The organism is Ignatzschineria sp. PL_is040 (genome assembly GCF_055813795.1).
This window is the reverse complement of sequence record NZ_JBVPGU010000003.1, coordinates 115,344-173,014: the sequence shown is the minus strand read 5'-3', so window position 1 is coordinate 173,014 and position 57,671 is coordinate 115,344. Positions and strand designations below refer to the sequence as shown.

Below are 57,671 nucleotides of genomic sequence, written 5' to 3'. Positions count from 1 at the left end.
TACAGAGAGCATTATTGATTATGATCTGATTGAGGCAAAAAATGCGGCAGAGGCAAAGGCGATTCTAGATGAGTTGACAGGATATGTCGATTATAGTGATGTTAAAGGGATTACCTATGAGATGATTTATGGGGAGAAGAGTGCTAATGAAAAGATCGCCGTTGATCTCAAAGTTGCGGATCTCGTAGAGTTAGCAAATTTGCCAGGTACTGCTTTTGAAGGTGATCCAACCATGGCGATCAGCTACTCCGCGACAGGCGATATGTTGGAAAGCTCTGGCTTTACTAAACAGCGTCAAATTGAGAATAAGAAAACAGAAGAAGAAAAGTCGAAATAGTGAAGCAATAGTATCAATCAAACAACCACAAAAAAAGCTGAAGATTAAAACTTCAGCTTTTTTACTATCGTCATCTCATTGAGTGTCCACTTACACATTATGGCTTCTCATTATGGCTTCTCTATAGAGGGAGTCGATGCATCCAATGCATCACCCTCTTCTCTCTTTTGCAATACTTCAGTCTGCGCCTCAACCAATAAGATTCGCTTCTGTAGACCTCGATAGTAACGAGTCATCATCCAGAGCGCCAAAAGACCGTAGACGCCTAACTGCACGACTAAAAGTATCAACTCAGGGATCATATTACTAAAACCGCCCCCCATCTGATTCATTGTGATCATGCTAGTAATTGCTGGAAAGATCGGCATTAGATAGGTGAAAATTCGTAAGGCCCAAGGAATCATCTCTGTGGGCCAACTCATTCCTGAAAGGAAGAAGATCAACATACTTGAGGGAAGAATAATTAAAAAGACTGAATCAAACTTTCTAAAGAAGAGACCAATAAAGGTACTCATAAAGATCGTTGCGGATAAAAAGAGTAACCCAAAGAGCATCAATCGCGGCAATGAACCATGAAATGGTAACTCATAAAAGATCGGTGTTATCCCCATATAACAGATGAAGATCACAATACTCACCATAAAATAAGCAAGCCATTTACCGGTTAATGTCATAAAAGCAACAACAAATGGGGATGCTTTAGGATCAGCGACTAACCCTTTATCAAAATCTGAGTTGCGCCCTAAAATAAGCGAAATCACCAATGCCAAGAAGAGACACTGGAAGACAATTAAGACATAAACCGGAGGAATGACATAGGTTGCATAGCCATTTTGTGGATTATAGAGCGGAATAACAACCGGAGTAATCGGGGTACTATTACCAAAGGCAACAGCGGGATCCACCCCCATCTGCACCTGCTTAGCCGCCCCGATGCTTCGGCTCATTGTCTTCACCACACTTTGGACCGCTGTCATCATACGACTATAGATAATTACATAGCTTGCATCGCCATAAAATGAGAACCCGCCACTTCGCCCACTTAAGATGTTTTGTTCAAACCCTGGGGCAATATAGAAGATCCCATAGACTTCACGATTACGCATCATATGTTCCGCCTCATCCATAGTATGGACGTGACTGACAATATCGATTCGATCTGTTGCATTCAATTTTCGTAAGATATCACGGCTCAATGTTGAGTTATCGAGATCAACCACCACCGCCGGAGCATTTCGCACCTCCTCATTATCGTAAGGAATAGGATAGTAGAAGAAGTAGAGAATCGATCCCGAAACAAGAATACTAATAATCGCCTCGACCGTGAAGATACGATTAAACTCCTTCAGAAAGATCTGCAAAATAGTCTTAAACACGTTTTGCCCCCTTTTTATAGAGATGGAGTCGAATAATCACAACGATATAGGTGATAAGTGCGATCAACAACAGCGAGAGAAGTGGTGAGAGATTATAGGGAAATTCATGCCCTCTAATCGTCTGATCTAGACGGATCTCCACATACCAAGTAATGGGTAAAACTGCGCCCCAAGCGATAGCATACCAACTCATAGCGATCCGGGGAAAGAAGAGCCCAATAAAACCAAAGGCTGGAGATGAGAAGCTACTTGCCGCTCCATAATTGATCACCTTTTCCGGTAACCAGAGGGCAAAAACAGCTGCCCAAAGTTGGGCCGCTACAATAAAGAGAGCCGTTCCTAAATAGAGTATAAAGAGAGATCCCCGTATCGGCATATCAAAAAAGAGGACTAAGACCGCATCTAAAACGATATGAACCGCTAAGAACCAGAGAAGATAGGGGATAATTTTATTAAAGAGATAACGGAAATAACTGCCATTAGCCATCGCTAAGGGAACAGCAATACCGCCTAACTTATACTTATCCCGAACAATGGTAAAGACCATCGTTACCATAATTAAGATCTGTAGCAATGTGGGGACGACACCATTGGTTAATGTATAGTTATAGTTGAGCGTTGGGTTAAAGACAGGATGAATCTCTAACTCAATAGGAGAGAGCTGTTCAGCCGCAATGGGGCGTGCAACGCCCTGATTCATCATTGTCTCTGCTTGATAGTCAGTAATAATCGATGTCAATGCAGAAGAGAAACCACTCTGCAACGCCGAGCCTATCGACATATATTGATTGTTGTAGAATGTTGTTACTTCAGGCGATTCATTCGCTAATAACAACTTCTCAAAATCAGTTGGAATAAAGACAATTCCATAAACCTCACGATTAAGAAGCTTCTGCTTCGCATCATGAAGAGAGCTATCCCTCGCTGCGACCAATACTTGTGGTGAGGCGGCGATATCCTGAATCAAGGAACGTGATGTCACAGTCCGATCCATATCGACCACCGATACCGGCATCTTCTGAATAACGCCTTCAGAGAGCAATCCCGTATAGAAGATCACCACTAATAATGGATAGATAAAGAGGGCAAAAAAGAGACTCTTCTCTCGAAAGATCAGACGCATCTCCCGATAGAGAATTGAGAAATAGTGCTCTTTAACAACCGCTTCAGTAACTCTCTTTTCCATCAAAGTCCTTTAAATACGTCTTTTAAATGCGCTGTAATGAATGGCGATTAATCTGCCGTATGGCGAGACTTCCAGTCGGCAATAACACTCATTCCGGGCAATAAACCCTCTTCAGCTTTTACCGGCTTTGCTTTTACTTCAAAGGTGCGAAGATCAAAATCACCCGTTGCTTTGGTCGCTTGCCAGTTGGCAAATTGTCCCAATGGATTGATCGCCTGGATATAGACATCAACATCTTTCTTAAGCGCAGGAACATAGACGGTAAAATGATCCCCCACAGCAGCATAGTTGAGGTAATCTTCACGGATATTAAATGTTAACCATAAATTATCCATATTAATTAAAGAGTAGAGCGGGGTTCCGGGGTTGTAGAGTTGCCCCACTTCTGCAACACGAACAGTTACCTGACCATCTGATGGGGCATAGACCGTCAATGCTTCATAATCTGATTGTACTTGAGAGAGCGCCGCTCTTGCCTGCTCGACCTGAGCATCTGCAAGCGCTTTCTGTTGCGGACTGCTACCACTCACCGCAAGCTCATAGTTTGCTTTTGCCGCAGCGGCTGCCTCCATCGCTGATGAGAAGGCATTTCGCGCTACATCAAGATTCTGTTGTGAGACGCCACCACGTGGTGCGGCACCCTCCATTCTATCGAGATTACTCTTTGCTAAGAGCAGATCAGCCTCTGCTTTCTCATATTGTGCTCGCATCGCTTCAATGGTCTCAGGACGAGTACTATAGACAACATCTCTATTCGCTTGAGCGACGCGATATTGTGCTTCTGATGTTGCTAACTGCGTCTCAAGCGCCGGGCTCTCAAGTCTTAATAGTAGATCTCCTTTTTTAACCTTATCGCCAATATCTGCTGTCAATTCAACAGCACGTCCTTGCACTCGAACCGAAATATCGACTCGATTTGCAGCGACTTCCCCTTGAATCACAAGCTCAGGTTTATGGTGAGAGATATAGAAAAGGGCTGCCACTAAGAGCAGGATTACAGCAATAATAATCGCGATAGTCGTTGTAATTTTTTGCATACGTTTTAATATCCGCGCTAAACCTAGTTTTAAATGAATGAATCAAATAAGAATCAAATAAGAATCAACAAAAAGGAAACATAATGGTGCATATCATAGCATGAATGCATCTTATGCACATCTTTGATATCACGATCTTTATCAGTTTTTTCTCCTGAAAAAGGGATAAAAAAAGCGAATATAAATGAATATAAACGAATATAAACGAATATAAAAAAAGACTGTCACCTTGCGGATCCAGTCTCTTCTTGTTCGATTAACAGCGCCAAACAGGCATCCATTGATCACCTTCTAGCTAGTTGAGATCCTCTTAAGATCACGATAACTATAACTGTTAATCATGGGGAATAATTCCCCATCTATCAGCTCGAGATAACGCTCCTACCTCTTTTTAGAGCCCCGATATCTTAGTTTGCCACAATTAGGAGATTCAATCTCTCTAACTCTTATCATCAGCATTATGAGCGTGAAGTAGATACCGTTTATCTTAACGATTTATCTTCCCTTCTGCTGTGATAGGCAGTTCCTCCTCCACCTACTAGTGATATATTTTGCCTTCTTTAATAATGAGCTATTTTTTATTTTTATAAATATTACTAAGATCGGTAAGGGCTATTTAATACCCTTTAGCAGAAAGTCTCAAATGACATTATCTCGGAAGATATAACTTTTGGTTATACTCTTTAAGTCTTCTATTGAGAAATTTTTGAATAAGCTTCTGATAATCTTGAGATATTTTTCGTAAAGGTCGATCCGATTGATAGAGCATACAGAGGTCTAACATCATCGGTTCTTTAAGAGGATAGATCATAGAGAAGGGCAAAACTTCTGCCGCAGAGAAGAGATCACTGATTGTACACCCGACTCTTCGCTTTACAAATTCAGCCGCCATATAGTAGGTATGTACATTAAGTTGCGTTGGTTTAAAGGTACGATATTGATGAATCATGGTTGATAATGAATCGGCACCAGGATTGATCCAACGATCATCATCGATCGCTTCAAGACTCATAACACCTTGCTCTAAAGGCTCTGCATCAAGATAGACAACCGGTATTTTCGCTAATGTAATAGAACTAATACCCTGCTCCTTAATCGGTCGAAAAGAGATTGCAAAATCGAGCTGATAACGATTAAGGAGATGGATTAACTCATCCGTATGATAAGTTGAGACCTCAACTCGCGACTGAGGATAACGCTCTAAAAAGAGCTTCGTCACCTCAGGAATAAGACTCAAACCTAAACTAGGTAGGCAACCGATAGAGATATTCCCTCGAGGTTTTTCCGCTAAATTTTCCGCCATTAATTGAAAGTCACTCAACTCTTGATAGATCATCTGTGCTTTATCGTAGAGAATGCGAGCCTCTTTTGTCGGAATTAACTTCCCTCGCGTGCGCTCAAAAAGGAGATAACCTAAACGCATCTCCGCATGCTTTAACGTTTTACTCACTGCAGGTTGTGAGATATGCAACATATCTGCTGCTCGTGAAATCGAGCCGCATACCATAATGGCATAGAAGACCTCTAGATGCCGCGTATTCATTCTATTTCCCCCTAACTAATAATTATTTATCACCTTCGATTAATCTTAAATAGTCGATCTGCCTCTAATAGATCAGTCTCTAGTGGATCAATCTCTAATGGATCGACCGCTAATAGACCGACCTCTAGATTCCCCTCTACTTAAAATAGTGACCGATAACCGCCTCTTCTTAAGCGCACTTATCATGCGTTCAGGGCAAGCGCACAGATCAATCTCCACAAAACAATATACCTCTCTGTATATTGTTTTTTCTTGAATGATTCGCTACCCTACAGGTTATACTCAATCCTATACCAGGGTTGCCCACAGAGTTATCCACAAGATGATCTCTTTAGTGTATCAGATAAATGCAACAATCAATGGAAATGGATTGTTGAAAATAAGTTAGAAAGGAGTCTCATGAGCCAAAATAGATTTGACCGATATAAACTTCATCCAAGAATGATGCATATTCTTGTCCCCCTCTTCCTCTCATTTGGAATGTCCTGCATTGTCTCTCTGGTAAGTACCTTGATGAGTGTTGGTTTTTCCGGTTTTGTTGTAGGTGAATGGTTCGGCGCTTGGATGCTCTCCTGGCTCGTTGCCTTTCCCTCTGTTCTAATTCTGCTCCCTATTATGAGACGATTAGCGCTACTCTTTGTCCGTAAGCCAGAATAATAAAGAGCGTTAAGACAATTGATAGTTGTTGATAGTTGTTGATAATTATTAACACGATAAATACCGTTGAGTATTAAGAGAATAATAGATCAGAGAACAGTGATTGAAAAAGACAATAGAATACCGATCCCACTCTAAGTAAGCCCCAATAATAGAAAACCCCAACTCAAAATATGAGCTGGGGTTTTTAGATGTTAGAGAGATAATCTCTCTACTCAATATAGCTAATCGATGTGCTATTAATCGATATCACCGATTAGATCTAACTCATTACTCAACATCTTTCATCGTTAAACGGATACGTCCTTGACGGTCAATCTCAAGTACTTTCACCTTCACAACTTGACCAACATTGAGGTGATCCCCAACATTAGAGATACGCTCTTCAGAAGGGATTTGTGATACGTGAACCATACCATCTTGCCCTGGGCGAAGATTAACAAATGCACCAAAGTCCATAATACGTACCACAGGTGCATCATAGATAGCACCAATCTCAATATCAGAAGTGATCTCTTCGATACGTTTTTTCGCTGCTTCAGCTTGATCATTATTGACAGCAGAGATACGAACTTCACCTGTATCTTCGATCTCAATAATCGCACCTGTCTCTTCGGTAATAGCACGAATGGTAACACCACCTTTACCGATCACATCACGAATCTTATCAGGATTGATACGAATTGTCGTAATACGTGGTGCAAACTCAGAGATCGTTTCACGCGACTCACTGATAACACTATTCATCTCATCAAGAATATGGAGACGCGCTACTTTTGCTTGTGAAAGTGCCGTATCCATAATCTCTTGGGTAATGCCATCGATCTTAATATCCATCTGCAATGCCGTGATACCCTCTTTCGTACCGGCAACTTTAAAGTCCATATCACCAAGATGATCTTCATCACCTAAGATATCGGTTAAGACCGCATATTGATCCCCTTCCTTAATTAAGCCCATTGCAATTCCCGCAACAGGGGCTTTTAAAGGAACACCGGCATCCATCAATGCAAGCGAGCTACCACAGACAGAAGCCATTGAGCTAGAACCATTCGATTCGGTAATCTCAGAAACAACACGGATCGTATAAGGATACTCTTCCATATTAGGCAATACTGCAGCAACACCACGTTTTGCGAGATTTCCATGACCAATTTCACGACGTTTTGGTGAACCAACGCGACCAGTCTCTCCTACTGAGTAAGGAGGGAAGTTATAGTGAAGCATAAAATTCTCTTTATATTCACCAGAAATAGCATCGATAATCTGTGCATCACGCTCAGTACCTAATGTTGCCACAACTAACGCTTGTGTCTCACCACGAGTAAAGAGTGCTGAACCATGTGTACGTTTTAAAACGCCAACGCGCGAAACGATAGGACGTACAGTTTTAGTATCACGCCCATCAATACGAGGCTGCCCTGCAAGAATTTGACTACGAACAATATCCGCACTGATGCGACCGACTTCTGCTGCAACTTCAGCCTCTGTAAAGCTCTCTTCCGCATCTGTCACTAACTCAGCAATTGCACGCTCTTTAGCCGCACTGATTGCACTGCTACGCTCCTGCTTCACGGTAATTTTAAAAGCGGCCTCTAAATCAGCACGGACCAGGTCTGAAACTGCTTTTTTCAATGTTTCATTCACTTCAGGAACTTCAAACGGGAATGGCTCATTACCCACTTTATCCGCGAGCTCTGCAATATTGTCGATAACAACTTGCATCTCTTGATGACCATAGATCACCGCGCCTAGCATCACCTCTTCTGAAAGAAGATTTGCTTCGGATTCTACCATCAATACTGCACCCTTTGTGCCGGCAACAACAAGGTCGAGATCTGAAACTTTTAACTCTGAACGTGTTGGGTTTAAGATATACTCACCATTGATATATCCCACACGCGCCGCACCTAAAGGTCCATTAAAGGGCAATCTTGCAATTGAGAGCGCTGCGGAAGCACCAATCATCGCAACGATATCTGCACTGATCTCTGGATTGATAGAGACAACCGTTGCCACGATCTGAACTTCATTGGTGAATGCTTCATGGAATAGAGGACGCACAGGACGGTCAATAAGACGCGCAACTAAAATCTCCTGCTCTGAAGGGCGACCTTCACGACGGAAAAATCCACCTGGGATTTTTCCGGCCGCATAGGCTTTTTCCTGATAATCAACCGTTAATGGAAAGAAGTCACGCCCTGGATCTGCACTCTTTGCCGCAACGACTGAGACAAACAGTGTCGTTCCCTCAACATCTACCATCACAGCTGCTGTCGCTTGACGCGCAATTTCAGCTGTTTCAATTGTTACCTTACGACCACCGTAAGTAAATTCCTGCACAATCGGTTTTAATTCTAATGTCATATCTTCATTTTCCTTTATTTTGATCTCTCTTTTCTGACCTTTTTCATACTCTTTCTTTAAATAAAGGATCTTCAAATTAAAGAACGATAGAACTCTAAGGGAACTGCTTCATCTCTCACAATAAAGCGTAAACTTGATGCCGCCTCAAACAAAAGATGAAGCAGTGCCCCTACAGATAACTCTATTTAAAGAGATTACAAAAAAGGATAAAAAGCCAAACTACAAAAAGCCCCCACAAAAGATGCGGGGGCTCAATTTTACAGGTACATTACACCTAGCGCATTATCAGTCATGAGCTGGGGATAATCTACAAAAAAATACATCTTTATCAATACAATTAACGACGTAATGATAAACGATCGATAAGATTTTGATAACGATCTAAATCGATAGATCTTAGGTATGTAAGCAACTTACGACGCTTGTTTACCATCTGTAATAGACCACGACGTGAGTGATGATCTTTCTTATGCTCAGCAAAATGTGCTTGAAGCGCATTGATGTTGAACGTTAAGAGTGCTACTTGTACTTCTGGTGAACCTGTGTCGTTAGCGCCACGACCGAAATCTTTAACGATCTCTGCTTTTTTTTCTACTGTTAACATGTATAAAAACTCCAAAATTTTATAAATAGTGTCAATGGCGATGACAGCATTTAATCTCGGCATTATAGTATGTTTCTCTCAAAACACCAACTACTAAAATAGGGATTGATCTCTCAAGGTGAAAATTGCACAGCATGCTGACGAACCCTCATGCTCAATCAGCAACCTCAACACTCAATCTATCTACCCTTTATCTAACCTCTAGCGCCACTGCCAACTAATATTGTCCCCAACCTTGAGCCCTAACTTTTCTGCCATCCCTTTATTGAGCTCTAAAACATACTTTCCAGGCGCTTTAGCAGGATAGGAAGGGCATCGGCTCGTACGACAAGGCTCTGCTTGGACAATATCAACCACTTCACCATCTTCAGCAATATAGATAATGTCGAGGGGGATTAAGGTATTTTTCATCCAAAATGAGAGAAATTGCGTCTGAGGAAAGAGAAAGAGCATTCCCCGCGCCTCCGGCATCGACTCTCGATACATCAATCCTTCCGCCTGTGCTGGGGCATCAAGCGCAAGCTCAACAATAATGGGAGTTTCATGAATACGCATCTCCCCTTCTCGCAATCCCGATTGTGGTGAAAACCCCAAGCCAGGCTTCACAATGCCAGCACCCTGCTCTAAAAAATGGCGAAGATCCGGGTTATCTCCTCGAACCTCTGTCGCCATAGCACCAGGAAGAAGCTGGAAAAACAGCAGTAACAATATAAAATAGAGCGCAATATGAATATGCTCCCAGCGACTCACTCTCTTCTTTAGTGGATCCAATACTCTCTCCATTCACCTATCTCCCTTGACGTTATCACCCATCGATCTCATCACACAACTACCCAACCCTATCAAGCGGATGCCCTATCTGAAACTGATTACTTATCAAACTCATCTTCCGCCTCATCGAGAAGCAAAATTCCATCTTGAATCAATTGTAGAAGAAATTGTTGCGCTATAGGGGAGGAGAGCATCTCTACTAGCTCATCATAGCCCCACTCCGTCTCGACCGTTAGTTGCTCTACAAGCCCTCTTTCACTCAGAGGAAGAGAGTAACTTTTACCAGCAGCAAAGAGAAGAATCTCATCACCCGAGATATAGTGAAGGAGCGTTATGCCCGGATGAACTTCGAGATAACCACCATCATCGAGATACTCCATAAGCGCATCAAAAGTTAATGGTGCTTCGAGCGATTCAGGCACCTGAAACATCTTCGGCTCAGTGATAAAAGCACCGAACCACTTTGCAATCTCCGCACGATCTTGAGTCAATGCCGACTCTAAAATCGACACCACTCGATCCACTGCGGCATCACTTAGAGCGCCAGGTTGCGTTACAACTTCCAATTGCGGATCACAATAGCGGGCATCTTCTGCTACCTCATCAAACTTCATCTCCATATAATCGCGCAACATCTCACGATGTTTTGGCGCACGGAAACCGATCGACCAGGTGACACTACGACCAATATTCACCCCATAATGACCAATTCTTGGTGGAAGATAGAGAAGATCACCAGGTTCTACAATCCACTCTTCATCGGGGCGGAAGTTTTCAATCAAGCGAATATCAACGCCCTCAACAAAATCATCTTCCGAAACAGGAGCATAGCTGATCTGCCAACGCTTCTTCCCCATTCCTTGTAGAAGAAAGACATCATAATCATCCCAATGAGCACCGACATTGCCGGCATCTTCACCTAAACTGACTTGAAGATCATCTAAACGCCAGTGGGAGATAAAGCGAAAAGGATCGAGCATCGACTTTAGCTCTGGGAGATTCTTCTCCACATCATTGACCACAAGCATCCATGACTTTTCAGAGAGTGTGGCAAAATCCTCTTCCGTTGCCGGCCCCATCTTCAGCTGCCAAGGGCGCTCTCCCCCTTTTTCATAAATAAATCGAGAGGGAATGAAGGGCTCAAAAGCAAGTCCCGCAATCTCATCCGCTGTTAAAGGATCTTCAAAGTCAGGAAAAGCCCCCTTTACAAAGAGTGGCTTCTTTTGCCAATACTCTTGCAAAAATTGCTCAGCGGTTAGGCCCCCTAAAAACGGTAAAGGTTGATTCTTCATCGACAACTCTCTCTCTATCTTCATCTACTATCTCAATTTCCAACTTAAATTTAACACCTTGAATTTAAGGTCTTGAAATTAACGTCTTGAAACCCGCTCAACCATCGGCAACAATCGGAGTTCCCGCATAATATCGGCAAGATGTTTTCGATCTTGAACATCTACAACAAAGCGAATCTTCACGATCTCATCGCTCATCGGCTCTGAAGTAAATTCACCAAAATCGAGATTCATCTCCGTCACTTTTGCACTCACAGACGCGATCGCACCACGGCGATTTTTAGCTATAAGGGTTAATTGTACAGGGAAATCTCCGCGCGCTTTTTTACTCCACGCGAGAGGAATCCAGCGATCTTCATGCTTCTTATAATTCTCCACATTGGCACAATCGACCTGATGGATCACCATGCCGTGGCGCTGACTGAGATAGCCGATAATAGATTCCCCCGGCAATGGATAACAACAACGACCGAGCGTTGTCTTCATCTTCTCAGCACCGATAATAATGTCGCTTGAAACTTCTAGTCCATCCTCATCTTCATCCGGCGCCTCATGCATCTCTACCTCTAACCCCTGCTTCACTAAGAAGCGGTTAATAATGTAGTGCATTGGATATTTTCCACGACCGATCGAAATTAAGAGCTCCTCTTTCGAACCTAGCTCTAACTCCTCGAGGAGAACCTCTTGATCTTTTTCAGCAAAGTCATCGAGAATAATCCCCTTATTCTCCAATTCAAGAGAGAGGAGACGTTCACCAATATTGTAAGCCTCCTCACTCGATAATTTAGAGAGATACCCAAGAATACTCGTTCTTGCTCGCGCACTGACCACATAATCGAGCCACTTTGGTGATGGTCTTGTGCCCTCTTCGGTAATGATCTCCACCGTCTGTCCATTATGGAGAGATTGGGAGAATGGTACCTGTTGTCCATCGACGATAATCGCCTGACAATGGTTCCCCACTTCCGTATGCACAGCATAGGCAAAGTCGATTCCCGTGGAGCCTTTTGGTAGCTCAATAATGCGCCCTTTAGGGGTAAAGAGGTAGATCTCTTTCGGGAAAAGATTCGCCTTCATCGCCTCCATAAACTCAACAGAGGAGATCGCACTATCTTGTAATTCTGTTACAGAATCGAGCCACTTATTGGTCCGAATCTGATTCTGTTGCCCTTCATAAGCATCTTTATAACGCCAATGCGCTGCCGCGCCTGCCTCTGCAATCACATGCATATCGCGGGTTCTAATCTGCACCTCAACCGGTAAACCATTACGTCCAAAAACAATAGTGTGCAGGCTCTGATAGCCATTCCCTTTAGGAATCGCAATATAATCTTTAAAACCACCAATAATCGGTTTATAGAGTTGATGCACCATCCCCAAAACGCGATAACACTCATCAACGGTTGAAACAATCACGCGAATAGCGAAGATATCATAGACCAACTCGATCTTACCCTTCACTTTCAGCTTATTATAGATACTCCAGAGATGTTTCTTACGGGTCGAGATTCGAGAGAGGATATTGCCACGGACTAAACGATCGTAGATTGTATCTTTGATCCGCGTTAAATTTTCACTCTCACTCTCATACTTCTCTTCAATCGCTTTGGAGAGGACGGCATAACGCATCGGATAGATATTCTCAAAACAGAGATTCTCTAAATAGACCTGTAAGGCATACATTCCTAAACGGGCAGCGATCGGCGCATAGATCTCCAGGGTTTCATTTGCGATACGACGCTTCTTATAAGCCGCTAAAGCACCCAAAGTCCGCATATTGTGGAGTCTATCAGCAAGCTTTACCATAATGATACGCAGATCTTTTGTCATCGCGAGTATCATTTTGCGGAAGTTCTCTGCTTTTGCTTCCTCTTTAGAACGGAACTTAATCTGCGTTAATTTTGTAACGCCATCAACAATCTGCGCGACCTCTTCCCCAAACTCATGGGCAATCTCATCGTAGCCGATATCGGTATCTTCAATGACATCATGCAACACCGCCCCCACTAAAGAGGCTTTATCGATCTGGACTTCCGTTAAGATCAAGGCAACCGCTAACGGGTGAAAAATATAGGGCTCGCCAGAGGAGCGAAACTGTTCCTGATGCGCAAACGCACCATAAATACATGCTCGTTCAACCTCTTTTACTTCTTCTTCCGAAAGATAGCGACCTACGATTCGCAATAAGCGACCGACCTTAATCTCAAATTCTTTACGCCAGGGAAGAAGATTTGGAGGCAATTGATATTTCTCCATAATCTACTCCTAATTAACAACGATAATTATTGTCACTCAACTGCTACATCTCTCTACAGGGATTCTATAATCTATAAATTCTATAACGATAATAACTCGAAAGAGATTATCGATGATGGATCGTAACAATAGAGTAAACAACAACTCAAAATATTCGACTGATACTTGATACTCACTTGATCATGACTTGATAAACGCGCAACAAATATGCAACAGATACCCCATATCCCCCTCAATATTTAATAAGGGCTTATAAGGGGTCATACTAAAAATTTCTAAAGACTCAAGATATTTCAGGCATTTTAAGGAGGTAAATATCTCAAATAATCCTCTTAAAGCATCTTATCCTTTATATGAGCAATAATCTATCGAGAGATTCTATAGAAAGAGAAGAAAGAGAAAAAAAGATGAGAAGCAAGCTGCCTCCCATCTTCTTAAGATCTCAACCTTTTAAGCGATCCTTTTAAACTATTTCGTAATCGCTCTTTAAATTTGCTTCCAACTGAAAAGTTTAAGTGAAAACTTAAATATTAGAAGCCTGCGTTAAAATCAGCCTCTTTTGCATTGATCTCATCTGGTGAAATTTCACCTTTAGCAATCTCACGAAGCGCAACAACTGTCGGCTTTGATGCACGGCTACGGCTCACTGTCGGCTCTGCACCACGCTCTAACTGTCTTGCGCGCTTTGCTGCAACAGCTACTAATTGAAAACGGTTATCAACCTTCTCTAAACAATCTTGTACGGTTACTCGTGCCATAAATTTATCTCCTAACAAACACTAAACATTAAAATATATTGGGAATACTTCTAGGAATACTTCTGAAATACTCTGGGAATAGACTGAGAATATACTGAAAATAGTATTGATAACATATAAGGGAATAAAAACACCCTAAATCTATTTAAGAGTGAGTATTCGGGCTATCGCAATGATATTCAATAACCCATAGAAACCGATATCAATCCGCTTATTACCCTAAGGACGGCATCATACCACTCATTCTATCGATTTTAAAAGAGTCTCAGCTGAGACAGAAATTAGAGAGATTCACCTAACAAAGCCGTCAATAAATCTCTATTTTTAACCTGCTGATAGGCGGTACGCAGTCGATTAACATGAAAAATCTCCTGTAGATCGCTGAGAGCTCGATCGAAATCATCATTAATCACAACATAATCAAACTTCTCATAATGCTTTATCTGATTAACAGCATCGGCCATTCTTTGATCGATAACTGCTTGATCATCCTGATTCCGAGAAGAGAGTCGCTTCTCTAATGCATCTAATGAGGGAGGGAGAATAAAGATAAGTTCAGCTTCCGGCATAATTCTCTTCACAGAAGCCGCGCCTTGCCAATCGATCACTAACACCACATCTTTACCGCTCTCTGTATGTTTCTCAATCTCCCAGAGTGATGTCCCATAGAGATTACCGAATACTTCGGCATACTCTAAAAACTCACCACGATCCACCATCGCGATAAACTCTTCTTTCGAGGCGAAGTGGTAATGAACCCCATTCTCTTCCCCTTCTCTTGGCGCCCTTGTTGTATGTGTCACCGCTCGTGTCACATAAGGATCGCGTGCCATCAGCCCATCTACCAATGTTGTCTTTCCACCACCTGATGGCGCAGAAATTACATAAACCTTACCATTACCTAATGCGCATTTTTGCGATAATTGCATTTTACCCTTCCTGAACAGATATCTATCAATCTTAACAAGGCTTCCCTTGATCGATTATCGAACTAGTATATAATAAACCTCTTGTAATGTTATTCTATTTCCATCAAAAACAGTAGAATAGTAAATCATTTGTAGCGTTCCCAATTATATGGAGTAAAAGCCAATCATGTTGAAAAAATTACTACTTAGCGCCAGTGTTGCTCTCCTTTTAGGGGGCGTAGCTGCGGCACAAAACCAAACTGAAGTTGTCTATCTCAAGCAACACGGTGATTGGAAAGTTGAGTGCTTACAAGATACCGTTCCAGAAGGAACCTTTGAAAGTTGCTTAATGTCTACAACGGGCGACATTGAGTTAACCAATCCTGAAGATGAATCACAAAAGCAAAAAATTAAAGCATTAAGAGCATCTGTTATCTATATCGATGGCAACCCAACGCTAATCTTCAGTGCGCTTCCAGGAACACTCTTAATTCCCGGTCTTGAGTTTAAGATCGATGGCAAGCAACTTGAAATTGATGGTACAAAAGTAACTGGCTTAAGCTTTGAGCGTTGCTTACCAGATGGCTGTATCACGGGTCTTCCGATCAATGATCCTAAAGTTCTTAACAGCTTAAAAAATTCAGGCAAGCTTAATGTCAGCTATACCCATGACTTCTTAGGTCCTGAAACAAACAATGTTAAAATTGACCTCTCCATGAAAGGTTTTACTAACTCTTTAGAAGATTTAGCAAAACAATCTGAGAAGAAGTAATTCACCGATCAATTTAATGAGACCTTAAAGGTTAATGCTTGATTGATATTCAATTAATATCCAATTGATATCCAATTAATCCTCGATTAGCCCTTAAATACTTATTGAAGAGATCATGTGAAAAGAATCGATTTTTGAAGGGATCAACATTGGTTTGATCCCTTTTTTAGATTATAATTATCGCTAAAAGATCACCCTAAAAAGAGATCTCTCAGAGAGCATTAATAGTAGAGATGATCGAAAGAAGATATAGATTATTTCACTTCTACCACTTATCGAATTAGCGATAGAGTTGCATCTCCTTCTCACTACAGTAATTGATGATGAAACTCCCTATAAAATAGCGTCAAATCGTGGCGCAACCGATGAATGCAAAATCTTTCGTTCTCCGCTCTCCCTCACTTATCCATTCAAAGATTAAAACTAAAAATTTCATAAAATTATTCATAAAATTAATATAGAGATATCTATGAACTACCCACAACATTTTGGCGTCATTGTTATTGGCGGTGGCCATGCAGGAACAGAAGCAGCGCTTGCATCGGCTCGTCTTGGTGTTCCTACACTCCTTCTCACCCATAATATTGAGACTTTAGGTCAGCTTAGCTGTAATCCTGCTATTGGCGGTATTGGCAAGGGGCAGATTGTAAAAGAGATCGATGCCTTAGGTGGATCGATGGCACATGCAACGGATCTTGCCGGCATTCAATTTCGTATCTTAAATGCCTCTAAAGGTCCTGCCGTTCGCTCAACTCGCGCCCAAGCTGATAGAACTCTCTATAAAACAGCGATTCGTAAGATCTTAGAGAATCAACCCAATCTCTATCTCTTCCAGCAAGCCGCTGACGATCTCATTTTAGAGGGCGATAAAGTTGCCGGCGTCATTACTCAAACAGGAATTCGTTTCCGGGGTGAAACCGTTATTTTAACAGCCGGTACATTCCTCTCTGGTCTCATTCATATCGGGATGGAGAACTATAGCGGGGGAAGAATGGGAGATACTGCATCGATCTCTCTCTCCCATAAACTCGCTGAACTCAATCTTGGGAAAGGTCGTCTCAAAACAGGAACGCCACCTCGCATCGATGGTAAGAGTATCGATTTTACCAATATGACAGAGCAGCCGGGAGATGAGCCAACGCCCGTTTTCTCCTACTTAGGATCTCGCGCAGAACATCCTCGTCAAGTCTCCTGCTGGACAACCTTCACCAACGAACAGACCCATGAGATTATTCGAGGCGGACTCGACCGCTCCCCCATGTACGCTGACAATAAGACAATTGAAGGATTAGGTCCACGTTACTGCCCCTCTGTAGAAGATAAGATTATGAAGTTTGCCGATAAGGATCAACATCATGTCTTCTTAGAGCCGGAAGGTCTCGATACCCATGAATATTATCCTAATGGTATCTCAACAAGCCTCCCCTTTGATGTTCAGGTCAATCTTGTTCGCTCAATCCCTGGTCTTGAAAATGCACATATTACTCGCCCAGGTTACGCTATCGAATATGATTTCTACGATCCGCGCAATCTTAAGTTTACTCTTGAGACAAAAGCGATCAACAATCTCTATTTTGCGGGCCAAATTAATGGCACAACCGGCTATGAAGAGGCGGGCGCACAAGGTCTATTAGCAGGTCTTAATGCCGCTCGTCGCTATCTTGAGAAAGATCCATGGTATCCAAAACGTCATGAAGCTTATACCGGCGTCATGATCGATGATCTTATTAACCTCGGTGTTCGTGAACCCTATCGTATGTTCACCTCTCGTGCTGAGCATCGCCTAATCTTAAGGGAAGATAATGCCGATGAGCGCTTAACACCGATCGGCCGAGAACTCGGTTTAGTCGATGATTATCGCTGGGAAAAATTCTTAGAGAAGCAGGAAGCGATCGCGCAAGCAGAACAACAATTTAAAGATTGGATGATTCGAATAGATTCACCTGCTGGGAAGAAAATTGTTCAGGAGAATAAAGTTGCCCTCAAACAGAATATCCGGGCGATCAATCTTCTTAAACGCCCTGAGATCTCCCTAACAACTCTAGTTCAATTAGAGGATGAACAGGGTCCGGATCTCTCTCAATTTTCAGATGAAGTACTGCAAAAAATTGAAATTCATACTAAATATGAAGGTTATATCAATCGCAGTATTGAGGATATTAAGCGCAATCAAAAATTTGAAAATGCGCCACTTCCTAGTAATGTAGATTACAGTCAAGTGGAAGGGCTCTCTATTGAGATTCAAGAGCGCCTCAATCAAGCACAACCTGAGACATTAGGCCAAGCATCCCGAATTCAAGGGGTTACACCGGCTGCGATCTCATTGATACTCGTTCACTTAAGAAAAGGGAAACTCCCAGTCAAAAACCGAGAAAAGGATTAATAGCATTATGCGTAAAGCCATACTAAGAGTCGCGTTATCATCACTACTTGCACTATCGTTAGGCTCTGCAAATAATCTTGAGAGCATTCTACAGCAGACTCAAGATTCTAAAGTGACATCGCTCTTACAATATCAAAGTGATCCTCTACTTCACTTTCGAGATCATTATGGCTTTACGCTCTATGATTACGCCTTAACACAGAAAGAGCGAGATCTCCTCGCTTGGTTGGCAGCGGAGCAGATTCAAAGCGGGGTCGAATCTAATCTGGTGCAACAGACTCAAATTTGGCTCTACCTACTAAAATATCCTGTCGATAATTTAGAAGGAGAGATGACCTCTGCCTTCCAAAATAATATCGCCTACTATCAAGAGAAGCAGAATCTCCCCCTAATTAATGCGATTACACCCGAATGGTTTATTCCTTTAGAACGTAAAGCGCTACAACCGCTGATCGATTCACTCAAGAAAGAGAATCCTAATATTACAGAAGCGGAATTACTCACCTCACTCAATCAGAGAATAGAGGAGAGACTCCCTTCATCAGCAAAACTATTACAAACGCCCTTTGTCACAGCGACAATGCTCAAGAATATTGAGGCAGGAACCATCTCATTCCAATTACCAAAAGGTAAAGTGGCAGAAACAGGCGCAACAACAACACTTCCCCTCTCATTCCTCACAAAAGCTGAAAAGCTCAATAATACGCCTCCTTTCCCCGGTCGAAAATTGCAGCTCTTCTTCGATTTTAATAATAATGAAATCGAAGCGCTTCTCAAACAGAGAGGCAGTCGCAGCAAAATCTTCACTCTGCAGACATGGTTAAGAATGGCGGGTTACTTCCCATTACCATTAACAATTGATGGTCAACGGGGCGCTAATACGCGCACAGCTATTGAGCGCTATCAAGCATCTCTAGGACAGAAACAGGATGGAATCCCAAATCCCACCTGGGAGGCACCCCTTGAAAAAGAGGTTCGTAAAGATGTCCAGCGCCAACTCACTCTCTTAGGATTTTATGATGGTGAGATCGATGGTATCAATGGCATCGGCACAGAAAATGCTATTAAAGCATTTGAGAAGAGCATCAACCTTCCTGAAGTGGGAACCCTCTCTCCCAACATGCTCTTTCATCTCTTCAACGCTCACTTCTTGCCTGAATCGATCCTCAAAGCGGTAGAAGCAGAACAGAAACAGATAGTTCAAGAGCAAAAATCTTTAAAGCCTTTAGCAAAAGAGGTCGAGAATCATCACCAGGATGCGCCCATAACGACAATCAATCAGCAACCTGAAGAGAGTACCCCATCTAAAAGATCGAATGAGACAGATCTATCGACATCCTCTTTAGAATCTCCACTGCCCTCACTCATTCCTCCGCTACTCCAAATAGCACTTGAAAAGCTTACCGAATCTGATGCTGCAACAGAGAGTAAAGAGCAGGAAGAGATCACAACAGAGAGAAGCATAGAAGCTGAGGATCGCCCAACGATCACTCTTGATCATCAGAGTCAGAATAATAGCAATGAATCAAGCGATGCGAAGGATACCGACGAGCTTGATGAGGCAGAAGAACCCACCATCGATGAGGTACGTTCACTAATCACCCTTGATGAACCCCTGCGAAACTTCTCCCTCTCTCGTAGTGAGATCGATAACCTTGTGATCAAAGCACGTGTACCTAAGATCTTCTTTACCCAGACGGCCCTCTCCCTGCTCGACCTCTATGATGGTCCACTTGATGGCGCTAACGGTCCTGCAACAAGAGAAGCAATCCGTGCATTTGAGAAAGCATTAGGACAAAATGAGACAGGAGAGCTACTCCCTCGCTGGGAAAATCCTCTCCGTCAGATTGCTTATCGCTTTGTACAATATCGCCTTAAAGAGGAAGGTTTCTATAAAGGTGATATCGATGGATTACGTGGTCCCGGCACTCGAGAAGCGATTAAAGCCTATGAAAAATCAACCAATACTGAAGCTGTCGGCGCCCTCACGCCGGTACTACTCTTAACGCTCTTTAATGATGATCTCACTGATAAGCCCATCAGTGATGAAGAGGTTCCTAGCGACTCTGTAGAAGATGTCTCAGAAGATGGAACCGCCCCTATTACGGCTGAAGAAGACCAAGAGTTACAAGCAGATAGCAATAAGATGGAAGAGCAGTATAAGGCATCAATTAAAACTTTTGATCTCTCCCACCCCAAAAGTAGCGAAGAGACTGCTCTTGAACAACTTCAACTTGCTTACCTAGGTTTTTACACCGGCACGATAGATGGCCTAAAAGGACCGGGTACCAATCGTGCAGTTGAGGCATTTCAGAAATCCTTCTCTCTTCCTGTTACCGGCAAATTAGATCAGAAGAGCCGTGCACTTCTTGAAGAGGAGAATATCAATAAGTTCCAACGTTATCTTCAACGAACGGGCTATATGAAAGATCGTACAACTGGGACTTTAGGCCCTAAAACACGCCGTGCAATCGGGATTTTAAAAAATCGTTATGGTTACCAAGTTAATGACAAGCTCGATCTCCCCGCCTATCTGATTCTTATCGATGAAGAGCAAGAGACGCAATTTGCCAAAAACTACTATGAAAAGGTTGTTAAAGAGCGAGAAGCAGCTGAAAAGATAGTCGATACACAAGCCTATCTCATCGGTTTTGGTATCTTAAATGGTCGCGCTGATGGAAAGATGGGTCCGGCAACAGAGGGCGCTATTCAGACCTACCGTTCACAACAAGGGCTTAAAAAAGGAAAAGAGATCGATACTGCACTCTTAGAGTCCTTTAAAAAGAATGCACCCAAACAGGCTCAAACTTACCTTCAACAGTTAGGTTATCCAATAAAACCTGATGGTATTTTTGGTAAAAACTCTAAAAAGCAGTTGAATGCTTTCCTAACAAAAGCGAAAAAACCACAATCGGAAATTGTAACTGCCGAGATTCTTATGGAGTTACAGAGAGCTGTTGCCGCAAAAGTAGCAAGAGAACGTACAGCAAGTAGCAGTAGTAATACACGTAGTAGCGCACCTCGCCCTACCGCTGCCGTTCCACCCCTTAAGAAAGGACTCCAACAAGATGCAGCCTTTGCTAGAGCGCCGGGGGGGACGGTGAATGGTCGCCTACAGATTGTGAAGAATGGATCAGGCCAAGTTGTCGGCTGTAAAGTTAACAACATCACCATGGCTGCCGATTGGTGTACCGGAAAGCGTAATGGTGCTCAATGCCGCGTCCTCTACAAAAATCAACGCGTTCTCTCAATGAGTTGCAAATAAGTTTTTAGGGATAGAAATTTCTCGGAGCTTATAGAAGCCCACAGAAGCTTATGGAGACTTTAGAGTTACTTTAAAAATTCTAAGAATTCTAAAGACTCTAAAAAATCCTAAACATTCTAAAATATCTATTAGGCCCGTTAAATCTTTTGCCTATAGCGTCAAAACAGCACCAAAAAAGAGCTCAAAAGCGATTAAACTTTTGAGCTCTTCTATTTTTTAGATCTCCATTCTCATCTCCCGTCATTACAACTCTCGAAGGGATAGATCTCCGGAGATAATGGTGCGAATCTCTCCATCGGGCAACTCTACTAATAGCGCACCGCTCTCATCAATCCCTACTTCGCTACCGATCAATAGATCACGATCTGAGATCAGTTGCACACGACGTCCATAGAGAAGGCTAATCTTAGGCCAGATTAGAGTGAAATCAGGTAACTTCTCCCTAACAGGAATCCCCTGTTCAAGAGCATAAGACTGGGCCTCAACCGATTCACAAAGATGGTAGATCTTTTCACTTAAACGCGCAATCAGCCGATTTCGATCTAACGGCTCACCCAAAATCAATTCACAACAGGTAGGACGATTTCCCACTAATTCTAATTCTGAGTCATATTGATTATTAACCCCAATACCAATAATGACCTCAACATCATGACTATTGAAGATACTCTCTACCAATATCCCTGCTAATTTTGATTGTCCAACCCAGATATCATTTGGCCACTTTACCTTCGCACCACAAATTCCCAACTCCTCAAGCACTTCTAAAAGAAGCGCACCAATACGGAGACTTAAAGAGCTTAAATAGGGGATCGATCGATGAGAAAAATGGTATTTAAAAGAGAAATAGAGATTTTTAGCTAAAGGAGAGATCCACGCTTTCGCTCTTCTGCCCCGACCACCCGTCTGCATCTCGGCAACAGCAATCTTTGCGACTACTTTCTCAGAGAGATTATTCGGGAGAGATTGATAATATTGCTCACCCCAATAGGATAAGGGGCGCTGAAGATCACTATTTGTAGAATCTGTGATAAAACGACGAACAAAACATAATTCCCCTTGCAAAGCAGGCGGCAAAAGTTGTGATACTCGTTGAAGATCGAGGGGCTGATAACCGCTAGAGATAATGCTTCCAGCCTTAAGATCCACCTGAATGAGATCCGTCAAGGTTGATAGATATTGCAGCGCTTTTTGAAAAATCGCCTCACTCCCTTTTTGTCGTAACAGTAAAGGTGCGTCACCCTGTTGCAACATCTGCTGATAGAGCTGATGATCTTCATACACTCCTGCAGTTGCTAATTGTAAAAAGAGTTGATCGAGAAGTGTCTGCTCTGCCCGCCCTTCCCAACGATGACTCCCCCAATGATTATCCATCGATACCTGCCTATTCTCTATTAATATTAACGATTCTGTTAATGGCCCTGTTAATGGACCCTGTTAACGACCTGACCAATGATTCCCTTAGTTATCCCATTAATAATTACATTAACGAATCTAAGCCTAAGCGATCTAATGATCGTCAAATTATCAGCCACAAAGAAAAAGAGTGCTAAATAGCACTCTTTCTACAACCGCTCTATCTCTTCAATTAACTAAAAAAGATAACACTAAAGAGAAGCGCCCAACCGACAATACAGAGTAAGGCAATAATGTAGAGCGGAAGCTTATATATAAATACACTTTCTGACATATAAAACCCCCTACAAATAGATCAATCAAATATTGTTATAGTACATTAACTACCGCATTCGCCGCAAGCTCAATATTCTGGTCATTCAACGCAGCAATACAGATACGACCGGTATCAACAGTATAGATAGCATAATCCTTTTTCATTTTTGCCACTTGATCTGCGCTAAGTCCTGAGTAAGAAAACATTCCCGCTTGATCATTGATGAAGCTAAAGTCGATCTTATCTTGCTTACTATTGAGGAGCTCTACAAATTTTGAGCGCATTGTCTTAATTCTATCTCGCATCTCTGCAAGTTCTGCCTCCCACTCTGCTCGTAGTTGGTCATCCGCCAAGACATAGTGGACAATCTGAGCACCATAAGAAGGGGGTGAAGAGTAGATTGCACGCACCATAAGCTTCAATTGTGAGGTAACACGCTCTTGCTCCTCTTTATCGGAAGCAATGACTGTTAGTGCTCCAATTCGCTCACTATAGAGTGAGAAAGATTTAGAGAAGGAGGTGGCAATAAAGACTGGCATCTCTTTTTCTGCAAAGATATGGATCGCTTCTGCATCTTCACGAATACCTTTTGAGAATCCTTGATATGCCATATCTAAGAATGGAATTAAATTACGCGCTTTAAAGAGCTCTGCTAACTGCTGCCACTCTTCTGTAGAGAGATCTGCCCCGGTAGGGTTATGACAACAAGCATGAAGCACAACGATCGACTCTTCTGGAATCTCTTCCATCTTCTTGAAAAAGGCAGCAAAATCAACCCCTTTCGTTTTAGGATCAAAATAGGGATATTCCTCTACTTCAAACCCGGCGCCGGCAAAGATTGCAATATGGTTATTCCATGTCGGTTTTGAGACATAAACCTTACTATTAGGTTTAATACTATGTAAGAAATCAGCACCTACTTTTAATGCCCCCGTTCCACCTAAAGATTGTACCGTTGCTAAACGTCGTGTCTGATAGAGCTCATGATCCTCTGTAAAGAGAAGCTTCTGTACACAATCGATATAACTTCCTAAACCTTGCATTGGAAGATAGACGCGCGGTCCTGAGTGTTCAAAAAGATAAGCCTCTGCTGCTTTTACCGCTTTTAAGACGGGCACTTTTCCTTCAGCATCTGAATAGATACCGATACTTAAGTTTACCTTCTCTTCTCTAGGGTCATTTTTATATGACTCTACTACCCCTAAAATCGCGTCATCCGGCGCTAATGGAACATCGTTAAATAGTTTCATCCTAATTCCTTATTATCTTTACTTTTATAGTGGCCAAAAATAGATCACTGCCGGCACTGCTGTTAAAATCAGTAACAGATCGAGCAACAACCCCATTCGCCAATAATCCCCAAACTGATAGCCTCCTGGTCCCATCACCAATGTATTTGAATGGTGCCCTATCGGAGTATTAAAAGCACAAGAGCAAGCGATTGCAATGATCATTAAATAGGGATCGATATTGTGCCCCATCATATTTGCAACACCTACGGCAATAGGTGCCATTATGACCGCTGTTGCTGAGCTATTAATTACATCGGTAATCAGCATCGTTACGAGCATGATTATAGACAATACTAGCATAGCAGGAAGCCCTTCTAAAAGGGGAACAATCGATGAGACAATAATATTTGTTGCCCCACTCGAGTCGAGCGCAGCACCCACGGTGATAAAACATCCTAAAAGGACAATAAGAGGCCCATCAATACTCTGGTAGACCTCTCGAAGTGAGACTAGACGGAAAATGATGAGAAGAAAAATTGCCAGCGGGAAAGCGATATGGGGCGGTAAGATCTGAAATGCCACCAATAGAATAGAGACAATAAAGATTCCAACTGTTGGCAATAATTTTGAAGAGGGCTTTAAACGTATATTACGTTCAGCAAGTGGTAGGCACCCGAGATAATTCATTGTTTCGGGTAACTCCTTCTTATCTCCCTGAATAAGCAGAATATCCCCCGGTTTTAAGGTTAAACGGGAGAAGCGTTGCCGTATACTCTCGCTTTGACGCGATATCCCTAATATATTGATTTTATAGCGCTCTCGAAGATAGAGCTCTGAGATCATATGCCCTGCAATTCTAGCCCCGGGATTAACAACAACTTCTAACGTCTGTAGAGAATCGACGCCATCCCCCTCTTTTCCCTCTTTAGTAAAACGGATATTCACTCCCGAGAGAAGCTCTAGCTGCTTGAGATCTTCCGGCTGCCCTTCAATTAAGAGGACATCATTCTCTCGCAATATCTCCTCTTTACTCGGAGAGAGAAGTCGTCTTGCCCCACGAAGAAGCGTCACAACATTGACATGATCTTCTGTCACCTTCTCTAATTCTGCAATCGTCTTCCCAATAAACTTATTATTCGGCAAGATCTTTGCCTCTAAAAGATAATCATCGGTCTCAAAGAGACGACTATTATTCTCTGTATCCCGAATCGGAATAAGACGCCAACCAATAAATGAGATGTAGAGGAGACCAACAATAACCACCACGATTCCGACGGGCAAAAAGTCGAACATCGCAAAGGCTCCAGCCGCAGGATCCACTGTCTCTCGATATTGAGCAATAATCATATTAGGGGGCGTACCAATTAATGTCGCAGTTCCCCCTAAAAGAGAAGCGAAAGCCATCGGCATCAGTAACTTTGACGTTGGAATATGGTAGCGTTGAGAAACTTGTAACGCGACCGGCATAATGAGCGCTAACGCCCCCACATCATTCATAAATGCTGAGAAGAAAGCGACCAACCCCGTTAGCGTTAAAACCAATAATACGGGGCGATCAGAAAAACGGCTCAAATGTTGAGAGAGATGGTAAGTCACCCCTGTATTTCCCAACGCATTACTGAGGACCAAAACAGAGGCGACCGTAATAACAGCTCGATGGCTAAAGCCTGAGAAAGCATTATTGAGTGGTACAACGCCCACCAATACCATCGCTAATAGTGCCCCTAGAGCGACCACATCAAAGCGCCACTTTCCTAACATGAAAGCGATAAAACTACAGAATAGAATCAATAATGCATAGAGCTGCGTATTGGTTATTCCGCTGATAAGTGGATCAGAAAATATTGTCAGCATGTGACTCCATCTACTTCCGAATGTCTACTGTCGGGATATTAATAACTTTTCTTGTGCTGAAAGCATAGCGCCTCTCTCCTCCATTGTAAATGGTTCCTGAGAGTATTCACCACTCTTACCATCGAGAATCCATGCCGTATAATCAGCAAAGTAAGCGAGCAATCCTTCATTGATAAGATGGCGCTTAATAGAGGGATGCTCTATCGGAACTGCCACCTCAATACGACGAAAGAAATTACGATGCATCCAATCGGCGCTCGAGATATAGACCCGCTCCTCTCCTGCTCGATAGAAATAGAAGACGCGAGAGTGCTCTAAGAAACGCCCAACAACTGAATAGACCCGAATATTCTCCGAAAAGCCTTTTAAGCCAGGTCTCAAAGAGCAAGCGCCACGAACTAAAAGATTGATAATTACGCCGGCATTAGATGCTTCATAGAGCTTTTCAACAATGCCCTCCTCTAAGAGCGCATTCATACGTGCCATAATCGATGCTGGTCTTCCCGCTTTAGCTTCCTCAATTTCAAAATTGATATGGGCTATTAAATTATCATAGAGATTAAAAGGCGCTTGCCATAGCCTCTTTAATTGTGGAGGGCGCCCTAAGCTGCCCAAATTCACAAAGATATTGGTCACATCTTGTGCGATCTCGCGATTCCCCGTCATAATCGCAAAATCAGTATAGAGTCTTGCTGTTCCCGTATGATAATTGCCGGTACTCAGATGGGTATAATATTCAAGATGGTCGGGATTTTCTTCAGTTGGCTCATTGCGAACAATCAATAACATCTTCGCATGTGTTTTATAACCAAAGATTCCATAGACAACCTTAACACCCGCCTCTTCAAGAATCGCAGCCCAAGTAAGATTGGTCTCTTCATCAAAACGTGCCATCAACTCACAGACAACATTAACCTCTTTACCATTTTTTGCGGCAGTTATCAGATGCTTCATCAATTGTGAGTCGTTACCGGTACGATAGATCGTCATCCGGATCATCTGTACCTGAGGATCATTCGCGGCAACTTCGAGTAACCTTACCGTGGGGGCAAAGCTATCAAACGGATGGTGAAAAAGTTGATCTTTTCCCTTAATAATGGAAAAGATATCATCAGTATCGACCCACTTCTCCGCATATTTTGGATAGAACTCTGGATAGAAGAGCTCATCTTTATCTTTTACAAAGTGACTCAGCTCTCGAAAGCGACAAAGATCGATAAAGTTCGCGATCGGATAGATCTCTGTTGTCGGCAACTCAAACTCTTTTGCTAAAAACTCCACCAACTTTTTCGGCATCTGAGCACTAATTTCAAGGCGCACCGCATGCCCAAAATTTCGTTGGTGGAGCTCTCCTTTTAATGCCTGATGTAAATTTGTAAGTTCCTCTTTATCGATAAAAAGATGGCTATTGCGCGTCACTCTAAATTGATAAGCCGCTTTTACCACAAAGCCATCAAAAATCACTTTCAATTGATCACGAATAATTTCACTAACAGTGGTAAAACGGACATGTGATGGATCATTGCTCGGTAAGCGGATCAATGCCGGCAAATTCTTCGGGATCGAGAGCATCGCCGTATCAACCTCTCGCCCGTAGATATCTTTCCCCTTCAACTCAATAATATAGTTGAGCGACTTGTTGTAGATATGGGGAAACGGATGGGCAATATCGAGCGCTATCGGTGTTAAAAGCGGATTAATTGACTCATTAAAATAACTCAATAATTGCGCTTTATCAGCATCAGTCCAATCTCGTCGATGGATAAATTCTATATTCGCCTCAGATTTTAAGAGCGGCAAAATCTCCTGGTCGAGAAGTTTATATTGCGCTTTAACTAATGCTGTTACACGCTGATAGATCGCTTTCTGCCAAACATCAACAGGCTCCCCATCAATCAGAGTCTCTCCGGCAAAGATGCGCTCCTTAATATTTGCAAAACGCACCTCAAAAAATTCATCAAGGTTAGAGGAGACGATCGTCATAAAATTGAGTCGCTCCAATAGTGGAATGTGGGGATTTTCTGCCTGCTTTAAGACTCGCTCTTGGAAAGCGAGAATAGATTTTTCACGATTAATTAAAGGCAATTCAAATTCCATACTCTCATCCCATTATTAAAAAAGTCAAAATGACAACACCCAAACAGCTCAGCAGCTCAACAGTTAGCATCAATATCGCCTTTCTCTATCAAAGCGTTCTATTAAGCCTCTCTTCCACGTCATTATTATAACGTAATTTACCGCAACGTAATTAATGATCGCCAATAACCGACCCTCTACACAATAGTAACAATCACAAGATATAAGCGTAACGATAATATATAACAGGCATAATAAAAAAACATAATTTAAATACAATGATAAATATTGTGATAAATATAATAAAAAATACAAGAAGAGATATAGAGCGGAAGAAATAATAAGACAGCTCTCATGAGTTCATTGTTTGATTAGAGTTGGTACCACCCTATCAAGACCCTTTACGTCCAAAGTATCACAAGATATCGATACCGCTCTAATACCAACTCTAATACCACTCTAAATAAGGGCCAATAAAAAACCCACATCAGAATGTGGGTTTTACTTTAATATTTCTTAACTACTTAATATCATCGATATTATAGATCTCTAAAGACTTTTCAATCTATTTACTGCATCTAATTGAGATTTTGCTAATGTTAACTCAATTAACGCCTTCTCAATATCGAGCTCAGGCTTACCTGAGTCAAGTACAGCCTTAGCTTCAGCTCTCGCTTTTTCAACCGCGGCTTGATCAAGATCTGCAGCACGCTCAGCACTATCTGCTAAAACAATCACTTCTGTCGGTTGTACCTCAAGAATACCACCTGAAATCCAGAAGACCTCTTTTGTACCATTCTCGAGCTCTAAGCGAACTTGTCCTGGCTTGAGGTGTGCTAAAGTTGGAACATGACCAGGATAAACGCCTATCTCACCAGTAATTGCTGTAACTGCAAAGAATGTTGCAGTGCCAGAGTATAGCTCTTTTTCAGCACTTACAATAGTGACTTTGATAGTTTTCATATTATCCCCTTATTTACTTATTCTTCTCTTTCGCGTAACGATCAAGAACTTCGTTAAAGTTACCGGTCATGTAGAACATCTGCTCAGGAATATGGTCACCTTCACCTGCAAGAATCGCCTTGAAGCTTGCAATAGTGTCTTGAAGTGATACATATTTACCCGGTGCACCAGTAAATACTTCTGCTACATGGAATGGCTGTGATAAGAAACGTTGGATCTTACGAGCACGAGCAACAGTCAATTTATCTTCTTCTGAAAGCTCATCCATACCAAGAATTGCGATAATATCTTTAAGTTCTTGATAACGCTGAAGGATCATCTGTACGCCACGAGCAACATCATAATGCTCTTGACCAATGACTAATGGATCAAGCTGACGTGATGTTGAATCAAGTGGGTCAACAGCAGGATAGATACCTAATGAAGCGATATCACGTGAAAGAACAATTGTCGCATCTAAGTGAGCAAACGTTGTCGCTGGTGATGGGTCAGTTAAGTCATCCGCAGGAACATATACTGCTTGTACTGATGTGATCGAACCTTTTTTCGTAGAAGTGATACGCTCTTGGAGAACACCCATCTCTTCTGCAAGTGTCGGCTGATAACCTACTGCAGATGGCATACGACCTAAAAGTGCAGAAACCTCTGTACCCGCAAGTGTATAACGATAGATATTATCGATAAAGAGAAGAACATCACGACCTTCATCACGGAAGTACTCAGCCATTGTCAAGCCTGAGAGTGCAACACGCAGACGGTTTCCAGGTGGCTCATTCATCTGACCATAAACCATCGCAACTTTATCTAATACGTTAGAGTCTTTCATCTCGTAGTAGAAGTCGTTCCCTTCACGAGTACGCTCACCAACTCCCGCAAACACCGAAAGACCTTCGTGTGCTTTAGCGATGTTATTGATCAACTCCATCATGTTTACGGTTTTACCAACACCCGCACCACCGAAGAGACCAACTTTACCACCTTTTGCGAAAGGACAGAGTAAGTCGATAACCTTAATACCTGTTTCGAGAACTTCTGTAGAACCTGCTTGATCTTCGTAGCTTGGTGCTTTTCTATGAATTGCCCAATGCTCTTTAGCTTCAACAGGACCTGCATAGTCTACTGGACGTCCTAAAACATCCATGATACGACCTAGCGTACCTTCACCCACTGGTACTGAGATTGGCTGCTTAGTATCTACAACTTCAACACCACGCTTAAGCCCATCTGAACTACCCATTGCGATCGTTCTTACAACGCCATCACCTAATTGTTGCTGTACTTCAAGTACGAGATCATCTTTTGACCCTACAACATTAAGTGCACTATATATACTTGGAACAGCATCGCGTGGGAATTCCACGTCAACAACTGCACCAATTACCTGTACAATTTTTCCTGACATACTCTATCTAAACCTCTATTAACCCAAATTTTTGTTAACGTCGTATTAATTGATTGCTGCTGCACCACTAACAATCTCAGTAATTTCCTGAGTAATTGCTGCTTGACGAGCTTTGTTATAAACCAATTGCAACTCATCTATTAAATCGCTTGCGTTATCGCTTGCGGCCTTCATCGCAATCATACGAGCTGCCATTTCACAGGCAACGTTTTCAACGACTGCTTGAAAGATCACACTTTCAATATAACGATCTAATACAGTATTCATTAGCTCTACAGGCTCAGAGTCATAAACATAGTCCCACGCAAGATTTGAATCTTCCGCTAAACTCTCAATGCCTATCTGTCTCTGAAGCGTTCCTGGAATAACAGGAAGGACTTGAATACCGATTGGCTTTTGCGTCATTGTATTCACAAACTCGTTAGCAAAAACATGGAGTTCATCAATTTTTCCTTCTTGGAAAAGATCTAGCATTGCAGTTGTAATACCAATCAGATCTTTCGACGCAGGTGCATCACCTAAATTATTCACAGTCGCAACAAGATCATGCCCAAATCGACTAAAGAAAGCATTTGCTTTATTACCGATCGTGGCAACTTCAATCTCAATACCCGCTTCCTGCCACTCTTTCATCTTCGTGACAACTAGCTTAAATAGGTTGTTATTTAACCCACCTGCTAATCCACGGTCGGAGCTGACAACAATCATTCCCACGCGTTTCACTTCTCGTGGAATTAAGTATTCATGTTTGAATTCTTCAGGTGTTGCCTCAGCCAAATGCGCAGCGAGCTTAATAACCTGTTGCGCATAAGGTAGAGATCGATTGCGTCGAAGTTGCGTAGCCCGCATCTTACTCGCTGCAACCATCTCCATCGCACTAGTAATCTTCTGAGTATTACTAATACTTTTAATCTTACTACGTATTTCTTTTCCAACAGCCATGAAATTCCTACCTAATTGCTATGTGTTATGAACTGAAAAGCAGCTTATTAAGCTACTTTCCAGCTTCCACCTTTCTTATACTGACTAACAACTTTATCAAGTGCATCTAACACATCTTGGTTATAAGCACCTTTGCTGTTGATGTCTTTTAAGAGCTCTTGGTCTGTTGCATTCGCTGATGCAATAAGACCTTGTGCAAATGGACGAACTTCTTCAACTGGCAAATCATCAACATATTTGTACTCAATCGCATAGAGGATAAGAGCCATCTCAGCAATTGTGTAAGGACGATATTGCGCCTGCTTCATCAATTCCATAACACGAACACCACGTGCTAACTGTCTACGTGTTACTTCATCAAGATCTGAAGCAAACTGGGAGAACGCTGCGAGCTCACGATATTGAGCAAGTGCAAGACGTACACCACCACCAAGCTTACTGATTAACTTCGTTTGTGCCGCACCACCAACACGAGATACAGAGATACCCGCATTCATTGCTGGACGAACACCAGAGTTAAAGAGGTCTGTTTCAAGGAAGATCTGACCATCTGTGATTGAGATAACGTTAGTTGGTACGAACGCAGATACGTCCCCACCTTGTGTCTCAATGATTGGTAATGCAGTTAATGAACCTGTTTTACCTTTTACTTCACCATTTGTGAACTTCTCAACATAATCAGCGTTAACGCGTGCAGCACGCTCAAGAAGACGTGAGTGAAGATAGAAAACATCCCCAGGATAAGCTTCACGACCTGGTGGACGACGAAGAAGGAGGGAGATTTGACGATATGCAACCGCTTGTTTTGATAAGTCATCATAGATGATTAATGCATCTTCACCACGATCACGGAAATATTCACCCATTGTACAACCGGTGTACGCTGAGAGGTATTGAAGCGCCGCTGACTCAGAAGCACTCGCTGCAACAACGATCGTGTGATCCATTGCGCCATGCTCTTCTAATTTAGATACAATATTTGCGATCGTAGAGTTTTTCTGACCGATTGCAACATAGATACATTTCACACCACTATTTTTTTGGTTGATAATAGTATCAATTGCAATAGCTGTTTTACCTGTTTGACGGTCACCGATAATCAATTCACGCTGACCACGACCGATTGGAACCATTGAGTCAATTGCGATGTAACCTGTTTGCATTGGCTGATCAACAGATTGACGATCGATAACGCCAGGCGCGATCTGCTCAATAGGCGCAGTCAATTTAGTACCAAGCTCACCCTTTCCGTCAATAGGATTTCCCAGTGCGTCAACAACACGGCCAAGAAGTTCTGGACCAATAGGAGCTTCAAGGATACGGCCTGTACACTTAACTTTGTCCCCTTCAGTGATCTTTTCATAATCACCTAAGAGTACAACACCCACTGAATCTCTCTCAAGGTTCAGTGCAAGACCACGAACGCCATGTGGTAATTCAACCATTTCACCTTGCATCACAGAATTGATTCCGTGAACGCGAGCAATCCCATCAGTTAAACTTACTACTGTACCTTCAGTACTCTCTTCGGGCTTGAGCTCAAATTCTTCAATCTTGGATTTAATGAGATCACTGATCTCAGATGGATTTAATTGCATCTTTTAAATCTTCCTCTTATATTCATTAAACTTAATTCATTGATCGGATCATGCCGTCTAAACGACCTAAAATCGAACCATCAATGACTAAATCATCTATTTTTAAAATAGCACCACCTAACAAGGAAGGCGAAATGGTTTCTGTTAATTCGATCTCTTTATTAAAACGCTTTTGAAGAGCTTTAACAAACATCTCTTTCTGCCCATCCGTTAAGGGATATGCGCTCTGCACTTCAGCCTCAAGAATGTTTCTTTCCGCTAATAAACGCGCTCTGTACTCGTCATAAACAGAAGGCAAAATCCCAAAACGCTTATTTTCACTAATGGTTAGTAAGAAATCATTCTCTTCTTTAGTAAGCTCTCGCTCTAAAATCTTAGCTGATAACTCACCTAAGAATGCTTTTTTCTTTTCGAAACCTAATTCTGGTAAGCCCATCACTTCACGAGTCGCCTCTGTTCCCATTAATAGCTTTAATGAGCTGAGGAAATCCAACCAGTTATCTGCACTTTGCGGATTTTCCTTCGCAATCATAAATACGGCTTCAGCGTAAGGTCTTGCTACTGTTGCTAATTCTGACATATTACTCTTACATCGTTTATTAGTTATCAAAATGCTCTTCAATAGTGAAGAGCAGGCGATTACAGTTGTTTTGCCAACTCTTCTAACATCTTAGCATGAGTCGTCTCATCAACTTCTTTTTCTATGATTTTGCTTGCACCCATAATACTCAAAGCAACTACCTGTTGTCTCAAGCTCTCTTTCACTTGACTCAACTCTGCTTCGATTTTAGCGTGTGCCGCATCAATCTCTCTTTGCCCAACTACCTTGCTCTCTTCTTTAGACTGTGCAATTAAGCTATCCGCTTGAGCTTGTGCTTTACTCACTAGGGTTGCCGCTTCGAGATGAGCTTGCTTAAGAAGACCATCTACTTCAGCTTCAGCCGTAGCTTGTGCTGCAACACTCTCTTCTGCAGCTGCTAAACCTTCAGCAATTTTTGCACGTCTCTCTTCAATCGCTTTGATTAAAGGTGGCCAGATAAACTTCATAACCACCAAAACCAAAATGAAAAAGACGATAAATTGGGCAATCAAGGTTGCGTTAATATTCATTTTACTACCTATCCTTTATATGCCTGTACAACAAATGTCTTTACCACTTAGCTTTAAGTGTAGTGGAATTACGCACCTGCGAATACAGTCATACCGAAGAATACAGCAATACCAACACCGATTAAGAACGCCGCATCAATAAGACCAACAAGGATAAATACTTTTGGTAAAAGTGAATCCATGATTTCTGGTTGTCTTGCAGATGCTTCGATATATTTAGAACCTAACATTGAGATACCTAATGCTGCACCGATCGCACCAAGACCTACGATGATACCACAAGCGATTGCTACTAAACCCATAATATAACTCCTTAAAATAAGATAATACTAACGTTAACAAATAATTATGAAACACAATCTTTCGATTGATTCTTTAATGAGATTCATGCGCTTGACCAAGATACACAAGTGTCAATGTCATGAAAATATATCCTTGTAAAATAACGATCAAGATATGGAAGATTGCCCATGCTGCTCCCGCAAATACATGAAGACCCATTCCCCATAATGTTCCTGTCGCCCCTAATAAAGCGATCAACATGAAGATCAGCTCACCTGCGAACATGTTACCGAAAAGTCGCATACCTAATGAGAAAGCTTTAGAGATGAACTCAACGAGATTTAACACGAAGTTAGCAGGCGCTAACCAGATACCGAAAGGAGCACAGAAGAGCTCTTTTACAAAGCCCATGCCTTTCGCTTTAATAGAGTAGAAGATCACAACTGCAAGCACTGCTATAGACATACCTAAGGTAGCACTAACATCAGCAGTTGGAAGAATTTTGTGGTAAGGGAGAGAGTCTGAAAGACCTAACACATCAATCATCTTAGGAGCAAGATCGATGGGTAAGAAGTCAAGTGAGTTCATCACAACAATCCAAAGGAACACAGTTAAACCTAACGGAGCTATAAAGCCTTGAGGACCGTTGACTAATGTTCTCGATTGTTTCTCTGCGAACTCTACTAAGATTTCAACAAAAGCCTGGAAGCGTCCTGGTACCCCAGATGTTGCCTTGCGCGACGCAGCCCAAAGAAATAGAACAACAATAATACCACACAAGATTGACCAAAAAACGGTATCGAGGTTAATGAGACCGAAGTTAACAAACTCATGAGCTTCTTGCGGCGTCCCTCTTTGGTTAAGGTTAACGAGATGGTGTCCAATATACGATGCATTTGTTAATTCACTAGCCATAGTTCTCTCTATACAATTACTTTGTCTCTTCTAATAGAAGATATTAACACATATCCAAGGGGAACTTGTGATACGACTATAATCCCAATTAGGAACGCGAATAGATTCGGATCCTTGATCAGCAGAATGCTCACTAAAAAGAGCATTAAGATGATAATTTTATTGAAAAAGACGCCAATCCAGAAGAAAACCTTATGGAATCGCACCATAAACATATTCGCCGCCATAAAAAGATTGGGTATTAACATTGAAATACCCGCTGCAAACAAGGATATCGCCGTCACACCATCATATAAAACCCAAGCTAGTGTAGCTGTTAGGATTAAAACAGCGAGTTGTGCAATCACAATTTTAGGAATCATCAGATCATCGCCTTTAAATTCATGCCAAGATTATAGTCGGCAAGAGGAGCTAGGTCAAATTATTCGTAGCGATTTTGTAGCAGCCAAGCGTGGCAATTACAGCTACTGTTTAATTTTCCCTAAAATCCCATCTAGCTCTTCTAGTGAGTTGTAACGAATAACAACTTCCCCTCTTCCCCGATTTTTCTGTTTGATCTCTGTTTGTGCACCTAAAAACTCACTCAAAGATCGCTCTAAATTGAGGACATCACGATCTTTCTCAGAACGCTTTGTCGGCGCAGCTTCTTCCGATTCGGGGGCTAAAAGCTTCTTAACTAACTGCTCTGTTGCCCGAACGGTCAACTGCTCTTTAATCACTTGCAATGCGACCCTACCTTGCTCACTCTTAGGCAGTGCTAAGAGAGCTCGCGCATGGCCCATATCTAACTTCTGCTCAGCTAATAGCGCTTGGACAGAAGCCTCTAACTCTAATAGACGCAAAGAGTTGGTAATCGAGGAGCGAGACTTTCCAATCACCTCCCCTGCCTCTTGATGCGTTAAAGAAAACTCATCGATAAGACGCTTTAGCGCCATCGCTGTTTCAACAGGATTGAGATTCTCTCTTTGAATATTTTCAATAAGCGCAACGGCTAATGCTTCCTGATCGCTCATCGGCTTGAAGATTACCGGAACACTCTTCAATCCTGCTAATTGCGATGCCCGCCATCTTCTCTCCCCAGCAAGAATCTCCACCTCTTTTTGCCCTTCCACTTCACGGACAACAATCGGCTGAATAATTCCTTGCGCTTTAATAGAGGCAGCTAAAGTCTCTAATGCTTCCTGATCAAAGTGACGTCGAGGCTGATACTTACCCGGCGTTAAACGCTCTATCGGTAACTCTCTGATCCCCTCCTGCTCCACTTTTACACTATCCGTTGCAATCTCTGCACCCGTTTGACTTAAAAGCATCTCTAAGCCACGACCTAATCCTCGTTTCTTCACAGCTACCTCTTCTTACTTCTTGAAATCACTTCACGCGCAAGCTCCGTATAAGCCATCGCCCCTTTAGACTTCGCATCATAAACGGTAATCGGCACACCATATCCTGGCGCTTCCGCTAAGCGAACATTTCTTGGAACGATCGCTTCAAACATCTTATCCCCAAAGTGGGCCGCTAAGTTTTCAGAAACCTGAACCGAAAGGGTATTACGTCCATCAAACATCGTTCTTAATACACCCATAATATTGAGATCTGGGTTCGTCGCCTCTTTCACCGTGGAGATCGTGTCCATCAATGCTGAGATTCCTTCTAGGGCATAATATTCACACTGAACTGGAATGACGATATCTGTTGCGGCAGTGAGCGCATTGAGCGTTAACATATTGAGAGAAGGCGCACAATCTAAGACGATATAGTCGAAATTACTTCCGATCGGCGCTAAGATCTCTTTCAGTTTATAGATGCCATTTTGAGCTTGTGCCAACATCACCTCAGCTCCTGTCAAATCAGCATTCGCACCAATTAGACGCAAACCTGCTTTATCAAGATCTAAGATAACATCGGCAATGGATGCCTCACCTAAAAGAAGATCAACAACACTATGTTCTAATTCATTCTTATTGACCCCAATACCTGTAGTGGCATTCCCTTGAGGATCGAGATCGATTAAGAGCACATTAGGCCTCATTTTGCTCTCTGTTAAACTTGAGGCAAGATTAACTGCGGTGGTTGTTTTACCAACCCCCCCTTTCTGATTCGCTACTGCAATAATTGTTGCCAACGGAGATTCCTACCTTTCCAAATTAATCGTCAAATTATATCAAATAACTATTTCGATAGAACTATTTCGATAAAAGTATCAGATGCCGCTCCTCATTTAAGCCCGGCACCTTCAACTCCACAACCTCCTGAGTGGGAAAATCCACAACATCTTCCCATTCAGAATGGATCACTTTTCCTTTCATAGCGACCATCATGCCCCCCTCTTTAAGAAGATGCTGAGACCACTTCACCATATCATTGCCACTTGCAAATGCACGCGATAGCACACCATCAAACTTCGTTTCCGGTTGATAATCCTGAACTCGAGAGGTAATAACAGTCACATTAGGAAGGCCGATCTCAATCTTCATCTGTTGAATAAAGCGTGTCCGCTTCGTTGCGCTATCTAGTAGCGTAAATTGAAAATCGGGCATCACAATAGAGAGAGGTATTCCTGGCAATCCAGCGCCTGTTCCAACATCGATTAAAGATGCAGAGTGAAAACGCTGACGCAATTCCGGCACCAAGACTAATGAGTCGAGAAGATGCTTAATAATCATCTCCTCAGGATCGGTGATCGCAGTTAAATTATAAGCTCTATTCCACAACAACATACCTTGCAAATATTGTGTTAACTTCCCACAAGCATCATCATCGATTGGAAATGGGAGTTGGTCGAGCGCAATTCTCACCTCATTTTTGACAATATTATCAATATTATTCATCTCAACCTTTATGCTTTCGCGACCTCTTTAGGCAAAGGATAGATTCTAACACGACTACCTTTTGCCGTTGCCTGATTCTCCTTCATCTCAATTAAACAATTTGCATAACTCAGACCACTTAACATGGCAGAGCCTTGTAACCCCACATTATCAACGAAATATTCGCCCCGCTCATCTTGATAATAATTTCCGCGAAGGAACTCTCTGCGAGGCTGGATACGATCACTCCCAAAATTGATCGTCGCCATAAGTTGAGGCAATTGTGGAGAGAGCCCCATCAATGCCTTAATAGCAGGATACGCGAGCAGGTAGAAGGTGGCATATGCTGACACAGGATTCCCCGGCAACATAATAATATGACATTGACCAATTCGCCCCCAACCAAAAGGCTTGCCAGGTTTGATCGCCAACTTCCACATGTGCAATTCACCAAGTTCTGTTATCGCTCTAGCAACAAAATCTGCCTCCCCAACAGAAGCGCCACCACTTAAGATAATCAGATCATTCTCTTTAGCAGCATCTGATAGCGCCGTAAGTACCGCATCATATTGATCCTTTAAGATCCCACCATCTTTAGCTTTAGCAAGCGATGAAACCCAGGCGAGAAGTTGATAGCGATTAGCATCATAAATCTCACTGCCGGAGATCTCTTCCCATGGCTCTTTAAGCTCATTACCCGTTGAGAAGATCGTAACACGAAGATCATGATAGACTTCAATCTCCCAGACTCCCTGTGATGCCAATAACGCAATTGCTGCAGGATCGAGAACATGTCCTGCATGAAAAAGGATATCGCCCTTCTTAATCTCCTCCCCACAATAGCGAATATTTTGCCCCTTTGGGCAATCTTCTGTGAGGTAGAGTTGATCACCTTCTACCTTTGTAATCTCTTGCATGACAACAGTAGTCGTATTCCCTGGCGTCTTCGCTCCCGTAAAGATCCTTGCAGCCTCTCCTTCCTGAAGCGAAAAGTTAACGTCATCGCCCGCCATAATGCGCTCAACAATCTTAAACTCATTACGTCCACCAGAAAAATCACAAAGTGCATAGCCATCCATCGCACTATTATCAAATTGAGGCGTATCATAATTTGCCACAACATCTTGAGCGAGTTTACAACCATATGCTTGAGCAAGGGTTACGCGATGCGCTGTTCGCTCTAATGTCATACCTGCTAACAACTCTCTTAATGCCACATCATAATTCTTCATGATTCTTCCTCTCTAACGCTTCTAGATCCTGCGGTTGATTACAATTGACAAACGCAGACTCATCATCAAAATAGATAGGCGCTGCTGATAACTGTTTCAGCAACGCTCGAATTCTTAAATCACCTGCATCAAGCAGCGATTCAACTACTTGCAAATCCTCTTTTAAGGCTTGCAGATAGAGGTAGTGTTCCCGCTCTCTTGTTGCGGGATAAGTCGCCTTAATCTCTAAATTATCTTTCTGCAACTCTGATAAACCACCTCTCAAGCGACAGACTAAATCGATCGGGATAAAGGGACCATCACAACTGACAATCTGTACCCGTTGATTCTCCTCTAAATGGGGAAGTAGGGAGGCGATACCTGCCAAAGGTCCTAATCCTCGCCACTTTGGATCATCAGAGATAATCGGCAACCCCAATGTTCGATAGTGATCTAGATCTCGATTGGCAGAGAGATAGAGCTGATCAACTTGTGGCGCGATTCGATCAATAACATGTTCTACTAACCGACGCCCTTGTAATGAAAGGAGCCCTTTATTTTGGTAGCCCATTCGCCGGCCTTCACCCCCTGCAAGAATTAAGCCTACGATTTTTTGCGCCACTTCGCTAACTCCTGCCAACGGGATAAGATCTCTTGATCACTCTTTTTTGCTTCCACCCAATAAGATCGACCATCGACAAGATACTCTTTCTTCCAAAATGGTGCTTCTGTTTTCAAATAATCCATAATAAATTCAGCTGCTAAAAATGCATCGAGTCGATGTTTTGCCGTAACTATTAGAAGAACAATCGGATCATCAGAGAGAAGCTCCCCCACTCGATGAACAACACGGCATCCGGCTATATTCCAGTGACTCTGAGCGATCTCAATGATACGGATAATCTCTCGCTCCGTTACTTCAGGAAAATGTTCTAACTCCATCTTCGCTAACGGCGTTGTTTGATCAAATTCTCGCACCATACCCTGAAAAAGCACCAATGCGCCGGCATCTCCTGATGCTGCGATCAAGGCAGCACTCTCTCTCTCTAAATCAAAGGCTTCACGTTGAACAGTGACTGAAATAGTCATTATTAACCTCCTGTTACCGGGGGTAAAAGCGCAATACGATCACCCGAACTGATCTCTGTAGGTGCAAAAGTCATCTCCTCATTGACAACCACTCGAAAGATATTCTCCGGTGCTAACGCTTTTGCCCAAAGATCCCCACGTTCGCGCAACTGCGCCAACAGTGCTTCAGTATCGCCACCGGTCCAAGTGATCTGCTCTTCAGTCAGCTGTAAAAGATCTTTTAAATTCCCAAAGTAAGTTACTGTAATCATGACCTATCCCTTATTCTAATTATCTAGTAATTTGTAATGTGACTTGTAATTTGATTTGCAATATGATTTGTAATTTATTAATAATCATTAACAGCCATTAATAGCTTATAAACGATCTATTCATCTAACAAAAATTCTCAATAAGCTTTCAAATCAATCCCTTTCAAAATCACCCCTAATTGAGCAAACGATCCTAAGCCTTCCGATGACGTCGCCCCCCTTTACGCCTTAAAATACCCCCCTCAATTCCAAACAGCAAGGAGATCAGGTAGAAGAAGGCTAGAATAATAATAATCATCGGCCCCGAAGCAATATCATAGTGAACTGAAGCGACTAACCCTAAATATGCACCGATAGCCCCTAGCGAGATAGCAATCAGAAGCACCACCTCCATACGATTACTCCATAAACGCGCAGAGATGGCAGGAATCATCATCATACCAACCGTCATCAATGTTCCTAAGACCTGAAATGAAGCGACAAGATTGAGGACAACCAAAAAGAGAAAGAGCGCATAGTAGAAGAGTCCACCGGCACTCTTTAACTTCAGATAGAGAGGGTCAATAATATAGAGCAGAAGCGCCCGATAGATAATGGAGAGTAGAAGTAACGTCGTCAAAAGCACGCCCCATACAAGATAGAGCGATGATGCATCTACCGCTAAGACAGAACCAAAAAGAATGTGCATCAAATCAGCTTGTGAGCCAATCTCCATAATGAGAACAACACCGATTGCTAACGATAACAGGTAGAGCGCAGCGAAGCTCGCATCCTCTTTTAAATTAGTGTAGTTAGAGATAATAGAGGCAATAATCGCTATCAAGACTCCCGCTATAACACCGCCAATACTCATAGCATAGATATTAAATCCAAAAAAGAGAAAAGCGATTGCAATCCCCGGCAAAACACCGTGACTGAGAGCATCTCCCACCAAGCTCATTCTATTGAGTAGGAGGAAGACGCCCACCAGACCTGATGAGACGGAGATCATCAATGATGCGGCAAGTGCTCTTCGAAGAAATGGAAGATCAACAAAGGGGTCGATAAAAATGAGATTCAATAGATCGATCATTAGCTATGCCTCACACCAAGAATCACTCTCCCACCCAAGAGAGACCGATTCCGCTTTAAGAAGATTCTCTTCCGTTAAAACCTCTCGGCTAGCACCAAAAGCGATCTTTTCCCGCGCCAAAAGAAGCGTATTACTAAAGTATTGTCGCGCTAAATGAAGATCATGAAGAACGGCAATTACCGTCTTTCCCTCAGCTTCCCAGCGCTGTATAAGATAACAAAGCTCCTGCGTAGTTCTCGCATCCATCGCATTGAATGGTTCATCTAGAAGAATTAGATCTGCACCTTCAACAACGATCCGCGCAAAGAGCGCTTTCTGAAACTGCCCGCCGGAGAGAGAGTCGATACTACGTTCACCAAAATTCTCAAGCCCAACGAACTCAAGTGCAGCAAAGACCCGCTGATGAATATCAGAAGAGAGCCGTCGAAAGAGCCCAACCTGGTTGAGCGCTCCGGCACTGACTAATTCAAAGAGCGTTAAAGGGAGATCACGACGAATATGGGAGATCTGAGATAGATAACTGACTCGCAATGTTTCACTACGGGTAATCACCCCTTCCGAATAGGGTACGAGCCCCATAATTGCCTTCAATAAAGTACTCTTTCCTGCACCATTAGGTCCCACAATAGCGCAACTCTGCCCTAATGGAAATTGAGCCGTTAAGTGATGAACAACAGGATGTGCCTTATAACTCACCGTTAAGTTGGAAATCTCTAATGCTCTCATCTATCTCCTTAAAATTCTTTAGCCCCAGAATGGTCATAAGATTGATCTCACCAAGATCGCTTCACTGCACCTACGACAACCCCAAACTTGATCAACTATCACTTATTCTGCAAGAGTCTATCATACCGCAAAATCGATTTTCCCACCTCTTCTCCCACAAATTTTCATCTATTTTCAAAAAAAGAATCTCTTTGTCTATCTCAATCTCGAATCTCCTTCTACTTCATGCGATAATAGATAGCGATACATAGATATATGGTCGAAATTACCGCAGATAGAGAGATCCGTAATAAATATGAGTAATCCTAAAAAAATTGAAGCTAAATTTGCGCATGCTAGCCAAGTTCCTCAATATTATCTTCCATTTTTAAAAAATGGTGGTTTCTTCTTTAATACCGATTATCCATTTAAACTCGATGATCTTATTATCTTAGAGATCACCCTTCCCGATGGCGATCCGACACCTATCAAAACAGAAGGTCGAGTAGCTTTTGTCACCCCAAAAAGCGCTAAATCTATTCACCATATTACGGATCATCAGGGAATTGGCGTTGCGATTGAAAAAGAGCATAACTTACTCCAAACAAGAATCAATGCACTATTGAGAATGCATGCAGCGACGACACGTTAATCTCTCTATCTCAAACTTGAGCTTGCTAAATAAACTCAATACCCTTATCGATTTCAGTACCATCATCAACTAATCATTAGATTAATAGAATCAATAAAATCAATAAAATCAATAGAAGATAACAATGTTAAATATCGCAGATACGACCCACTTTATCGATTCACACTGTCATCTCGACATGGTGGAGCTCTCCGCTTATGATAATGACTTTCAAAAGCTTATTGCCGCTATTAAAGAGAATCATGTCACCCAGATGCTCTGCGTTAGCGTTGATCTTGAACGCTGGGATGCTATGGCGCAATTAGTTGCCCCTTATGAGGAGATTTTCCTTTCCGTAGGGATTCATCCTGGTGCTGTACCGGCAAAAATTATTGCCTCCATGGAGAACTTCAAACCGATGTTGGAAAATCCCAAGGTGATTGCCATCGGTGAAACTGGGCTCGATTACCACTACTCCGTTGAGCATAAGCTAGAGCAACAAGCCTCCTTCATTACTCAAATCGATATTGCGAAAGAGACTCAAAAGCCACTTATTATACATACGCGCGATGCACGCCAAGATACTATCAATATCTTAACCCATGAAGAGGCTCGTGATGCCGGCGGTATCTTTCACTGCTTTACAGAAGATTGGGAGATGGCTAAAAAAGGTTTAGATCTTGGATTCTATCTCTCATTTAGTGGCATTATCACCTTTAGAAATGCAGAAGAGCTACGGGAGGTGGTGGCAAAAGCACCGCTTGATCGCATACTCATTGAGACTGACTCCCCCTATCTCACCCCCGTCCCCTATCGCGGAAAGGCAAACCATCCTGGGCTTGTTCCCTTTGTAGCGAAAACGATCGCAGAGGTAAAGGGTATCTCCATCGATGAGGTCGCACAAATCACAACGCAAAACTTCCGCACGCTCTTCTCTCTACATTAATGATCAATACTTTTGTACCACCTGTTACTTGAGGCCAACATGAAAAACTCCATTGGTAAAATTGCTGTTTTTGGCGACATTATGATTGACAGCTATTGGATCGGCTCTACAAATCGAATATCACCAGAGTCTCCCGTTCCTGTCGTCAATATCAACCATACTGAAAACCGTTTAGGCGGCGCGGCCAACGTGGCCCTTAATATCAGTAAAATGGAGTGCCCTGTAACCCTATCCGGGTTAGTCGGTGTCGATGGTAATGCAAAGGAGCTGCAAGAGCTCTGTCACCAACACCACATCACAACTCAATTTGTAGCGGAAGCAAGCTTCCCAACAATTAAGAAGCTTCGTATTATCAGTCGTCAACAACATATTGTTCGCTGCGACTTTGAAGAGGCGCCAGACCTTACACCGGCACTTACCGCCAAAATTACCCAATCGCTCAAAACAACGATTGATGAAAATGATCTCATCGTCCTCTCTGATTACAACAAAGGGTTTCTCTCGGATCCTCAAGCGCTTATCCAGCACGCACGAGCCCAGGGGAAATTTGTAATTATCGATCCCAAAGGAGATGACTTCTCCAAATATCGAGGCGCTTCTCTCTTAACCCCTAATACTAGCGAATTTGAGATCGTTGCTGGCAAGTGTCGTGATGAAGCTGAGCTCTTTACTAAGGCGGAAAAACTTCGCATTGAACTCGATCTTGAAGCGTTATTGATCACCCGTAGCGAAAAAGGGATGACCCTCTTTGAACGTGACAAAGAGCCGGTAACATTCTCAGCAAAAGCGCAAGATGTCTTTGATGTTACAGGTGCCGGCGATACCGTTATTGCAATGATCGCAACTCAACTAGCAAAAGGAACCCCGCTTCCCCAAGCTTGTAAAATAGCCAATATTGCCGCATCTATTGTGGTTGGAAAGATGGGTGCCTCCTATGTTACTCAAGAGGAGCTCGACTATGAGCTTGGTCAATCAGATCGTCCACATAACCTCATTCTGTCAAAAGAAGCGCTACTTCATGAAGTAAAACGCGCTAAGATGAATAATGAGACCATCGTGATGACCAATGGCTGCTTCGACCTTCTGCATCGTGGACACGTTAAATATCTTGAAGAAGCGAGTAAGCTGGGACATCATCTTATTGTTGCCCTCAATTCCGATGCATCTGTGAAGCGCTTAAAAGGAGATCTTCGCCCTATCATGGATGAAAAGAGCCGAGCAACAGTACTCGCCTCCCTCTCTTCTGTCGCCTGGGTAACGCTCTTTGATGAGGATACTCCTGAGGCGCTGATTCGTGAGGTACTCCCTGATGTTCTAGTAAAGGGGAGTGACTATCGTGTAGAAGAGATCGCCGGCGCTGACGCTGTCATTAATAATGGTGGTCGCGTCGAGCTAATCGATTTTGTCGATGGATACTCAACAAGCAGTGCCATTGAAAAGATTATCGCTTCTCAACAATAATCCTCTTTGCAACAATCATTGCGTCACCCTTAAAAAAGGATTTCGAAATGTTAGTCTCAAAATACCGATTTCAAAACGCCTAGTTCAGAATATTCAGTTCAGAACGCCTAACTCGAAACACTTAAATGTAATTTTTGTGATAATTTTGTGGCATAATTAATACTTAAATGTAATATTATAGCCCTCCCGTAGATAAGGACTTTATAAAATGGATGAGAACAAACGCAAAGCCCTCCAAGCTGCCTTAGGGCAGATTGACCGTCAATTTGGGAAAGGCTCAGTTATGCGCCTCGGAGATCAGCAGACTCCTACCAATATTATCCCTGTCTCCACCGGTTCAATCGGTCTAGATATTGCATTAGGCATTGGTGGCTTACCACGAGGCCGTATCGTTGAGATTTATGGTCCAGAATCATCTGGTAAAACAACACTTACACTACATGTTATCGCTGAAGCACAAAAAGCAGGTGGAACCGCTGCATTTATCGATGCTGAACATGCACTCGATCCCACATATGCCGCAAAACTGGGAGTCGATGTTGAGAATCTCTATATCTCTCAACCAGACAATGGAGAGCAAGCGCTCGAAATTACCGATACATTAGTACGCTCTGGCGCAATCGATATCGTTGTTGTTGACTCCGTTGCCGCCCTTACCCCTAAAGCAGAGATTGAGGGGGAGATGGGAGATTCTCATATGGGGCTTCAGGCACGTTTAATGAGCCAAGCATTGAGAAAACTCACTGCCAATATTCAAAAATCAAATACACTTGTTATCTTCATCAACCAAATTCGTATGAAGATCGGTGTGATGTTTGGTAACCCCGAAACAACAACGGGTGGAAATGCGCTTAAATTCTACTCTTCAGTTCGCCTTGATATCCGTAGAACGGGTGCTGTGAAGAAAGGCGATGAGGTCATTGGTGCAGATACGCGTGTTCGTGTTGTTAAAAATAAGGTCTCCCCGCCTTTTAGAGAAGCAAAATTTGAGATTATGTATGGCGCTGGCATTGATACACTCGGAGAAGTAATTGATCTTGGTGTTGATGCCGGAATTGTCGATAAAGCGGGAGCCTGGTATAGCTATGGTGACACCCGTCTTGGGCAGGGTAAAGAGAACTCAAAACAGTATCTTCGTGAAAATGAAGCAACTGCTAAAGAGATAGAGCAAAAAGTGCGTGAACACTTCCTTAATACTAGCGCACCCCTTGCCGGCTCACTCGATGACAAAGAGGAAGATCTCCTCTCAATCGATGAAGAGTAGATTTAAAATCTCTAATCTTTCATCTAATCAGTGAATTGATCAATTCATTGATCAATGAAAATAGCTTCCTAAATGGAAGCTATTTTATTTTTAGCACAATTATGTCAATCTTATCGCTCTACAACCACATTTCTATTCCATTTTATTACTTCTAGTTTTATTATTTCTAACCGTATCTAACCGTATCTAACCGTATCTAACCGTATCTAACTATACCTAATACCAACTTTATGGTTTTCAGTTTATAGTTTTGATTATTGAACGATGTAAAAGGCCTTCTATGTCAGACAATCACGCTTTTGAGTTTATCCCTGCCACAATGGTCACCATTACAGAGCACCAGGAGACACAACGCTTAGATAACTTTCTTCTTACCTACTTCAAACAACTCCCTAAAAGCAGAATCTATCAGATGATTCGCAAGGGAGAGGTACGTATTAATAAAGGGCGAGCAAAGCCAACAACTCGTTTAAAAGCGGGGGATCAATTGCGCCTACCCCCGGTGAAGATAGAAAAGAGCATAAAAATCACTATTCCGCCAGAAGCTTGGCAGCAAGTAACGCAGAGCATTCTCTTTGAAAACGAGGATCTTCTTATTATCGATAAACCGACAAAATTAGCGGTTCATGCCGGCTCCCATATCCCTTATGGCATTATTGAGATTCTTAAAAGTTATGGACAAAGTGATTATTATGAGCTTGTTCAAAGATTAGATAGAGAGACTAGTGGTCTTTTAATGATTGCGAAAAATGGCAAAAGTTTAAGAGCTTTACAGGAGAGTGATATTCTTCGCGAATACCATCTTTTAGTGGAAGGTCGCTGGTCTGATCATCATCCCGAAACTCTCACTGTAACAGCCCCATTAGATACAGAAAATCGCCAACAAGGAGAGCGACACGTCATTGTCTCTCCCGATGGAAAAGTGGCAGTTACCCATTTTAAGCTCCTCCATGAAGGAGATAAAATCTCTCTTTTAAAAGCACGACTTGAGACAGGTAGAACGCATCAGATTCGCGTCCATAGCGCACATCTCGGCACTCCTCTGTTAGGCGATAATCGCTACAACTCAGACTCAAAATTAAAGGAGAAATCTCCCCGCTTAGCCCTCCATTGTCAACATCTCCAGTTCACACTAAGTGGAAAGAGATACCAATTTGAAAGCCCAATTCCTCAAGATCTTAAAGCAATTTTCAAGAAGATAGAGAAGAGAGATATCGGTCTATAAAGCGATAAGGGGAAGATAAACGGCGAAATTTAGACAAAGATCAGGTAAAATGACGCTGTTTATGACCTTAATTCATTCTAAAAGAGAAGACGGCCCTATTCACAATGGAACAGAAAATCGATACCTTTGAGCTCCCGATTCGGGTCTACTATGAAGATACAGATGCCGGTGGAATCGTCTATCACTCTACCTACCTCAATTTTATGGAGCGCGCACGCACCGAATGGCTCATGGCAAAAGGGGTTAATCTCAATACCCATGCAGCAACAGCCAATGAGATGTTTGTTGTCCGCAAGTTGGAGATCGAATATCTTCAACCGGCTTATCTCTGCGATGATCTTATTGTAAGATCCTCTATAATTAAGCGAAGTAGAACCCGAGCGCTATTTGAACAGATTATTATGCGTAATGATGAAGTTTTAACAAAGGGTGTTGTTGAAATAGTTGCGCTTGATGTTGAGTCGCGACGCCCTAAAGCCCTTCCCAAATTCTTTTAATTCAGGAGTTGTACGATGTCCTCTGATTTACAATTTTGGCATTTAATTGCCGGCGCAAGCTTCCCTGTGAAGATTATTATGTTGATTCTGGCAATCATGTTGATTATTGCCATCTTCTTAATCTGGAAAAAATATATCTCTATAAAACTATCAAAGCATCGTGTAAATCAATTTGAGCGCATCTTCTGGTCTGGGGCTGACATCAATCAATTAGCCTCTGAGGCGATCAAAAAAGGAAAGAATTGCCGCGATTTAGAGAAGGTTTTTCTCTCAGGATTTCAAGAGTTTACACGCTTACGGGGCTATGCGAACTACTCGCCTGACTTTGTTGTTTCAAGTGTCAAGAATGCAATGTTCGCCGAGACACAAAGAGAAGAGACTATTATCCAAAAATTTCTCTCATGGCTTGCAACGATCGGTTCAGTGGCGCCCTATATCGGACTTTTAGGAACCGTTATCGGTGTTATGAACTCCTTTAGTGCATTAGGAACCGTAAAACAGGTCACACTAGCACAGGTTGCGCCGGGGATATCGGAGGCTCTCGTTGCTACCGCTATCGGTCTTCTAGCTGCGATACCTGCAGTAATGGCTTATAACAAATTTAGTAATGATATCAACAACCTTATGACTCGTTATGATAGCTTTATCGATGAGTTTGCCAATATCTTAGCGCGCCAATATGTGCAGATGTCACAGAAAGTAGCGCCGCAACACTATTCATAATCTATCGAACTTACTTAGGGAAATATCGTTATGAGACGACGTAAACGGATCAACAAACTCTCTTCAGACATGAATATTGTCCCCTATGTCGATGTCATGTTTGTTCTCCTCACTATTTTTATGGTGACAGCAACAACCATCTCCGTCGGTATTGATGTTGATCCACCACAGATGGAATCGAGTCAAGCCGTTGCGGTCGAAGGGGAAGAGATGATGGTGATCTCTGTTGATGCTTCTGGCAGTTTCTTCTTCAATCTTGCCGACAACCCTAGCATAGCCCTTCCTGAAGGGGAGATTGAAGTTTTAGCCCGCAATATTTTTGCAGAAAACAACAATATACAAGCTTTAGTTAAAGGGGATAAAAATGCCCCCTACGGTCGTATCATTGATGCTATGGGATTGCTTCAAGGCGTCACCAATAAGAATGTCCAACTCATGACTGCCCCGACAGAGTAGACGATTGTGCTTAGAAAGAGTAGATCATTATGAATCGCGAAACACAAGATAAGATTATCAATATCAGTAGCGCGCTCTTAACAGGGCTTGTTATCGCTATTGTTGGCTACTTCTCATTCTCTTCATTTCAGAAGATACAGATGGCAAGCATCGATGATCCATCCCTCAAAATAAGTGATGAAAATAGGATCGCAAAATCTGAAAGGATCGATACTCAAGAGGTGATCGATGAGATGAACCGTATTGCTGAAGCACAACGACTCGAAAAAGAGCGTCTTGAGGCAGAGAAACGGGCAAAAGAAGAGGCTGAAAGAAGACGAATAGAGGCGGAAAAACGTGCTGCACAAAAAGCCGCTGAAGAGAAAGCTGCTCGTGAAAAGGCTGAAAAAGAGCGTATAGAGGCAGAGAAACGCGCGGCCCAGAAGGCTGAAGCAGAGAGAGTTGCCCGAGAAAAAGCGGAAAAAGAACGTGTCATCGCAGAAAAAAAAGCTGCTGAAGAGCGCGCAAAACAGGAAAAGATTGCCGCAGAGAAGAAGGCAGCTGCCGAAAAAGCAGCTAAAGAGAAGAGATTAGCAGAAGAGAAACAGGCAAAAGAGGCTGCGGAAAAGGCGGCAAAAGAGAAAGCAGCAAAAGAACAAGCAGAAAAGGAGCGTCTCGCTAAAGAAAAAGCAGAGAAAGAACGCGCGGAAAAAGAGCGTTTAGCTAAAGAGAAGGCGGCTGCCGAGAAGCGAGCAGCTGAAGAGAAGGCAGCGGCAGAACGAAAGGCTGCAGAAGCAAAAGCGGCAGAAGAAGCAACAAGAATTGCAGCAGCACTCAATAATGATTACTTCGCTAAGGTTCACTCCTATCTCTATGCGCTTTGGATTACACCTCCAGGCAGTTATGGTTTAACGACAACGGTTCAATTTAAAGTTAAAGAAGATGGGACTATTATCGGCACCCCAGTTATTACCCGATCAAGTGGAAATGAAGAGTTTGATAATAGTGTCTTTGTCGCGATTTTAAGTGCGGATAAAGTTCCTATGCCGGAAGATCCTGTCGTACGTAAATATCTTGCTAAAGAGGGATTTGAGATTCGATTCCGCCCGACCAATTAACCGCTCAAAAGGCTCGATCGGTAGTCGTTACAAGAAGTTGCTAGGAGATATCGATTCTCCTAGCAACTAAGTAGATTAGCTAAACAAATCAACAAAACAGATCAACAAAATCCCATTAATGTTATGATTTTTATAGAAGAACTCAATTGATAAGGAGAGAAGAGATGATAAAAGTATGGGATCTGCCAACGCGCCTCTTTCACTGGCTATTAGCGCTTGCAGTATTAATATGTGTCTACACATCCTATAATTTTTCAGATTATTACGACTTAAAATTCTTAGGAAGCTACTCGGCAATGGCGATTCACCAATATGCCGGCACACTCATTCTTGCACTACTCATATTCCGCCTTATCTGGGGAATTATTGGCGCAACAACAGCACGTTTTAGCAACTTTGTTCGTGGTCCTTACCACATTATGCAATATCTTAAAAAATCGGTTACACCTACCGAAGGGCATAATCCTTTAGGGGCGCTGATGGTGGTTGCATTGATCCTTTTACTCCTCATCCAAGTCGTGACAGGTCTCTTCTTAGAAGATAACACCTATATGTTTGCCAATGCCCCTTTAGCAAAATTGGCAGATAGCGATATGAGAAGCAATATGATCGCCATCCATGGTAATGGCCGAGCTGTACTCTTATGGTTTATCGGGCTACATATTACAGCGGTATTTGCTTACCTGATCGTTAAGCGCCAAAATCTTATCCGCACCATGATTACCGGTACAAGAGATCGTTCTGCTGCACATACCGAAAAACCGGAGTCAATTTCCGCAGATCGCCCGCTTATCGGTCTTGCTTTAATGATCATTATTATCTTCTTAACTTTTTATATTCTCTTCTAATATGCATAAACAACCTAAGAGTCTCTTTCTTAACTCAGTAGCACAGAGGCTTCTCTATGCAGCAATTCTCTTTATACCGCTCACAATCCTCCTCTATTGGGCATTACAGTAGCGTTCATGAGGAAAAGAGGGATCGAAAAAGAGAGATCATAAAAAAACAGAAGCAAAAGCGACCAATAAAAAGAGCGATCAACCGATCGCTCTCTTACTTTTTATGATTACTCTATTTCAATCTCTGAACTCTATATTGCCGGCTCTAGATAGCTCTACAACTCTATCTAACTCACATTGCAACTATTTTAAGAGCACCTTCTTCAAAGCATCCGTATCGACCTTTAAGACCTTTTCCACATAAGGCACTACACCCCCATAATTTTCAACCAGCGTCTTATCTAAGACATCCAAATATTCTGGTGCAACATAACGAATCTTCTTAAAGAGCGCTTCAAGCTCTTCACTAATAGTCAGATGATGCCCTGCCTTACGGCGATTCTCTCTAAAGAGCTGATGAAGTGCTTCGGCATAACGATTAGACTCCAAGTAATTTTCCATAATATCGTCATACGGAACGCCTAGAACTGAAAGAATGAGGTAACTCATCACCCCTGTTCGATCTTTGCCGGCACTACAATGGTAAACAACACGTTCATTCGCCAAAATAGCGTCAAAAACCGTCTTAAACTGTACGGCACCGCAGGTCGGGAACTCTTTGTACATCTTTTCAAAAAGTCGCCCAATATCTTCCGATTTTAGCTCACTCAACGCAGAGATCTGATCAGGACTAAAGAAGTTTCCCACATCGATCGGTTTCGCCTGATAATCGATCGAATCGAGTATCAATTTAATACCCTCACCCTGCTTCTCCCCTTCAAGACGAAAATCGACAACAACATCAGGAGCAAGCGATTGGAGTAGATCCATATCATTAGGGGTTGCAAAATCGAGTAGAGCACTACGATAGATCCGCCCATCCTTGATGGTAGCGTTTTCCGCAGTCTTCAATCCGGTAAAACTTCTAAAGTTTACAATTTTTTCAAAATTAAATAGTTGACCCATCGATTAAAACCCTTATACTCTATAACCCTTAATTAACAGACCTTTTCAGTAGATCATCTATCCTACCATGTTTTCGATTTGGCAGGATAATCCACCAACAAATGAATTATTTTTAATCAGCTGTTGCTTTTTAGAAACTTCCCCTGTATCATTTGTCTTCTACTGAGTTACACCTAATGCCTGGGTGGCGAAATTGGTAGACGCAGCAGACTTAAAATCTGCCGACCCTTATACGGTCGTGCCGGTTCGATTCCGGCCCTAGGCACCATTACAAAGTCTCAAAGCCCGCTATTTAGCGGGCTTTTTGCTGTCTGGAGTTTGATTTACTCCAACTTTTACTCCAACTTTTACTTTAATTCAACGTTAAATATCGTATCATCTGTTCTCGATATCATATTATTTTTGATTTAGAGGTTATAGCATATGCCTACTCCATTACGACAACTACTAGCAGAATTTAGAGAGAAAACATTAACTGAACGTGATAAAGGAACTAGTTTTGAAAATTTAATTATCCAATATTTTAAAACTGAGCCTTTTTATAAAGAACAATATGTTGATGTTTTATCTTATGCTGATTGGGTAGATAAATATGGCGAAGCACTTAATATAACTTCAAAAAAAGACACGGGTATTGACTTGGTTGCCGTGACTGAAGACGTAAATTTTCACGCAATTCAATGTAAAAACTATGATGAAAACTATCGCTTATCTAAATCAGATATTGATAGCTTTTTTACAGCCTCTGGAAAAACTTATTTTTCTCATAGAATTATCGTTACTACCACAAAAAATTGGACTGCCAATGCTGAAGATGCAATGGAGAATCAAAACCCTCCTGTCTCCAAAATAGATCTTTACGCTTTAGAAAATAGCGTAATAGACTGGTCACAATTTCATTCTGAGACTAAACCTGTTTTAAAGCCATTAAAAAAATTACGCCCCCACCAAACAGAAGCTTTGACTAAAGTTATAAACGGCTTAGCAAACGCAGATCGTGGCAAGCTTATAATGGCTTGTGGCACAGGTAAAACCTATACCTCTCTCAAAATTGCAGAGAAAATAGCAGGAAAAGGTAAAAGAGTTCTTTTTCTAGTTCCTAGCCTTTCCTTATTATCACAAAGCTTAACGGAGTGGACTCAAGAAGCATCCATCCCATTAAAAAGTTATGCCGTCTGCTCTGATAGTGATGTTGGTAAAAAACATAGTATAAATGACGACGAAGTCATTACTGGTATTAGTGATTTGCAATACCCCGCAACAACAAATGCTAAGTCTCTGGCAGAATCTTTAGAGAATAAGCATAGCGAAGACGCCATGACCGTCGTGTTCTCTACATATCACTCGATCGCCGTACTTAATGAAGCCCAAAAAACGTATGGTATGGGTGACTTTGACTTTGTAATTTGTGACGAAGCCCATAGAACAACTGGTGCAACTTTTGAGGGGGAGGACGAGTCTGCTTTTGTTAGAATTCATGATAACAACTATGTTACTGCTAAAAAACGCTTATACATGACTGCTACCCCTAGAATTTATGGTGAAACAGCCAAGCAAACTGAGCAAGTAGAGCTTTGCTCAATGGATGATCCTAAATTATATGGACGTGACCTGCATGTAATTACATTCTCACAAGCCGTTAGCTTAGGGCTGTTAGTTGATTACAAAGTAATTGTATTAGCCGTTGAAGAAAGCCATATTAATCGTTCACTACAGAATCTTCTAAAGGATGATGATAATACCTTAAAGGTTGATGACGCAGCTAAAATAGTCGGTTGTTGGAAGGCTTTATCTAAACAAGGCTTATATGGAGAGAACCAAGAATCAGATCCGATGCAACGAGCTGTTGCCTTTTGCCAGGTAATCAACAAGGAATATAAAGGAAAAACTCATAAAGTCAGTTCGATTCAGATCTCTGAAATGTTTAGCGCGGTAGTTGAAGCATATCAAGAGCACGAAAAAAACGAGCTACTAAAACAAAATCCTAATGCCGAAATCCCTACCGCTTTATCCATGGTATGCGAAGCTGAGCATGTTGATGGTGGCATGAATGCAAGTGAAAAAGAGAGCAAGCTCGAATGGCTCAAGGAAACCACTCCAGAAAATACTTGTCGGATCTTATCTAATGTTCGTTGTCTTTCTGAAGGTGTTGACGTTCCCTCTCTTGATGCAGTTCTATTTTTAACACCTCGCTCATCTCAAGTAGATGTTGTTCAATCTGTTGGCCGAGTGATGCGTTTAGCTCCGGGGAAAAAGATGGGATATGTGATTCTCCCTGTTGTTATTCCTGCGGGTGTTGAGCCTGATAAAGCAATGGATGATAATCAGACTTATAGGGTCGTTTGGCAAGTCTTAAACGCCTTACGTTCACATGATGACCGCTTCGATGCTATGATTAATAAGATGGAGTTTAATGGTACTGATCGCAAAAAAATGGAAGTTATCGCGCTAGTTGATAAAGTTTCTCCCAAAGCAAAAAGACAAAGCTCAAAAGATAAAGCTAAAGGAAAAGCGAAAGGCGGATCCAGTATTGGCACTGCGGATAATATGCCTATTCAAGATGAGCTTACTTTCGAAGTAGGTGAAATTGAGCGAGCACTTTGCGCTAAAATCGTTAAGAAATGCGGTAATCGTTACCATTGGGAAGATTGGGCAAATGATATTGCTAAAATTGCCAAAACTCATATTGATCGAATTACGGGTATTTTAGAAAACCCGGAGAATGTAAGTGAGATTGCCGCTTTTAATGAGTTTGCAAAAGAGTTACGAGATGATCTGAATAATTCTATTACAGATGAAGAGATCATTGAGATGTTAGCTCAACACCTCATCACTAAACCGGTATTTGATGCGCTATTTGAAAAATATAGCTTTGCTAAACATAACCCAATGTCTAAAGCGATGCAGGCGATTTTAGATAGACTTCAGGAGCACCGTTTAGATAAAGAGGCGCAAACACTTCATGATTTCTATGAATCTGTCAAAATGCGTGCCGAAGGTATCGAAAGCGCTGAGGGTAAACAGCGAATCGTTGTTGAGTTATACGATAAATTCTTTAGAAATGCGTTCCCACGAATGACCGAACGCTTAGGGATTGTCTATACACCGATTGAAGTTGTCGATTTTATTATTCATTCTGTAGAAGATGTATTGCAGCAGGAGTTTAATACCTCTCTTGCGAATGATAATGTGCATATTTTAGATCCATTTACAGGGACAGGGACTTTTATTACCCGTTTATTACAAAGCGGTATTATTCCTCGTGAAAAATTACCCTATAAATATCAAAATGAGATTCATGCTAATGAGATTGTGTTGCTTGCTTATTACATTGCGGCAATCAATATTGAAGCAACTTATCATGGGATCTTGAATAATAATATCAATGGAAAAAATGATGACACACAAGAAGAAATTCCCTATACACCGTTTAAAGGAATATGTCTGACTGATACTTTCCAAATGTATGAAAAAGCAGATCTTGTCGATGAATTACTAGAAGAAAACAGCTCACGCCGTAAACGTCAGCAAGAATTACCAATTAACGTCATCATTGGAAATCCACCTTATTCAGCTGGGCAAGAATCAGCTAATGATGACAATGCTAATGTGGCATATCCTAAGCTTGATCAAAGAATTTCTGACACATATGTTTCACAATCCAATGCAACGTTAAGAAACAAACTTTACGATAGTTATATACGTGCTATTCGTTGGTCATCTGATCGAATCAAAGATCGTGGTGTAATTGGATTTGTAACTAATGCTAGTTTTGTGGATTCGAATACAACCGATGGTTTACGTAAATGCTTAGTCGAAGAATTTAGCTCCTTATACATTTTCCATTTACGAGGCAATCAAAGAACCTCTGGTGAGCGATCACGAAAAGAAGGTGGAAAAATATTTGGCTCAGGTAGTCGTGCTCCAATTGCAATATCTTTGTTAGTTAAAAATCCTGAAACTAAAGAATATGGAAAGATTTACTTTCATGATATTGGTGACTACTTATCTCAATCAGACAAACTTGAAATCATTCAAGAACTCAAAAGCTTAAATGGTATTACCAAAGAAAATAAATGGATTGAAATTATTCCAGATCAATTTGGAGATTGGGTTAATCAACGCGACCCTAATTTTGATAATTATATTAGCTTAGGAGACAAAAAAGATAAATCATCATCAGTAGTTTTTGAAAATTATTCTTTAGGAATTGCATCAAATCGTGATGCATGGGTCTATAATTTTTCACAAAACAAACTATCTCAAAATATGAAGTTATCAATACACACATATAACGAGAACTTGTGTAAACTAGAACTAAATGCCTCAGATAATATCGAAACATTAATAGATTATTCTACTGATAAAATTAGCTGGACTGCTAACTTAAAAAAAGAGCTAGAAAGAAGAAATAAATTAAAATTTAATCCCACAATTATTAGAAAAAGCCTTTATCGCCCCTATACTACATCATTCATTTATTTTGATAAAAAATGGATCGAAAGAACACTACAAATCCCTAATATATTCCCTAAATCATCTCTAGAGAATCTAGTGATTTCAGTGACAGGAAGAGGAGCAACAAAAGGCTTTTCATCATTAATTACCAATTATATTCCTGACTTAGAAATGATATCTAAAGGACAATGCTTCCCGCTTTATCTCTACGAAAAGAAAGATTTAACTAAAGGGCATAATGATCTATTTGATCAAGATAATGATGTAGTTCAAGAGGAAGAATATACTCGTAAGGATGCTATTACCGATGAGGCAT

50 protein-coding genes and 1 tRNA gene (2 of these 51 cut by a window edge) are annotated in these 57,671 nt (G+C 42.0%); 17 read left to right on the top strand and 34 right to left on the bottom strand.

Annotated elements, in window-relative coordinates:
• Positions 1-337, top strand: partial view of a DUF1307 domain-containing protein gene (locus AC0SAP_RS05875; protein ID WP_473383371.1) — the 3' portion only. The gene continues 176 nt to the left of window position 1, outside the view; only the last 337 of its 513 coding nucleotides appear in the window; the start codon falls outside the window, past its left edge; the stop codon is at positions 335-337.
• Positions 338-447: 110 nt separating this feature from the next.
• On the opposite strand, the gene AC0SAP_RS05870 is transcribed toward AC0SAP_RS05875, so the two are convergent.
• The 4 genes from AC0SAP_RS05870 to AC0SAP_RS05855 all read right to left on the bottom strand — a co-directional run bounded on the left by AC0SAP_RS05870 (position 448) and on the right by AC0SAP_RS05855 (position 5,479).
• Entirely contained in the window at positions 448-1,713 is a 1,266-nt protein-coding gene (locus AC0SAP_RS05870; RefSeq protein ID WP_473383369.1) for an ABC transporter permease, read from the bottom strand.
• On the bottom strand, positions 1,706-2,899 hold the full coding sequence (locus AC0SAP_RS05865) for an ABC transporter permease (RefSeq protein WP_473383368.1): 1,194 nt from the start codon (positions 2,897-2,899) through the stop codon (positions 1,706-1,708). Before AC0SAP_RS05865 ends, AC0SAP_RS05870 begins: the two co-directional genes overlap by 8 nt.
• Before the next feature lie 47 nt (positions 2,900-2,946).
• Positions 2,947-3,936 (bottom strand): HlyD family secretion protein, encoded by a 990-nt coding sequence (locus tag AC0SAP_RS05860; protein ID WP_473383367.1) that lies wholly within the window; start codon positions 3,934-3,936, stop codon positions 2,947-2,949.
• Positions 3,937-4,585: 649 nt separating this feature from the next.
• Positions 4,586-5,479, bottom strand: a complete 894-nt coding sequence (locus AC0SAP_RS05855; protein WP_094567567.1) for a LysR family transcriptional regulator — start codon at positions 5,477-5,479, stop codon at positions 4,586-4,588.
• 399 nt (positions 5,480-5,878) lie between these two features.
• Between AC0SAP_RS05855 and AC0SAP_RS05850 the strand changes: the two genes are divergently transcribed.
• Positions 5,879-6,136: a DUF2798 domain-containing protein gene (locus AC0SAP_RS05850; RefSeq protein WP_286481513.1), complete on the top strand. Its 258-nt coding sequence runs from the start codon at positions 5,879-5,881 to the stop codon at positions 6,134-6,136.
• A gap of 270 nt (positions 6,137-6,406) precedes the next feature.
• Here AC0SAP_RS05850 and pnp read toward each other — a convergent pair whose 3' ends face one another.
• The 7 genes from pnp to gmk form a co-directional block, all read right to left on the bottom strand.
• The gene (pnp, locus tag AC0SAP_RS05845) at positions 6,407-8,503 is read right to left on the bottom strand and encodes a polyribonucleotide nucleotidyltransferase (protein ID WP_473383365.1); all 2,097 of its coding nucleotides are present in this window, start codon (positions 8,501-8,503) and stop codon (positions 6,407-6,409) included.
• A gap of 337 nt (positions 8,504-8,840) precedes the next feature.
• Positions 8,841-9,107, bottom strand: a complete 267-nt coding sequence (gene rpsO / locus AC0SAP_RS05840) for a 30S ribosomal protein S15 (protein WP_094567569.1) — start codon at positions 9,105-9,107, stop codon at positions 8,841-8,843.
• Positions 9,108-9,308: 201 nt separating this feature from the next.
• Positions 9,309-9,890: a DUF192 domain-containing protein gene (locus AC0SAP_RS05835; RefSeq protein ID WP_473383364.1), complete on the bottom strand. Its 582-nt coding sequence runs from the start codon at positions 9,888-9,890 to the stop codon at positions 9,309-9,311.
• A gap of 86 nt (positions 9,891-9,976) precedes the next feature.
• On the bottom strand, positions 9,977-11,170 hold the full coding sequence (locus tag AC0SAP_RS05830; protein WP_473383362.1) for a JmjC domain-containing protein: 1,194 nt from the start codon (positions 11,168-11,170) through the stop codon (positions 9,977-9,979).
• A gap of 78 nt (positions 11,171-11,248) precedes the next feature.
• Complete coding sequence (locus AC0SAP_RS05825) at positions 11,249-13,426, bottom strand: RelA/SpoT family protein (protein WP_109236524.1); 2,178 nt, start codon at positions 13,424-13,426, stop codon at positions 11,249-11,251.
• 530 nt (positions 13,427-13,956) lie between these two features.
• The gene (gene rpoZ / locus AC0SAP_RS05820; RefSeq protein ID WP_286481517.1) at positions 13,957-14,184 is read right to left on the bottom strand and encodes a DNA-directed RNA polymerase subunit omega; all 228 of its coding nucleotides are present in this window, start codon (positions 14,182-14,184) and stop codon (positions 13,957-13,959) included.
• Between the two features lie 281 nt (positions 14,185-14,465).
• Entirely contained in the window at positions 14,466-15,113 is a 648-nt protein-coding gene (gene gmk / locus AC0SAP_RS05815) for a guanylate kinase (protein ID WP_286481518.1), read from the bottom strand.
• Positions 15,114-15,279: 166 nt separating this feature from the next.
• Here gmk and AC0SAP_RS05810 point away from each other — a divergent pair, with 166 nt between their 5' ends.
• From AC0SAP_RS05810 to AC0SAP_RS05800, 3 genes are all read left to right on the top strand, one after another.
• Positions 15,280-15,864 (top strand): invasion associated locus B family protein, encoded by a 585-nt coding sequence (locus AC0SAP_RS05810; RefSeq protein ID WP_094567575.1) that lies wholly within the window; start codon positions 15,280-15,282, stop codon positions 15,862-15,864.
• A 469-nt stretch (positions 15,865-16,333) separates the two neighbouring features.
• Positions 16,334-18,247, top strand: a complete 1,914-nt coding sequence (gene mnmG / locus AC0SAP_RS05805) for a tRNA uridine-5-carboxymethylaminomethyl(34) synthesis enzyme MnmG (protein WP_473383360.1) — start codon at positions 16,334-16,336, stop codon at positions 18,245-18,247.
• Positions 18,248-18,254: 7 nt separating this feature from the next.
• Positions 18,255-21,512: a peptidoglycan-binding domain-containing protein gene (locus tag AC0SAP_RS05800; protein WP_473383359.1), complete on the top strand. Its 3,258-nt coding sequence runs from the start codon at positions 18,255-18,257 to the stop codon at positions 21,510-21,512.
• Positions 21,513-21,755: 243 nt separating this feature from the next.
• Here AC0SAP_RS05800 and AC0SAP_RS05795 read toward each other — a convergent pair whose 3' ends face one another.
• From AC0SAP_RS05795 to AC0SAP_RS05690, 22 genes are all read right to left on the bottom strand, one after another.
• Positions 21,756-22,886, bottom strand: coding sequence for a biotin--[acetyl-CoA-carboxylase] ligase (locus AC0SAP_RS05795; RefSeq protein ID WP_473383358.1), 1,131 nt, complete (start codon positions 22,884-22,886; stop codon positions 21,756-21,758).
• A 351-nt stretch (positions 22,887-23,237) separates the two neighbouring features.
• Positions 23,238-24,434, bottom strand: coding sequence for an amino acid aminotransferase (locus tag AC0SAP_RS05790; RefSeq protein WP_473383356.1), 1,197 nt, complete (start codon positions 24,432-24,434; stop codon positions 23,238-23,240).
• Between the two features lie 24 nt (positions 24,435-24,458).
• A complete protein-coding gene (locus tag AC0SAP_RS05785; protein WP_286481522.1) occupies positions 24,459-26,270 on the bottom strand; it encodes an SLC13 family permease in 1,812 nt (603 codons plus the stop codon).
• 24 nt (positions 26,271-26,294) lie between these two features.
• A complete protein-coding gene (gene ppk1 / locus AC0SAP_RS05780; protein ID WP_109236517.1) occupies positions 26,295-28,367 on the bottom strand; it encodes a polyphosphate kinase 1 in 2,073 nt (690 codons plus the stop codon).
• A 528-nt stretch (positions 28,368-28,895) separates the two neighbouring features.
• Entirely contained in the window at positions 28,896-29,309 is a 414-nt protein-coding gene (locus AC0SAP_RS05775; protein ID WP_109236516.1) for a F0F1 ATP synthase subunit epsilon, read from the bottom strand.
• A gap of 13 nt (positions 29,310-29,322) precedes the next feature.
• Positions 29,323-30,711, bottom strand: a complete 1,389-nt coding sequence (gene atpD / locus AC0SAP_RS05770) for a F0F1 ATP synthase subunit beta (RefSeq protein ID WP_094567583.1) — start codon at positions 30,709-30,711, stop codon at positions 29,323-29,325.
• 45 nt (positions 30,712-30,756) lie between these two features.
• Complete coding sequence (atpG, locus tag AC0SAP_RS05765) at positions 30,757-31,653, bottom strand: F0F1 ATP synthase subunit gamma (protein ID WP_286481524.1); 897 nt, start codon at positions 31,651-31,653, stop codon at positions 30,757-30,759.
• A gap of 47 nt (positions 31,654-31,700) precedes the next feature.
• Positions 31,701-33,251: a F0F1 ATP synthase subunit alpha gene (atpA, locus tag AC0SAP_RS05760; RefSeq protein ID WP_473383354.1), complete on the bottom strand. Its 1,551-nt coding sequence runs from the start codon at positions 33,249-33,251 to the stop codon at positions 31,701-31,703.
• 31 nt (positions 33,252-33,282) lie between these two features.
• Complete coding sequence (locus AC0SAP_RS05755; RefSeq protein ID WP_094567586.1) at positions 33,283-33,831, bottom strand: F0F1 ATP synthase subunit delta; 549 nt, start codon at positions 33,829-33,831, stop codon at positions 33,283-33,285.
• A gap of 59 nt (positions 33,832-33,890) precedes the next feature.
• Positions 33,891-34,361, bottom strand: coding sequence for a F0F1 ATP synthase subunit B (locus AC0SAP_RS05750; protein ID WP_094567587.1), 471 nt, complete (start codon positions 34,359-34,361; stop codon positions 33,891-33,893).
• Positions 34,362-34,429: 68 nt separating this feature from the next.
• The gene (gene atpE / locus AC0SAP_RS05745) at positions 34,430-34,663 is read right to left on the bottom strand and encodes a F0F1 ATP synthase subunit C (RefSeq protein WP_094567588.1); all 234 of its coding nucleotides are present in this window, start codon (positions 34,661-34,663) and stop codon (positions 34,430-34,432) included.
• 73 nt (positions 34,664-34,736) lie between these two features.
• Positions 34,737-35,558 (bottom strand): F0F1 ATP synthase subunit A, encoded by an 822-nt coding sequence (gene atpB, locus AC0SAP_RS05740; protein ID WP_109201638.1) that lies wholly within the window; start codon positions 35,556-35,558, stop codon positions 34,737-34,739.
• An 8-nt stretch (positions 35,559-35,566) separates the two neighbouring features.
• On the bottom strand, positions 35,567-35,920 hold the full coding sequence (locus AC0SAP_RS05735) for an ATP synthase subunit I (RefSeq protein WP_094567590.1): 354 nt from the start codon (positions 35,918-35,920) through the stop codon (positions 35,567-35,569).
• A 102-nt stretch (positions 35,921-36,022) separates the two neighbouring features.
• A complete protein-coding gene (locus AC0SAP_RS05730; RefSeq protein WP_353623199.1) occupies positions 36,023-36,868 on the bottom strand; it encodes a ParB/RepB/Spo0J family partition protein in 846 nt (281 codons plus the stop codon).
• Between the two features lie 35 nt (positions 36,869-36,903).
• Positions 36,904-37,680, bottom strand: a complete 777-nt coding sequence (locus AC0SAP_RS05725) for a ParA family protein (RefSeq protein ID WP_094567591.1) — start codon at positions 37,678-37,680, stop codon at positions 36,904-36,906.
• Positions 37,681-37,741: 61 nt separating this feature from the next.
• Positions 37,742-38,386: a 16S rRNA (guanine(527)-N(7))-methyltransferase RsmG gene (rsmG, locus tag AC0SAP_RS05720; protein WP_473383352.1), complete on the bottom strand. Its 645-nt coding sequence runs from the start codon at positions 38,384-38,386 to the stop codon at positions 37,742-37,744.
• Between the two features lie 8 nt (positions 38,387-38,394).
• Positions 38,395-39,597 carry a molybdopterin molybdotransferase MoeA gene (locus AC0SAP_RS05715; RefSeq protein ID WP_473383350.1) on the bottom strand — a complete coding sequence of 401 codons (1,203 nt, stop codon included), beginning with the start codon at positions 39,595-39,597 and terminating at the stop codon, positions 38,395-38,397.
• On the bottom strand, positions 39,584-40,198 hold the full coding sequence (gene mobA, locus AC0SAP_RS05710) for a molybdenum cofactor guanylyltransferase (RefSeq protein WP_286481529.1): 615 nt from the start codon (positions 40,196-40,198) through the stop codon (positions 39,584-39,586). Before mobA ends, AC0SAP_RS05715 begins: the two co-directional genes overlap by 14 nt.
• A complete protein-coding gene (locus tag AC0SAP_RS05705; RefSeq protein ID WP_473383348.1) occupies positions 40,180-40,665 on the bottom strand; it encodes a molybdenum cofactor biosynthesis protein MoaE in 486 nt (161 codons plus the stop codon). The genes mobA and AC0SAP_RS05705 overlap by 19 nt, the downstream gene beginning before the upstream one ends.
• 2 nt (positions 40,666-40,667) lie before the next feature.
• Positions 40,668-40,916: a MoaD/ThiS family protein gene (locus AC0SAP_RS05700; RefSeq protein WP_473383346.1), complete on the bottom strand. Its 249-nt coding sequence runs from the start codon at positions 40,914-40,916 to the stop codon at positions 40,668-40,670.
• Positions 40,917-41,109: 193 nt separating this feature from the next.
• Positions 41,110-41,988: a metal ABC transporter permease gene (locus tag AC0SAP_RS05695; protein ID WP_473383344.1), complete on the bottom strand. Its 879-nt coding sequence runs from the start codon at positions 41,986-41,988 to the stop codon at positions 41,110-41,112.
• Between the two features lie 3 nt (positions 41,989-41,991).
• Positions 41,992-42,714 (bottom strand): metal ABC transporter ATP-binding protein, encoded by a 723-nt coding sequence (locus AC0SAP_RS05690; RefSeq protein WP_094567597.1) that lies wholly within the window; start codon positions 42,712-42,714, stop codon positions 41,992-41,994.
• Positions 42,715-43,009: 295 nt separating this feature from the next.
• On the opposite strand from AC0SAP_RS05690, the gene AC0SAP_RS05685 reads away from it, so the two are divergent.
• The 10 genes from AC0SAP_RS05685 to AC0SAP_RS05640 all read left to right on the top strand — a co-directional run bounded on the left by AC0SAP_RS05685 (position 43,010) and on the right by AC0SAP_RS05640 (position 51,841).
• Positions 43,010-43,345, top strand: coding sequence for a PilZ domain-containing protein (locus AC0SAP_RS05685; RefSeq protein ID WP_094567598.1), 336 nt, complete (start codon positions 43,010-43,012; stop codon positions 43,343-43,345).
• A gap of 124 nt (positions 43,346-43,469) precedes the next feature.
• Positions 43,470-44,270, top strand: coding sequence for a TatD family hydrolase (locus AC0SAP_RS05680; protein ID WP_473383342.1), 801 nt, complete (start codon positions 43,470-43,472; stop codon positions 44,268-44,270).
• Between the two features lie 39 nt (positions 44,271-44,309).
• On the top strand, positions 44,310-45,731 hold the full coding sequence (gene hldE / locus AC0SAP_RS05675) for a bifunctional D-glycero-beta-D-manno-heptose-7-phosphate kinase/D-glycero-beta-D-manno-heptose 1-phosphate adenylyltransferase HldE (protein WP_473383341.1): 1,422 nt from the start codon (positions 44,310-44,312) through the stop codon (positions 45,729-45,731).
• Between the two features lie 208 nt (positions 45,732-45,939).
• Positions 45,940-46,995, top strand: a complete 1,056-nt coding sequence (recA, locus tag AC0SAP_RS05670) for a recombinase RecA (protein WP_094567600.1) — start codon at positions 45,940-45,942, stop codon at positions 46,993-46,995.
• Between the two features lie 280 nt (positions 46,996-47,275).
• Positions 47,276-48,220, top strand: a complete 945-nt coding sequence (locus AC0SAP_RS05665; RefSeq protein WP_473383339.1) for an RluA family pseudouridine synthase — start codon at positions 47,276-47,278, stop codon at positions 48,218-48,220.
• Positions 48,221-48,324: 104 nt separating this feature from the next.
• Positions 48,325-48,717, top strand: a complete 393-nt coding sequence (gene ybgC, locus AC0SAP_RS05660; RefSeq protein WP_473383338.1) for a tol-pal system-associated acyl-CoA thioesterase — start codon at positions 48,325-48,327, stop codon at positions 48,715-48,717.
• 15 nt (positions 48,718-48,732) lie between these two features.
• Complete coding sequence (gene tolQ / locus AC0SAP_RS05655; RefSeq protein ID WP_473383337.1) at positions 48,733-49,440, top strand: protein TolQ; 708 nt, start codon at positions 48,733-48,735, stop codon at positions 49,438-49,440.
• 30 nt (positions 49,441-49,470) lie between these two features.
• The gene (locus tag AC0SAP_RS05650) at positions 49,471-49,896 is read left to right on the top strand and encodes a biopolymer transporter ExbD (RefSeq protein WP_473383335.1); all 426 of its coding nucleotides are present in this window, start codon (positions 49,471-49,473) and stop codon (positions 49,894-49,896) included.
• A 29-nt stretch (positions 49,897-49,925) separates the two neighbouring features.
• Positions 49,926-50,993 carry a cell envelope integrity protein TolA gene (gene tolA, locus AC0SAP_RS05645; RefSeq protein ID WP_286481538.1) on the top strand — a complete coding sequence of 356 codons (1,068 nt, stop codon included), beginning with the start codon at positions 49,926-49,928 and terminating at the stop codon, positions 50,991-50,993.
• Positions 50,994-51,157: 164 nt separating this feature from the next.
• Positions 51,158-51,841, top strand: a complete 684-nt coding sequence (locus tag AC0SAP_RS05640; protein WP_286481539.1) for a cytochrome b/b6 domain-containing protein — start codon at positions 51,158-51,160, stop codon at positions 51,839-51,841.
• Positions 51,842-52,135: 294 nt separating this feature from the next.
• Here the strand turns inward: AC0SAP_RS05640 and AC0SAP_RS05635 are convergent, their stop codons facing one another.
• The gene (locus AC0SAP_RS05635; protein ID WP_286481540.1) at positions 52,136-52,897 is read right to left on the bottom strand and encodes a tyrosine-protein phosphatase; all 762 of its coding nucleotides are present in this window, start codon (positions 52,895-52,897) and stop codon (positions 52,136-52,138) included.
• A gap of 178 nt (positions 52,898-53,075) precedes the next feature.
• On the opposite strand from AC0SAP_RS05635, the gene AC0SAP_RS05630 reads away from it, so the two are divergent.
• Together AC0SAP_RS05630 and AC0SAP_RS05625 are read left to right on the top strand one after the other, a co-directional pair.
• A tRNA-Leu gene (locus AC0SAP_RS05630) sits at positions 53,076-53,165 on the top strand.
• A 155-nt stretch (positions 53,166-53,320) separates the two neighbouring features.
• Positions 53,321-57,671, top strand: partial view of a DEAD/DEAH box helicase gene (locus AC0SAP_RS05625; protein WP_473383334.1) — the 5' portion only. The gene runs 659 nt beyond the window's last position; the window shows 4,351 of its 5,010 coding nt (coding positions 1-4,351); the start codon lies at positions 53,321-53,323; the stop codon falls past the right edge of the window.

What these genes read in the sequence shown, in the direction of transcription:
- AC0SAP_RS05715 (WP_473383350.1), bottom strand. Translation starts at nt 39,597, where the DNA reads ATGAAGAATTATGATGTGGCATTAAGAGAGTTGTTAGCAGGTATGACA.
- AC0SAP_RS05800 (WP_473383359.1), top strand. Translation starts at nt 18,255, where the DNA reads ATGCGTAAAGCCATACTAAGAGTCGCGTTATCATCACTACTTGCACTA.
- atpD (WP_094567583.1), bottom strand. Translation starts at nt 30,711, where the DNA reads ATGTCAGGAAAAATTGTACAGGTAATTGGTGCAGTTGTTGACGTGGAA.
- recA (WP_094567600.1), top strand. Translation starts at nt 45,940, where the DNA reads ATGGATGAGAACAAACGCAAAGCCCTCCAAGCTGCCTTAGGGCAGATT.
- AC0SAP_RS05830 (WP_473383362.1), bottom strand. Translation starts at nt 11,170, where the DNA reads ATGAAGAATCAACCTTTACCGTTTTTAGGGGGCCTAACCGCTGAGCAA.
- AC0SAP_RS05650 (WP_473383335.1), top strand. Translation starts at nt 49,471, where the DNA reads ATGAGACGACGTAAACGGATCAACAAACTCTCTTCAGACATGAATATT.
- AC0SAP_RS05690 (WP_094567597.1), bottom strand. Translation starts at nt 42,714, where the DNA reads ATGAGAGCATTAGAGATTTCCAACTTAACGGTGAGTTATAAGGCACAT.
- atpE (WP_094567588.1), bottom strand. Translation starts at nt 34,663, where the DNA reads ATGGGTTTAGTAGCAATCGCTTGTGGTATCATCGTAGGTCTTGGTGCG.
- AC0SAP_RS05860 (WP_473383367.1), bottom strand. Translation starts at nt 3,936, where the DNA reads ATGCAAAAAATTACAACGACTATCGCGATTATTATTGCTGTAATCCTG.
- AC0SAP_RS05735 (WP_094567590.1), bottom strand. Translation starts at nt 35,920, where the DNA reads ATGATTCCTAAAATTGTGATTGCACAACTCGCTGTTTTAATCCTAACA.
- AC0SAP_RS05835 (WP_473383364.1), bottom strand. Translation starts at nt 9,890, where the DNA reads ATGGAGAGAGTATTGGATCCACTAAAGAAGAGAGTGAGTCGCTGGGAG.
- AC0SAP_RS05775 (WP_109236516.1), bottom strand. Translation starts at nt 29,309, where the DNA reads ATGAAAACTATCAAAGTCACTATTGTAAGTGCTGAAAAAGAGCTATAC.
- atpA (WP_473383354.1), bottom strand. Translation starts at nt 33,251, where the DNA reads ATGCAATTAAATCCATCTGAGATCAGTGATCTCATTAAATCCAAGATT.
- atpG (WP_286481524.1), bottom strand. Translation starts at nt 31,653, where the DNA reads ATGGCTGTTGGAAAAGAAATACGTAGTAAGATTAAAAGTATTAGTAAT.
- AC0SAP_RS05680 (WP_473383342.1), top strand. Translation starts at nt 43,470, where the DNA reads ATGTTAAATATCGCAGATACGACCCACTTTATCGATTCACACTGTCAT.
- AC0SAP_RS05795 (WP_473383358.1), bottom strand. Translation starts at nt 22,886, where the DNA reads ATGGATAATCATTGGGGGAGTCATCGTTGGGAAGGGCGGGCAGAGCAG.
- AC0SAP_RS05665 (WP_473383339.1), top strand. Translation starts at nt 47,276, where the DNA reads ATGTCAGACAATCACGCTTTTGAGTTTATCCCTGCCACAATGGTCACC.
- mnmG (WP_473383360.1), top strand. Translation starts at nt 16,334, where the DNA reads ATGAACTACCCACAACATTTTGGCGTCATTGTTATTGGCGGTGGCCAT.
- AC0SAP_RS05850 (WP_286481513.1), top strand. Translation starts at nt 5,879, where the DNA reads ATGAGCCAAAATAGATTTGACCGATATAAACTTCATCCAAGAATGATG.
- AC0SAP_RS05695 (WP_473383344.1), bottom strand. Translation starts at nt 41,988, where the DNA reads ATGATCGATCTATTGAATCTCATTTTTATCGACCCCTTTGTTGATCTT.
- AC0SAP_RS05685 (WP_094567598.1), top strand. Translation starts at nt 43,010, where the DNA reads ATGAGTAATCCTAAAAAAATTGAAGCTAAATTTGCGCATGCTAGCCAA.
- ppk1 (WP_109236517.1), bottom strand. Translation starts at nt 28,367, where the DNA reads ATGGAATTTGAATTGCCTTTAATTAATCGTGAAAAATCTATTCTCGCT.
- AC0SAP_RS05855 (WP_094567567.1), bottom strand. Translation starts at nt 5,479, where the DNA reads ATGAATACGCGGCATCTAGAGGTCTTCTATGCCATTATGGTATGCGGC.
- rsmG (WP_473383352.1), bottom strand. Translation starts at nt 38,386, where the DNA reads ATGAATAATATTGATAATATTGTCAAAAATGAGGTGAGAATTGCGCTC.
- atpB (WP_109201638.1), bottom strand. Translation starts at nt 35,558, where the DNA reads ATGGCTAGTGAATTAACAAATGCATCGTATATTGGACACCATCTCGTT.
- ybgC (WP_473383338.1), top strand. Translation starts at nt 48,325, where the DNA reads ATGGAACAGAAAATCGATACCTTTGAGCTCCCGATTCGGGTCTACTAT.
- AC0SAP_RS05810 (WP_094567575.1), top strand. Translation starts at nt 15,280, where the DNA reads ATGTTGAAAAAATTACTACTTAGCGCCAGTGTTGCTCTCCTTTTAGGG.
- AC0SAP_RS05790 (WP_473383356.1), bottom strand. Translation starts at nt 24,434, where the DNA reads ATGAAACTATTTAACGATGTTCCATTAGCGCCGGATGACGCGATTTTA.
- AC0SAP_RS05755 (WP_094567586.1), bottom strand. Translation starts at nt 33,831, where the DNA reads ATGTCAGAATTAGCAACAGTAGCAAGACCTTACGCTGAAGCCGTATTT.
- AC0SAP_RS05730 (WP_353623199.1), bottom strand. Translation starts at nt 36,868, where the DNA reads ATGCTTTTAAGTCAAACGGGTGCAGAGATTGCAACGGATAGTGTAAAA.
- rpsO (WP_094567569.1), bottom strand. Translation starts at nt 9,107, where the DNA reads ATGTTAACAGTAGAAAAAAAAGCAGAGATCGTTAAAGATTTCGGTCGT.
- AC0SAP_RS05865 (WP_473383368.1), bottom strand. Translation starts at nt 2,899, where the DNA reads ATGGAAAAGAGAGTTACTGAAGCGGTTGTTAAAGAGCACTATTTCTCA.
- pnp (WP_473383365.1), bottom strand. Translation starts at nt 8,503, where the DNA reads ATGACATTAGAATTAAAACCGATTGTGCAGGAATTTACTTACGGTGGT.
- AC0SAP_RS05825 (WP_109236524.1), bottom strand. Translation starts at nt 13,426, where the DNA reads ATGGAGAAATATCAATTGCCTCCAAATCTTCTTCCCTGGCGTAAAGAA.
- AC0SAP_RS05700 (WP_473383346.1), bottom strand. Translation starts at nt 40,916, where the DNA reads ATGATTACAGTAACTTACTTTGGGAATTTAAAAGATCTTTTACAGCTG.
- AC0SAP_RS05750 (WP_094567587.1), bottom strand. Translation starts at nt 34,361, where the DNA reads ATGAATATTAACGCAACCTTGATTGCCCAATTTATCGTCTTTTTCATT.
- tolQ (WP_473383337.1), top strand. Translation starts at nt 48,733, where the DNA reads ATGTCCTCTGATTTACAATTTTGGCATTTAATTGCCGGCGCAAGCTTC.
- gmk (WP_286481518.1), bottom strand. Translation starts at nt 15,113, where the DNA reads ATGCAATTATCGCAAAAATGCGCATTAGGTAATGGTAAGGTTTATGTA.
- hldE (WP_473383341.1), top strand. Translation starts at nt 44,310, where the DNA reads ATGAAAAACTCCATTGGTAAAATTGCTGTTTTTGGCGACATTATGATT.
- tolA (WP_286481538.1), top strand. Translation starts at nt 49,926, where the DNA reads ATGAATCGCGAAACACAAGATAAGATTATCAATATCAGTAGCGCGCTC.
- AC0SAP_RS05640 (WP_286481539.1), top strand. Translation starts at nt 51,158, where the DNA reads ATGATAAAAGTATGGGATCTGCCAACGCGCCTCTTTCACTGGCTATTA.
- rpoZ (WP_286481517.1), bottom strand. Translation starts at nt 14,184, where the DNA reads ATGGCACGAGTAACCGTACAAGATTGTTTAGAGAAGGTTGATAACCGT.
- AC0SAP_RS05705 (WP_473383348.1), bottom strand. Translation starts at nt 40,665, where the DNA reads ATGACTATTTCAGTCACTGTTCAACGTGAAGCCTTTGATTTAGAGAGA.
- AC0SAP_RS05785 (WP_286481522.1), bottom strand. Translation starts at nt 26,270, where the DNA reads ATGCTGACAATATTTTCTGATCCACTTATCAGCGGAATAACCAATACG.
- AC0SAP_RS05635 (WP_286481540.1), bottom strand. Translation starts at nt 52,897, where the DNA reads ATGGGTCAACTATTTAATTTTGAAAAAATTGTAAACTTTAGAAGTTTT.